This is a genomic window from Nitrospira sp. Vd2 (assembly GCF_979581665.1).
On the sequence record NZ_CEFZSK010000004.1, the window covers coordinates 57,672 to 110,817 of the forward strand.

The window sequence follows — 53,146 nt, forward strand, 5'->3', positions numbered from 1 at the left end:
GACCAGCTCTTGGGGTTGAAGGAAAACGTCATCGTCGGTCGGCTGATCCCGGCCGGAACCGGCTTCGAGGAATACCGCGATACGTTCGTGATCAGTCCCAAGCAGGAACCGGCGCCTGAATTGACGGGTGAGCCGGTGGGCATCGCCCACGATTCGCAGTCGAAGGTCGAGAGCGGTACAACGGAAGCATAGATCACGGTGAGCAGCGCGCGCTGCTTGACACAGCGCGCGCTGCTCATTATAATCCGTCGGCTTTGGGCGGATCGATGCACGGTGAAGAAGCCGGGCGTTGACGATCGAGACAGCTAGAGCGAGCGACTAAGGAAAAGGGCGGTATGCCAACGATCAATCAGCTTGTGAGGCAGGGACGGCGGCTCGCGACGGGCAAAACGAAGAGCCCGGCGCTCAAGGAGTGCCCCCAAAAGCGGGGCGTCTGCATTCGCGTTTACACCTCCACTCCGAAGAAGCCAAATTCCGCGCTCCGCAAAGTCGCCCGCGTGCGGCTCACCAACGGCATGGAAGTCACATCATATATTCCCGGCGTGGGGCACAACTTGCAGGAGCACTCGATTGTCCTCGTGCGGGGTGGCCGGGTCAAGGATTTGCCGGGCGTGCGATACCACATCGTGCGCGGGGCGTTGGATGCGGTCGGCGTCGCGAATCGCAAGCAGGGGCGATCCAAGTACGGCGCGAAGCGTCCGAAATAATCCAATGAGCGACTGCAGGCTGTTGAAAAACGATAGTCGGGCACCAGAAGCAACAATGCCAGGATGTTCAAAAAGGCTGTCCAGCAAGGCCGCAGCGAGCGAGGGGGCGAGGCGTACTCTTGCTTGTACGTTGAGCCTCCGAACGATGCGAGAGCGGCGCTGGCGGCCTTTTTTAACATCCTGGTAAGTAAGGAAAGCAGGGCAATGCCGAGACGACCGATATTCGGGCAGCGTGAAGTGAGTGCCGATCCTCGCTATCACGACAAGCTGGTCGGAAAGTTTATTAATGTGCTGATGGCTGGCGGCAAGAAAAGTGTGGCCGAGCGGGTCTGTTACGGGGCGTTCGATGTGATTCAGCAAAAGACCGGGAACGATCCGCTGAAAGTATTCCGAGCTGCGGTCGATAACGTGAAGCCGGTTGTTGAGGTGAAGTCCCGCCGGGTCGGTGGTGCTTCGTATCAAGTGCCGGTTGAGATTCGTCCTGTCCGCCGCATGTCCTTGGCTTTGCGATGGCTCTCGGAATACTCGAAAGGGCGCGGCGGGAAGAGCATGGCGGAGAAGTTGGCCGGGGAACTGCTCGATGCGGCCAATAATACCGGCGCGTCCGTGAAGAAACGGGAAGATACACACCGCATGGCAGAAGCCAACAAGGCCTTCGCACACTACCGCTGGTAATCAGGGTTCAGAGTTAAGTTGTTCGTGCTGCAGTGAGCCACGCTGCGTTGTGCAGGTGGGTGGTTCTGCACCGCAGTGTCGTGGGCGTGGCTGCTGCAGCATCGTTATTTTTCGGAGGATCACGTGGCCAGGCGAGTTTCCCTGGATCGAACCAGAAATATCGGCATCATGGCGCACATCGATGCCGGCAAGACTACAACGACGGAGCGGATCCTGTTCTACACCGGTGTGTCACATCGCATGGGCGAAGTGCACGACGGGGCGGCAACGATGGACTGGATGGAGCAGGAACGCGAACGCGGGATCACGATTACGTCGGCCGCGACGACCTGCTTCTGGCGCGACCATCGGATCAATATTATCGATACGCCGGGGCACGTCGATTTTACCATCGAGGTCGAGCGATCGTTGCGGGTCCTCGATGGCGCCGTCGCCGTCTTTGACTCGGTCCAAGGTGTTGAGCCGCAATCCGAGACGGTCTGGCGACAGGCCGACAAGTATCGGGTGCCGCGCATTGCGTTCATGAACAAGATGGATCGTATCGGCGCCGATTTCTTTGCAAGCGTACAATCCATGATCGACCGGTTGGGCGCAACCCCGGTGCCGATTCAGTTGCCGATCGGGCGCGAAGCGGAGTTCAAAGGCTCCATCGACCTCGTCACCATGAAGGCGTACGTGTACGACGATGAAACGCTCGGCGCCAAGTACAAGGTCGAGGAGATTCCCGCCAACCTGCTCGAGCAGGCTCAGCAGTACCGCGAAAAAATGTTGGAAGCGGTCGCCGAGCACGACGAGCATGTGCTCGAGTGCTATCTGAACGGAGAGGCGCTGACCGAGGAGGAGATCCGACGCGCCATTCGGGCGGGTGCGATCGCGATGAAAGTCACGCCGGTGCTGTGCGGCGCCTCCTTTAAGAATAAGGGCGTGCAGCAGCTCCTCGACGGCGTGGTCGATTTTCTGCCGTCCCCGCTCGATATTCCGCCCGTCGTTGGAGTGGATCCCAACAGCGGAAAGGAGCTGAAGCGGCAGTCGAGCGACGATGAGCCGTTTGCCGCGCTCGCGTTCAAGATCATGACTGATCCCTTCGCGGGGCAGCTCACGTATTTCCGCATGTACTCGGGCACGCTCAAGACCGGGACCGCGGTCTACAATGCGACCAAAAATACGAAAGAGCGCGTCGGGCGGCTGCTCAAAATGCACGCCAACAAGCGGGAGGAAATTGAAGAGGTCTATGCCGGAGACATCGCAGCCGCGGTGGGCCTGAAGGGCGCGACCACCGGCGATACGCTGTGCGATGAAAAGAATCCGATCTTGCTCGAGGTGATGAAATTCCCCGAGCCGGTCATTTCAATGGCGATTGAGCCAAAGACCAAGCAGGATCAGGAAAAGCTCGGGTTTTCGCTCCAAAAGCTTGCACAGGAAGATCCGTCGTTTCGCGTGCGCACCGACGAAGAGACTGCGCAGACCATCATTTCGGGAATGGGTGAGTTGCATCTGGAGATCATCGTCGATCGTCTCTTGCGGGAGTTCAAGGTCGAGGCCAACGTCGGCAAGCCGGAAGTGGCCTACCGTGAAACCATCCGGCGACGCGCGGAAGCCGAAGGCAAGTACATCAAGCAAACCGGCGGGCGTGGCCAGTACGGGCACGTGGTCATGACGGTCGAGCCCAGTGAGCCGGGGAAGGGCTTTGAATTCGTCAACAAGATTGTCGGTGGCGCGATTCCCAGGGAATACATCCCGGCCATCGAAAAGGGCGTTCGCGAGCGCATGGAAACCGGTGTGCTTGCGGGCTATCCGGTCCGCGATGTCCGTGTGACGATCACCGACGGGTCCTACCATGATGTGGATTCGAATGAAATGGCATTCAAGATTGCCGCCTCGATGGGGTTCCAGGAGGCCTGTCGTCGTGCCGAACCGGTGTTGCTCGAGCCGATCATGAAGGTCGAGGTGCTCGTTCCCCAAGAATATATGGGCGACGTGATCGGCAATTTGAACGGGCGGCGCGGAAAGATCCAAGGTATCAAGGTGCGCGCCGGCTCGCAGGCGGTCGAGGCCTCCGTGCCTCTGAGCGAAATGTTCGGCTACGCCACGGATCTCCGATCGAGGACTCAAGGGCGCGCGACCTACAGTATGGAGTTCGACCGATACGAGCAGGTTCCGAAGCAGATTGCCGAGCAGATTATTGCCAAGAACCAAGGTGGGTGACAGGTAATCTCCTTGTATCCGGTTGCTTCGCGGCGACCGGCCTACCAAGGTTGAGAAGGAGGAGGGTATGGCGAAGGCGAAGTTTGAGCGACGCAAGCCCCACGTGAATATTGGGACGATCGGGCACGTGGACCACGGCAAGACGACGCTCACGTCCGCGCTGACGAAGATCTGCAGCGAGCGGGGGATGGCGAAGTTCGTGAGCTACGACGAGGTGGCGAAGGCCAGTGAGTCGCAGGGGCGGCGCGATGCGACGAAGATCATGACGATTGCGATCAGCCACGTCGAGTACGAGACGGACAAGCGGCACTACGCGCACGTGGACTGCCCGGGGCACGCGGATTATGTGAAGAACATGATCACGGGCGCCGCGCAGATGGACGGGGCGATCTTGGTGGTGAGTGCGGCCGATGGGCCGATGCCGCAGACGCGGGAGCATATTTTGTTGGCGCGGCAGGTGGGGGTGCCCTACATCGTCGTGTTTCTGAACAAGGCCGACAAGGTGGATGACAAGGAGTTGCTCGATCTGGTGGAGCTGGAAGTGCGGGAGCTGCTGACCAAGTACGAGTTTCCGGGAGACAAGATTCCGATCATCACGGGGTCGGCGACCAAGGCGATGGAAGGGGATCAGAGCGAGATCGGGGTGCCGGCGATCCTGAAGCTGTTGGAGGCGATCGACACGTACATTCCGACGCCGCAGCGGGCGGTGGACAAGCCGTTTTTGATGCCGATCGAGGACGTCTTTACGATCAGCGGGCGGGGCACGGTGGTGACGGGGCGGTGCGAGCGCGGGGTCGTGAAGGTGGGCGACGAAGTGGAGATCGTGGGGTTGCGGCCGACGGCCAAGACGGTGGTGACCGGGGTGGAGATGTTCCGCAAGGTGCTCGATGAGGGGCAGGCGGGGGACAACATCGGGGTGCTGTTGCGGGGGACGAAGAAGGAAGACGTGGAGCGGGGGATGGTGCTGGCCAAGCCGGCGAGCATCACGCCGCACACGAAGTTCAAGGCGGAGATTTACGTGTTGACGAAGGAGGAGGGCGGGCGGCACACGCCGTTCTTCAACGGGTACCGGCCGCAGTTCTACTTCCGGACGACGGACGTGACGGGGGTGGTGCAGTTGACTCCGGGAGTGGAGATGGTGATGCCGGGGGACAACGTGACGATCACGGCGGAGCTGATTTCGCCGATCGCGATGGATCAGGGGTTGCGGTTTGCGGTGCGCGAGGGCGGCAAGACCGTGGGCTCCGGCATCGTGACGGAAATTCTGGCGTGAGTGGCGGGTCCTGTCGCCGAACAGCCCAGCCGTGCTCGCTCCACCCATCCCCCAGTGGGGGCCCTTACGCTGCGCGCGGCTAGGCGCCCAGTTCGGCGCCACCCGCCGCTCAATTGGTTGGAGAAGTAAAGGGTGGGAAAGTAGGAGATCTTGTGAAAGTCGATCAGCGCATTCGCATTCGGTTGAAGGGTTTTGATTATCGAATCTTGGATCAGTCCGTCGCCGAGATCGTCGAAACGGTCAAGCGGAGCGGTGCAAAAATTGCCGGTCCAATTCCATTGCCCACACGAGTCGAGAAATTTACCGTGCAGCGCTCGACGCACGTGGACAAGAAATCCCGTGAGCAATTTGAAATTCGCACGCACAAGCGACTCCTCGACATCATGGAGCCCACCCCGGAAACGATGGATGCGCTGATGAAACTGAATCTCGCGGCCGGCGTCGACGTGGAGATTAAACTGTAAGGAGATGCTGAAAATGGCCTCCGGCTTCGTTCTCGGTTCGAAGCATCCTCAACGTACCCAGGGGAAAGAGCCGGTCTTGGCCGGATCAGGGCTGAGCGGGTGAGACTCCGGTACGCCGCTGGTGCTTTCTTCGCCTGCGGCCTCGCTGGGCGTCCATTTTGCGCATCTCCCTTTTGAAAGACTCAAAATGACAAACGGATTGCTTGGTAGAAAACTTGGTATGACTCAGCTCTTCGATGACGCGGGGCGTCTTACCCCGGTCACCGTAATCGAAGCTGGGCCATGCCGTGTCGCGACGATCCGAACCAAGGACAAGGATGGGTACGAAGCGGTGCAGTTGGCCTTCCAGGAGGTGACCGCTCGGAAGCTGTCAAAGGCTGAGTTGGGCCACCTTAAGGGGGCCAATGTTCCTGCCAGCCGGCACTTGAAGGAGTTCAAGAAGCTCGGGGACGTGCAGCTTGGCCAGGTGCTCAAGGCGGATGTCTTTCAGAAGGGCGAGTTCGTGGATGTCGAGGGTACTTCCAAAGGCAAAGGGTATCAGGGTGTGGTGAAGCGTCACCATTACCGTGGCGGCCCGGAAACGCACGGATCGATGTTCCACCGCGCCCCGGGTTCAATCGGCAGCAGCTCCTTTCCGTCGCGCGTGTGGAAGAACAAGACGCTCCCCGGCCACATGGGGAGTGAGCGAGTGACGGTGCAACGCTTGAAGGTCATGGATGCCCGACCGGATGAGAACTTGTTGTTCATTAGCGGTGCGGTTCCCGGGGCCGACGGCAGTGTTGTCGTCATCAGGAAGTCGAAAAAGGGTTAAGTCTTATGCCGACCGTGGACGTCGTCGATCTGCAGAAGCGAAAAGTGGGATCCGTCGAACTCCAAGATCACCTGTTCGGCGTCAAGCCGGTCCCCCATGTCGTGCATGCGGCGGTGGTCATGCAACAGGCGTGCGAGCGACAAGGCACCGCATCGACGTTGCGGCGCGGCGAGGTGAGCGGCTCGGGCAAGAAGCCGTGGAAGCAGAAGCATACGGGACGCGCGCGTGCGGGTTCCATCCGATCGCCGATTTGGCGGCATGGCGGCAGCGTCTTTGGCCCAAAACCCCGCGGGTATGGATACAGCATGCCCAAACAGCAATATCGGAGCGCGCTGCAGAGCGCGTTGTCAGCGCGGGCGGCTGAGGGTGCGCTCACGGTCGTGAAAGAGCTGGCCTTGGGCCAACCGAAGACGAAATTACTGGCGGCGGCGTTGGCTCAACTCGGACTCACGGCGAAGACGCTCATCGTCGCCGACGAGAGCGCCGACAATGTCGAGCGGGCGGCGAGAAATATGCCGAATGTGAAAGTCGTGACGCCGGAAAAGCTCAACGTCTATGACGTCCTCCGGTACGATGCCATGCTGACAGCCGAACGAACGCTTTCCCGCATTCAGGAGCTCTGGTCATGATCCAAGATCTACAAGATGTCCTCGTGCAACCCCTGTTGACCGAAAAGCTGACCGGCCTGCGTGAAAGCGGCAATAAGTACGGCTTCATCGTGCGTGGCGACGCGAATCGGATTCAGATCAAGCGCGCGGTTGAGTCCGCATTGAAGGTCCGTGTCGAGCGCGTCAATGTGATGAACATCATGGGGAAGACCAAACGCCTGGGCCGATTCGCCGGGAAGCGGCCGGATTGGAAGAAAGCCATCGTCACGCTGAAAGAAGGCGAAAAGCTCGAGATGTTCGAAGGGGTGTAAAAAGTGAGAGTGGGAAGGTAGAAAGCAATGGGACTCAAGCAGTATCGACCGACATCTCCAGGCCGCCGCGCGATGGTGGTGCTCACGCACGAATCGCTCACGGAAAAAGAGCCCGAGAAGAGCCTGACGAAGTTTCACCCGCGCTCCGGCGGACGAAACAACGACGGCCGGATGACGATACGCTTTCGCGGGAGCGGGCACAAGCGGCTCTACCGAATCATTGATTTCAAGCGCGACAAGGTCAACGTGCCTGCCCGAGTGACGGCGATCGAATATGATCCGAACCGCTCGGCCCGTATCGCCCTGTTGGCGTACGCCGACGGCGAGAAGCGGTACATCCTTGCCCCGGAAGGGTTGAAGGTCAACGATACCTTGCAGGCCGGGCCGACCGCCGAAGTGAAGCCGGGCAATGCCTTGCCGTTGGCGAACATGCCGCTCGGCACGACGATCCATAATATCGAGCTCAAGCCGGGGAAGGGCGGGCAGTTCATCCGAAGCGCGGGCGGCTTTGCCCAGGTGATGGGACGGGAAGAGGGTTACGTGCAGGTGCGTTTGAAGTCCGGGGAGATGCGCCGGATACTCGCCACATGCATGGCCACCGTCGGTCAGGTCGGAAACTTGGATCATGAAAACGTGTCGATCGGCAAAGCCGGGCGATCACGATGGCTGGGTCGACGGCCGCACGTCCGCGGCGTGGTGATGAATCCGGTGGATCATCCACATGGCGGGGGCGAAGGGAAGTCCGGTCAGGGGAATCCGCATCCGGTGTCGCCCTGGGGGCTGCCGACCAAGGGCTACAAGACGCGAAAGAACAAGGCCACGGACAAGTTCATCATCACTCGACGCAAGAAATAGTCAAGCGGAGAAGGTATGCCTCGTTCAGTCACCAAAGGCGCATTCGTCGATGAGCACCTGGCGAAGAAGATCGAGCAGATGAATCAGCAGAAGGATCGCAAGATCATCAAGACCTGGTCTCGGCGCTCCACGATCATCCCGGAGATGATCGGCAACACGATCGCCGTCCATAACGGCAAGAAGTTCATCCCGGTGTTCGTCACCGAAAACATGGTGGGTCACAAGCTCGGGGAATTCGCGCCGACGCGGTTTTTCAAAGGCCATGGAGCGGCCAAAACCGAGAAGGCGGTCGCGCTGAAGTGACGCGACGCCGTTAACGAGGAAGAGATGGCAGAGGCAAAGGCAATTCTCAGGTTTGTGCGGGTCGCCCCCCGGAAGGCGCGACCGATCATCGACATGATCCGCGGCCAGCGGGTGCCCGAGGCGCTGACGATGTTGAAGTACACGCCGCGCAATGCGGCGCGTGTCGTCGAAAAAGTCCTGCGCTCCGCAGTGGCGAATGCCGAGCAGAAAGAGTTGGGCGACAGCGAGTCGATGTGGGTGTCCAAGGCGTACGTCGATTGTGGGCCGACGTACAAACGCTTTCACGCACGAGCCATGGGGCGAGCTGCCAGCATTCACAAGCGGACCAGCCACATTACGGTCATCGTCGAAGCTGCCGAGGCGGCGGCCCGCAAATAACTTTTCATTCTTCAGACAGGAACGGTATGGGGCAGAAGACACATCCGGTTGGCTATCGGTTAGGGTATAACCGCCCATGGAGTTCACGGTGGTATGCCGGGAAGGAATTCGCGAAGCTGCTGCACGAGGACATCGCGATCCGCAAGATGGTGAAGGAACGGCTCTACCATGCCGGGGTGTCGAAGGTTGAAATCGAACGATCCGGCGATCAGACGCGCGTGATCATCCATACCGCCCGGCCGGGCATCATCATCGGTCGCAAAGGCGCGGAGGTCGATAAGCTGAAGGCCGCGTTGGAAAGGCAGTATGGGCGCCAGGTCTATATTACCGTCAAGGAGATCAAGAAGCCTGAATTGGATGCGCAATTGGTCAGCGAGAACATCGCCGTTCAACTCGAGAAGCGGGTGGCTTTTCGTCGGGCGATGAAGCGCAGCATCGCGGCGGCTTTGCGGCTCGGGGCTCAGGGTATCCGGATCAATGTGGCGGGTCGGCTCGGCGGCGCTGAAATCGCGCGGACCGAGTGGTACCGGGAGGGCCGTGTGCCGCTTCACACGCTGCGCGCCGACATCGATTTCGGATTTGCCGAAGCGCATACCACGATGGGACAAATTGGGGTCAAGACCTGGATCTATCGCGGTGAGACGATGCCCGCGCACGCGGAGAAGAGTGACGGGGGCTTCCAGCGAGGCTAACGCCGCCGGGTTTTTAACGAGGACTGATACGAGCAATGCTGGCACCCAAGAAGGTCAAATTTCGGAAGATGCAGAAAGGCCGGATGCGCGGCAAGGCGTATCGTGGCGGACAGATCACGCTTGGCGAGTTTGGTTTGAAGGCGACCGAACCGGGATGGGTCACGAGCCGCCAAATCGAGGCGGCCCGCATCGCGATTACCCGTCATGTCAAGCGCGGTGGCCAGGTGTGGACGCGCATTTTTCCCGATAAGCCGATCACGAAAAAGCCGGCTGAAACTCGTATGGGTAAGGGCAAGGGGAATCCGGAATACTGGGTGGCGGTCGTCAAGCCGGGGCGCATCCTGTATGAGATGGACGGCGTGACGAAGGAAGTGGCCCAAGAGGCGTTGCGGCTGGCCGCGCATAAGTTGCCCGTGGCGACGAAGTTTGTCGTTCGCGGCGCTCTCTGATTGGAAAAGGACACACTGCGATGGATGTGAAAGATCTGCGCGGGCTGACCGAAGTCGAGTTGAGCGAGAAAGAACGCCAGCTCAAGCAGGAAACGTTCAATCTTCGCTTTCAGCTCGCGACCGGGCGAATTGAAAACCCGATGAAGATCCGTCAGACCCGCCGGGATTTGGCACGGGTCAAGACCATCCTGCGAGAGAAACTGTCGGAGAATCGAGGGGCAGGGGCATGAGTCAAGGATCGGACAAGCGGCGGCATTGGTTCGGCAACGTCGTGAGCGACAAGATGGACAAGACGGTCGTCGTCGCGGTCGAGCGGTTTGTCCGCCACCCTGTCTATCACAAGGTGATGCGGCGTGTGACGAAGTTAAAGGCCCACGACGAGGACAACAAGTGCAAGATCGGGGATCGTGTGAAGCTGATCCAGACTCGACCGATCAGCAAGGAGAAGCACTGGCGCGTGGTTCAAGTCATGCAGCGCGGCCAGCCTGAAGCTTGAGGTGCGCAGCGCGCCGATTATCCGTGGCGCGGATGTTCGAGTGTAAGCAAGGAAGATCATGATCCAGAATTATAGTTATCTCGACGTCGCCGACAACTCAGGGGCCAAGCAAGTGATGTGCTTTCACGTGCTCGGCGGATCGAAGCGTCGGTATGGCTCGCTCGGCGACATCGTGGTCGTCGCGGTGAAAGAGGCGATCCCTCAAGCGACGGTCAAAAAAGGCGATGTGAGCAAGGCCGTCATCGTCCGCACGACGAAGAGCGTTCGACGTGAAGATGGCTCGTACATCAAGTTCGACCGTAACGCCTGCGTGCTCATCAACGCGCAGGGTGAGCCGATCGGAACGCGCATTTTCGGCCCGGTGGCTCGGGAGTTGCGGTGGAAGAAGTTCATGAAAATCATCTCGCTGGCCCCCGAAGTGCTCTAACTGAGGACACTGGAACGACGATGCACGCACAGGTCATGACGAAGTCGAAGATTAGGAAGGGCGACACCGTCATGGTGATCGCGGGGCGTGAGCGAGGAAAAACCGGCAAGGTGTTGCTGGTCGATCCACGCCACGGCAAGGTCACGGTCGAGAAGCTCAACGTGATCAAGCGCCACACCAAGCCCAATCAGAAGGTTCGCCAGGGCGGCATCATCGAGCGCGAAGCGCCCCTCGCGCTTTCCAATGTCATGTTTCTCTGCGGCAACTGCAATAAGCCCGTTCGGCTTGGTATCAAAGCGCTTGAGGATGGACGGCGGGTTCGAGTCTGCAAGCAGTGTGAAGAAGTGATTGAACGGACATAAGGACTGCGCAAGATGGCCAAATCCGATAAACCCGCAGGCGACAAACCGACCGAGAAGAAACAGTCGGCCAAGTCGAAGAAAGAGCCGGTTGCTGCAAAAAAGGAGTTGGAAGGTGACGGCGGACGGCGAGAGCGACAGCCGGACGAAAAGCTCACGCCCCGTCTGAAACTGACGTATCGTAATCAGATCGTGCCGGCGTTGATGAAAGAGTTCGGCTACAAGAATCCGATGCAGGTGCCCAAGGTCGATCGCGTCGTCCTGAATGTGGGAATGGGGGAAGCGATTCAGAACGTCAAGCTGCTGGAAAGTGCCGCCGCCGAGCTCGGGACGATCACGGGGCAGCGCCCGGTGGTGACCAAGGCGAAGAAGGCCATCGCCGGCTTCAAGTTGCGGCAAGGCATGCCGATCGGCGCGAAAGTCACGTTGCGCGGCGATCGCATGTTCGAATTCTTTGACCGTCTGGTGACGATCGCGCTTCCCCGGATCCGGGATTTTCGGGGCGTCTCGCCAAAGGCCTTCGATGGCCGGGGGAACTACACGCTCGGCTTGAAAGAGCAGTTGATATTCCCCGAGATCAAGTACGACACGGTCGCATCCATTCATGGCATGGACATCACGATTGTGACAACGGCGAAGACCAACGATGAAGGAAAGGCGTTGCTTCGCCATATGGGCATGCCGTTTCGGACGTAGGCACGCCTGTTCAGGAGACGGAGAATCCAGTGTCAAGAAAAGCGTTACGAAACAAGGCCGCGGCGAAGCCGAAGTTTTCGACCCGTCAGTACAACCGATGTCCCAATTGTGGTCGGGTGCGCGGGTTTTTGCGGCGGTTTCGCCTGTGCCGCATCTGTTTTCGGTTTCTGAGCCTGCGGGGCGAGATCCCCGGAGTGCGAAAGGCGAGCTGGTAGGCCCTGCCTGCGAGTCACCGTCTGTCGGGGGCACATTTTTTAGGTGATTGAGCATGATGACTGATCCTATTGCCGATATGTTGACGCGTATTCAAAACGGTCTTAGTCGCGGTCATGCGACCGTCACCGTACCCGCCTCCCGGCTCAAGGCGGAGATCCTCCGAGTGCTGAAGGCCGAAGGGTTCATCGGCGGCTACGATCGCGAGGAGGTCGAGTCGCACCCCGTGCTCAGAGTGCAACTTCGATACGTCGGCGAAGGACAGCCGGTGATCACGGCATTGCGACGGGTCAGCAAACCGGGGAAGCGGGTCTACGTCGGCCGGCGGAACTTGAATCAAGTACTGAGCGGCATGGGGCTGTCCATCGTCTCCACGTCCAAGGGCGTGATGACGGATCAAGAATCGAGACGCGCAGGACTCGGCGGTGAAGTGCTGTGCCAAGTCTGGTAGTGCTCGGCTGCAGGTTGACATGCAAGAAGAGAAGTAGAAGGAACAACAATGTCACGAGTGGGACGAAAGCCGATTCCAATTCCCAAGGGCGTTGAAGTCAGTACGAGCGGAACGACCGTCGCGGTCAAAGGCCCGATGGGGCGGCTTGAATGGGCGCTCGTTCCCAGCATCAGCGTCTCGGTCGTCGATGGCCACGTCCAAGTGAATCGCTCGGCTGAAGACCCCAAGGTCAAAGCCCTCCACGGCCTGACACGCGCCGAGATCAACAACATGATTACCGGCGTGACGAAGGGGTATGAGAAAACCCTCGAGATCACCGGTGTCGGCTACAAGGCGCAGTTGCAAGGGAAGAGCGTGAGCCTGAACGTGGGCTATACCCATCCCGTCGTCTATGAGTTGCCGGCCGGTGTCGAAGCCAAAGTCGACAAGCAGACCGTCATCACGATCAAGGGCGTGGACAAGCGCAAAGTGGGACAGACGGCCGCTGACCTCCGCGCCATCAAGCGTCCCGACGTCTACAAGCAGAAGGGAATTCGGTATGCCGGCGAAGTGTTGCGGAAGAAGGAAGGCAAGACCGGGAAATAGGCGACTATGGTAAGAAACGACAAGGCCGAAAAGCTCGAGCGACGAAAACGCCGCGTCCGCCGCCACATTTATGGTGCGCCCTCACGACCGCGGCTCGCCGTATTTCGAAGCAAGAAGCACATCTACGCGCAGATCGTCGATGACACATCGGGGAAAACGCTGGCGTCGGCGTCGACGCTCGACAAAGCGGTGCGGCAATCGGTGACCGCCAAGAAGCCGATCGAAGCCGCAAAGACGGTCGGCCAGATCCTCGCCGACCGGGCCAAGGCCGCGCAGATCGAAGCCGTTGTTTTTGACCGAGGTGGTCGCCTCTTTCATGGACGCATCAAGGCGCTGGCGGAAGGCTCGCGCGAGCGCGGCCTGAAATTCTGACAAAGGCCGAGGTCGAGGTTCAGGTTAAGATTTTCGATTCGAGCCTCAACCTCCGCCTTAACCTCAACCTGGCTGTGGAGTTTACGTGAGAGTTAATCCTGAAGAGCTGAGTCTCAAAGACAAGGTCGTCTACATCAACCGTGTGGCCAAGGTCGTGAAGGGCGGCAAGCGCTTCAACTTTTGTGCGCTCGTCGTCGTGGGGGATGGCCAGGGCTGGGTTGGGATCGGGAAGGGTAAGGCTGCGGAGGTGCCCGCCGCAATTTCCAAAGCCGTCGAGCAGGCCAAGAAGCATCTGGTCCGGATTCCGCTGAAGGAGCAAACGATCCCCCACCAAGTCCATGGACTGTTCGGCGGAGAGCACGTGTTGCTCAAGCCCGCCGCGCCGGGAACCGGCATCATTGCCGGCGGGGCGGTGCGCGCCGTGGTGGAGCTTGCCGGGGCGCAGAACATTATTGCCAAGACATTGGGCCGCGGAAACCCGTTCAACACCGTGCGCGCGACCATCGATGGTCTCTGCCAGTTGCGGGATCCCATCGAGGTGACACGGGTGCGGCGGAGCGGGTTGGAGCAGGCGGGGTAAGCGATGGCACAAGGGAAGGCGAATCAGAAGGCATTGTCGATTTCGCTCAAACGGAGCCCGATCGGGACGCCGCAAAAACATCGCCTCGTCTTGCGCGGTCTCGGATTGAGAAAGATGCATGACAGCGTTGTGCGACCTGATACGCCTCAAGTCAGGGGCATGATTCACAAGGTCGGTTATTTGCTGGAAGTGAAAGCATCATGAGATTGCATGAACTGTCCCCGGCCCCCGGGGCGAATCGCAAACGCAAACGGATCGGTCGTGGACCTGGGTCGGGACACGGCAAGACCGCCACAAAAGGTCATAAGGGCTTGCTCGCGCGATCCGGAGGCGGAAAACGCCCGGGATTCGAAGGCGGTCAAATGCCCCTCGCGCGCCGCATTCCGAAGCATGGGTTTGCGAACCCATTCCGGGTTGTCTATAGCGTCGTGAACGTGAAGTCGCTTGCCAAGCTGGACGTCAATGAGATTACCCCTCAAGTGCTGGTGGAGGCCGGGGTGATCAAACGGAAAACTCTCCCGATCAAGATTCTTGGCAGTGGAGAGATCAGTAAGCCGATGATCGTCCAGGCCCACAAGTTTAGTAAATCAGCAGAGGAGAAAATCAGGGCGGCCGGGGGGCGCACCGAGGTTATCGCCGGTGTTTGAACGCCTCGTCACGAGTTTTCAAAACATCTTCAAGATTCCCGAGCTGCGTATCCGGATTCTGTTCACGCTGCTCATGCTGGCGGTGTACAGAATCGGGGCGCATGTCCCGACCCCCGGCATCAACAACGACGAGCTCGCGAAATTTCTGCAGAAGGAAGGAGGCGCCCTCCTCGGATTTCTCGATATCTTCTCCGGGGGTGCGCTTTCGCGGCTGACGATCTTCGCGCTCGGCATCATGCCGTACATCAGCGCGTCGATTATTTTGCAGCTCCTGACGGTCGTGATTCCGCATCTGTCGAAACTCGCGAAGGAGGGTGAGCGCGGCCGCAAGAAAATCATCCAATACACCCGGTACGGGACGATAGGGATTGCGCTGATCCAAGGCTTCGGGATCGCGGTCGGACTGGAGGGTATGAATCAAGGCGCGTTCGTGCTGCATCCCGGTTGGGGATTTCGGCTGATGACGGTGATCACCCTGACCGCCGGCACCGCCTTCCTGATGTGGTTGGGGGAGCAGATTACGGAGCGCGGCATCGGGAACGGGATTTCCCTGATCATCTTTGCCGGCATTGTCGCGCGTCTGCCGAATGCGGTGGTCCAAACCTACGACCTGTATCAAGTGGGGCAGCTGAGTTTCCTCCTGCTGCTGTCGCTGACGGCCGTGATGCTCGGCGTGGTGGCCGCCATCGTCTTTTTGGAGAGCGGGCGCCGAAAGATTCCCGTGCAGTATGCGAAGCGTGTCATCGGGAGACGGGTCTATGGTGGGCAGAGCACGCATATTCCGTTGAAGATCAACACGGCGGGCGTGATCCCGCCGATCTTTGCGTCCTCGATCATCGCGTTTCCGGCCACGATCGCCGGATTCATTCAGGTCCCGTGGGTGCAATCGATTGGGGCGCAATTGGCTCCCGGTTCGTTACTGTACACGATCCTGTACGTCGGCCTGATCATTTTCTTTTGCTTCTTCTACACCGCCGTTGTGTTGAACCCCGTCGACATGGCGGATAACATGAAGAAGTACGGTGGCTTTATCCCGGGAATCCGACCAGGCCAGCGGACCTCCGACTATATCTATAAGGTGTTGACGCGCATCACCTTGGTCGGCGCGATCTATCTGGCCATCGTGTGCGTGATCCCCGAGATCCTTATTTATAAACTGAACGTGCCGTTTTACTTCGGCGGTACGTCATTGCTGATTGTCATCGGGGTGGGACTCGATACCGCACAGCAAATCGAGAGCCACATGCTGATGCGGAACTATGAAGGCTTTTTGGCGAAAGGCCGGCTCAAGGGCCGAAGCGGGTGAGACGTGCGGATTGTCTTCTTGGGACCTCCCGGTGTCGGTAAGGGCACGCAGGCGGATCACCTCGTGTCCGTCTACGGGTATCCCAAGATTTCGACCGGCGATATTTTGCGCGACGCGGTCAGGAATAAGACCCCGTTGGGACTCGAAGCCAAAGCCTGCATCGATCAGGGCAAACTGGTGCCCGATGCCGTCGTGATAGGGTTGGTGAAAGAAAAATTGAACCACCCCGAAACGGCGAAGGGCTTTCTGCTCGATGGATTTCCACGGACGGTCGCACAGGCTCAGGAATTGGACAAGGTGCTGCGGGAGAAAGGAACCCCGCTCGATCGCGTCATCAACGTGTCGGTTCCCCGCAACGAAATCGTGAGACGCCTGACCGGCCGACGGAGCTGTCCTGTGTGCCAAGCGGTGTATCATGTCGAGTTCGCTCCGCCGAAGAAGGACATGGCGTGCGATCGCTGTGGCAATGGCCTCATCCAACGGACCGACGATCGGAGGGAAACCGTCGAGGCGAGGCTCACCGTCTACGAGCAGCAAACGGCTCCCCTCGTCGCGTATTACCGTGAGCGCGGCCTGCTCTCCGAATTGGACGGTGTCGGGGGGATCGAGCAGGTTCAGCAACGGTTGCAAGCGCTCTTTGCGGCACATGACATGTCATGATCATTTTGAAGACCCCTGAAGAAATCGAAATCATGGCGAAGGCGTCACGCCTTGTGGCCGAAACCCTCGCCATGCTCAAGCGAGAGGTTGCGCCCGGCGTCTCGACGGAACGTCTCGATCGGTTGGCCGAGGAATACATTCGAAGCCGCGGCGGAACGCCGGCGTTCAAAGGCTATCGGAGTTATCCGAAAACGCTGTGCGTGTCGGTGAACGATCAAGTCGTCCACGGCATCCCGTCCAAGCGGGTGTTGAAAGAGGGCGATATCGTCGGCCTCGATCTCGGTGCCATCGTGGACGGATTTTACGGCGATTCCGCCATCACCGTGCCCGTCGGTACGATCAGCCCGCGCGTCGCGGAATTGTTGCGCGTGACCGAGGAAGCGCTGTATGCAGGAATTGCGAAGGCCGTCGTCGGCAATCGCTTGTCGGATATCTCGCATGCCGTACAGGCGCGTGCCGAGGCCGCCGGCTTTTCGGTCGTGACCGATTTTGTCGGCCATGGCATCGGGCGCCAGTTGCACGAGGAGCCGCAAGTTCCGAACTATGGGAAGCCGGGGCAGGGCCCGCGATTGCAGGAGGGCATGGTGCTCGCGATCGAGCCGATGATCAATATGGGGCGGAGCGACGTGCGTGTGCTCGAGGATCGATGGACTGCGGTAACGGTGGACGGAAGTCTCTCGGCGCACTTCGAGCATACGATCGCCATTCAGGCGTCCGGGCCTCCTCGAATTCTGACCCAAGTGCCGGAGTTGATCGCGACGACATGCTCCTAACAGGATTCTAACCACCACAAGTATTGATGGCCAAAGAAGACGTCATCGAAGTCCAGGGAACGGTCGCCGAGACGCTGCCGAACGCGATGTTTCGGGTGCAACTCGACAATGGACACAAAATCCTCGCGCATATTTCTGGGAAGATGCGGATGCACTTCATTCGGATTCTGCCGGGAGACAAGGTCACGGTCGAACTGTCTCCGTACGATTTGACGCGGGGACGGATCACGTATCGGTTCAAGTAGCACCACATATCAAAATGTCCGTCAGGAAGGACACATGAAAGTTAAGTCGTCAGTCAAGCCCATTTGTTCGAAGTGCAAGGTCATCAGGCGTCGCGGCGTCGTCCGCGTATTGTGTGACAATCCACGGCACAAACAACGCCAAGGGTAGAAGGGCGCGATAGCGGGGGCGAGTTTTGTGCTCGCGCACCGCGCACGATGACAATGCGCTCGGCCGCTGGGAGTGAGTAAAGAGAAAATTTTTGGAGGACCCAAATCATGGCGCGTATCGCCGGGGTGGATTTGCCGAGAGAAAAGCGAGTGGATGTCGGCCTGACCTACATCTACGGCATTGGTCGTCGAACCTCGCAGCGCATCCTTGAGAAGGCGGGTGTCGATCTGTCGGTCCGCGTCAAGGATCTGAGCGAGGATCAGATCGTCAAGCTGCGCGAGATCATCGACCGAGACCATGAGGTGGAAGGGGATCTGCGCAAAGAAGTCACGATGAACATCAAGCGATTGGTGGACATCGGGACCTACCGCGGCCTCCGGCATCGGAAGGGTTTGCCGGTTCGCGGGCAACGAACGAAGACGAACGCACGGACGCGCAAAGGCAAACGGTCCGCCATGGGCAAGGCCAGAAAACCGGTCGGCGCATAGAACGGAGCTAGGGACAGATCATGAGTGTGAAGAAGGGAAAGAAGAAGGAACGCAAGCTGGTGCAAAGCGGGGTCGCCCATATTCAGGCGTCCTTCAACAACACGATCGTGACGATCACCGACATGAGCGGCAATGCCGTAGTGTGGGCGAGTGCAGGGAATCAAGGGTTCAAGGGATCCCGCAAGAGTACCCCGTTCGCCGCACAGCGAGCCGGAGAGGCTGCGGCACGCAAGGCGATGGAGTACGGGATGCGGCAGGTGGACGTCTACGTCAATGGCCCGGGGTCGGGCCGTGAATCGGCCATCCGGTCGCTTCAGAGCGCGGGGCTCCGCATCAACTTGATTCGGGACGTCACCCCGATTCCGCACAACGGCTGTCGTCCCCCGAAGAGAAGAAGAGTATGACGTTCATTGTTAAACGTTAATCGGAAAGACGCGCCTGACGTTTAACGAAGAACGTCTGACGATTAACGAGGAGGAATTCCGTGGCGAAGTATCGAGGTCCTGTCTGTCGGTTGTGTCGGCGCGAGGGCGTGAAGCTCTTCCTCAAAGGCTCTCGCTGCATGACGGAAAAGTGTGCCGTGGAGCGTCGCAGTTACCCGCCCGGTCAGCATGGACAGGGGCGTCAGCGGCTGTCGGACTATAGCGCGCAGCTCCGCGAAAAGCAGAAGTTGAAGAGGATTTACGGGTTGCAAGAACGACAGTTCCGCGGCATCTTCGGACGCGCAGAGCGGAAGCCGGGGGTGACCGGCGAGCACTTGCTGAAGCTGCTGGAATGCCGGCTCGACAACGTCGTCTATCGCCTCGGCTTCGCGGCGTCGAGAAAAGAAGCGCGTCAGCTCATCAACCATGGACACATTCTTCTGAACGGCCGGAAGGTCGATGTGCCGGCGACGGTGATCAAAGCAAACGACGTCATCGAGGTGCGTGAGCGAAGCCGGTCTCTGCTGCCGATTCAGGCGGCACTCGACGCGGTGGATGGGCGCGGCATGCCGAACTGGTTGGAGCTGGACCGGGCCGCCTTTAAAGGAACGATCCGTGCGCTTCCGACCAAAGATGACATTGCTTTGCCGGTCAATGAGCAGATGGTGGTGGAGCTCTATTCACGATAGCTGGCCCGTCCTGAACACGGGCGGCCCGAGCTGCATCTGACTGAGGCGAAGGGGGAACCATGATCAAGGCGATGAAAGACTTCCAGATCCCGATGAGGGTCGAAGTCGATAAAGACACATTATCCTCGGTGTACGGGAAATTCACGGCTGAGGCGTTCGAACGAGGATTTGGGACGACCATCGGCAATTCCCTTCGCCGCGTCTTGTTGTCGTCCCTGACCGGCGCAGCGGTCACGACCGTTCGGATTGAAGGGGTCTTGCATGAATTCTCCACGATCCCCGGTATCACGGAGGATGTCACCGGCATCATTCTGAACGTCAAGAGCCTGCGATTTAAATTGCATACCGATAAGGCAAAGACGATCCGGCTGCGAAAGAAGGGTCCCGGCGAAGCCAAGGCGTCGGATATCATCCATGATGCCGATATCTCGATTCTGAACCCGGACCTCCACATCGCGACGCTCGATAAGGAAGCGACGCTGGACATGGAAATGGTCGTGAAACCGGGGCGCGGGTACGTTCCGGCGGAGCGGAACAAGGAAGAAGGTTTGCCGATCGGCGTCTTGGCGGTTGACTCCATTTTCTCGCCGGTTAAGCGGGTCAACTTTCACGTCGAGAACGCCCGCGTCGGACGCATGACCGATTATGACAAACTGACGATGGAGATCTGGACGGACGGCAGTTTGACGCCGCCCGACGCGTTGTCCGAGGCGGCCAGCATCCTGCGCGAGCACCTGGACATATTCATCCACCCAGAGAGTATGGGCGAGATCAAGCCCGATCAGCGCAAAGAGGACGAGCAAAGCGCGATCAACAAGAATCTGTTTCGCAGCGTGAACGAGCTCGAGCTGTCGGTTCGCGCGGCGAACTGCCTGAAGAATGCCAACATCAAGACGATCGCCGATCTCGTCCAGAAGTCCGAGATGGAGATGCTGAAGACCAAGAACTTCGGGAAAAAGTCGTTGAACGAAATCAAAGAAATATTGGCCGAGATGGGGTTGAGCCTCGGGACCAAGCTCGACACGATCCAAGCCGGGCAGGGCGGAGCCAAATCCGAATCGTGATGAGGGTGTCGTGCGTCATCGAGAAAAAGGCCGTCAGTTAGGTCGAAACACCAAACATCGCCGGGCCCTCTTTCGTAACTTAGTGACATCGCTGCTCGAACATGAGCGGATTGAAACGACGGAAGCCAAGGCGAAAGAGGTCCGCGGTTTTACTGAGCGGATGATCACGCTGGGAAAGGAAGGGCACCTCGCAGCTCGTCGTCGGGCGCTGGGGTTTCTCCGAAGCAAGACGGTTGTCGCGAAATTATTCAGCGAGGTGGCGGGGCGGTTTCGGGACCGTCAAGGTGGCTACACGCGCATCATTAAGACCCGCCGCCGTATCGGCGACGCTGCGGAGATGGTCGCCATTGAACTCGTCGTCAAAGGCGAAACGGGAAAAACGAGGTCTGGCGCCACTGCTCCTGAAAAATCGGCGACGAAATCTGAGGCGTCGCCCGCCGCCCAGTAGTTCGCTCTCTTACACGTCTCCTCATTTCGATTCCCCGACTCTTCCGAGCGTCGTTCAGCTTGTCAAAGTTGGACGGCGCTCGGTTTACAGCCTTTTCGGCCTATGCTAGTATCATGCCTGACGTGCGTGGTCAGGTAACCGTTTGATTGAGCAGGTTGATGTGGCGCTCATGGACTCGTGGTGCGCTTCTTGTTCTCACTGCCGTGTTAACTGCTTCGCTCCTGTATCTCCTCGTCACCCGCACCGAATCCGTCCCGCGGTCGGAGAAGTCAGCGACCCTCGCGCATGAAGACGCTGGGATCCAGGAATTTACATTCATGCATAGTAAAGGGGGGGCGGTGCAGTGGCACGTCCAAGCGCAGCGCGCCCATATGGTCGAAGCCGAACACCGAGCCGTCCTTGAGGACGTGGAAGTCACGCTCTATGGCGCAAAGGGTTGGGAATTGAAGCTCAAAGGTGACGAGGGCACGATCGATACGGGCACCAAGAATTTTACCCTGGTTCGCCGCGACGGTACGATTCCCGTCGAGTTGCAAAACGGGTACACGATCTATACCAATCATCTGATGTGGCAAGAGGAGCGGGGCGAAGTCAGCACCAACGACCCGGTCACGATCGTCGGGCAGGGCATCCAAGTCAAAGGCCGGGGGTTGATCGGCAAATTGGAATCCGAGGAATTCAAAATTCTCGATGATGTCTACGTCGAGCTTACTCAAGGTCGCTAACTGGTCTCTCGCGGTGTTGCTGACGGCAGCGCCCGTGCTCGCCGATACACCGGTCTCAAAGAGCGCGGATGAGAGGACGACCATTACCTCACAGCGTATGACTGTGCGCAACCAGGAAAACAAGGCGATCTTTGAAGGAGCCGTCGTCTTGACCAAGGGCGAGCTGATCGTGAAGTCGGACGTGATGGTGGTGTTCTTTAAACCGACCGATCAAGCGGCGCCATCGTCGAAGAGCACCGAGACTCAGAAAAAGCCGGGTGAGCCGCAGGCTAAGGGGGCGGACCTTCCCGTGATGTCGAATCGCGCCGTGAGCCTCATTGAGGCGACGGGCAAAGTCAGGATTATCAAGGCTGACGGCCAGGCAACGTGTCAAAAAGCAGTGTATGATGGAGCGGAAGAAAAAATCGTTCTGACCGGCGATCCGATCGCCTGGCAGAACGGAACCAAGGTCACCGGGCAAAAGATCACGATGTATCTGGCCGAGGATCGAAGCGTAGTGGAGGGCGGCTCCCGCGTGTTGATCGATAAAGAAGGAGCAGCGCGGTGACCCAGACCTGCGAGGTCTCTCCGTCCAAAGAGACGTCGGTCGCCGCACCGCCCGTGACCGATCGGCTGCAGGCGCGCGGCTTACGGAAAAGTTTCAAGGGGCGAGAGGTCGTCAAGGGAGTCACGCTCCACGTCGCGGCTGGTGAAGTCGTCGGGCTGTTGGGGCCAAACGGCGCGGGGAAGACGACAATCTTCGATATGATGGTTGGCCTCTGCCAGCCTGACGCCGGGGAAATCCTCCTCAATGAGCAGACCATCACCAACTTGCCGATGTTCAGGCGAGCGCGATGCGGCATCGGCTACTTGCCGCAGGAATCGTCCGTATTTCGGCGCCTCTCGGTCGAGGACAATATCCTGGCGATTCTTGAAACGCTCGACCTCTCGAAGGAAGAACGTGGGCTGCGGCTCGATGCGTTGCTGAAGGAATTGGATCTGACGGCCTTGCGCAAGAGCAAGGCCTATGCGTTGTCGGGCGGCGAGCGCCGACGGTTGGAAATTACACGCGCTCTTGTCATCAAGCCGCGCTTTCTCCTGCTCGACGAGCCGTTCGCCGGGATCGATCCGATTGCCGTCGGCGATATTCAGCACATCATCGGCCGGCTGAAGGCGAAGCAAATCGGCATTTTGATTACCGACCACAACGTGCAAGAGACGTTGTCGATCACGGATCGCGCCTACATCATCAACGAAGGCGGCATCCTCGAATCCGGGACGCCCGAACAGATCGTCAACAGTTCTACTGCGAGAGCGATTTATCTCGGCGAGCGGTTCCGGCTGTAGCCCACCGCTTCCGAGCAGAGGACCGGCATGAAACTGCGTTTAGATCTTCGTCTCAGTCAAAAACTCATCATGACGCCGCAGTTGCAGCAGGCGATCAAGCTGCTGCAACTGTCCCGCCTCGAATTGCAGCAGACGTTGACGCAACATCTGATGGAAAATCCGCTCCTCGAAGAATTGCCGACGGACGTCGAGGAGGCCGGCGAGGAATGGAATCAGGAAAAGCCGGAAACAGCTTCCGCGGAGGAACCGTCCGCCGAGGAGCGGGAAGCCAATCCCGAAGAGCAATCCCCGAGTAGTTGGGAGGATTATTTCGATAGCGATCGCCGAGTTGGCGATACCGAATATCCGCCTTCCTCACAAGACGAGTTCCCGTCCTATGATCAAACCGTGGTCAAGGCGCAGAGCCTCGAGGACCATTTGCTCTGGCAGCTCGGATTGTCGGGATTGAGCGACGCCGACAAAGCCATCGGGCGGCTGATTATTGGGAACATCGACGACGATGGCTACTTGCGGACACCGCTCGAGGAAATCGCAGCCGAAGCCGGGGTGTCAACCGAACACGTCGAAACGGTGCTGAACCATATTCAGACGTTCGACCCGCCCGGTGTCGCCGCTCGCAGCTTGGAGGAGTGCCTCCTCATCCAACTCGGGTCGCTCGATCGCACGGTCGGCGTGGTAGATGGTCGTCGCATACGGCTCAAGGGATCGTTGGTGGAGGGCATCGTTCGGCATCATCTCAAGGATCTTGAAAAGAAGCATTACAGCCGCATCGCGAAAGTCCTCAACGTCACCCCCGAGGAAGTGTTCGCGGCCGCCAAAATTATCGAAGCGCTCGAGCCAAAGCCGGGGCGACCATACTACCAGCCCGACAACTACGTCATCGTCCCGGACGTCTTCGTCGTCAAGAACGAGGGAGAGTGGGTGGTCTTGCTCAATGACGACGGGATGCCGCGATTGCGGATCAGTCCGTACTATAAGCAGTTACTCGGCACGGGGAAGCAGCCGACGGATGCGACCAAGGCCTATCTGGAGGAAAAGCTCAGGGGTGCGCAATGGATTATCCGGAGCATCGAGCAGCGCAACAAGACGATCATCAAGGTCGTCGGCAGCATCATCAAATTTCAGGAACAGTTCTTCGAAAAAGGCGTCCAATACCTGAAGCCGCTGGTGCTCAAGCAAGTTGCCGACGACATCGGGCTCCATGAATCCACCATCAGCCGCGTGACGGCAAACAAATATATGTATTGCCCGCAAGGCATCCTCGAGCTGAAGTATTTCTTCAATACCGGTATTCAGCGGTCCGATCATACCCAGGATGAGCTGTCCTCCGTGACGGTGCGGGAGATGATCAGGAAAATGGTCGCTGAAGAGGATGCCCAACATCCGCTCAAGGACCAAGAGATTGCGGCTCGGCTGCGGAGCCAAAATATTTTGATCGCGCGCCGTACCGTCGCGAAGTATCGTTCTGAAGTGAATATCCCCTCTGCCAGCCAACGAAAGCGCTTCTTCTGATGCCTCAGTGTGGTCCTTCCTCGTGAAGCAGGGGCGGGCGCGAGAGCGCGCCTGCGATTCGGGAATCTAGAAGGACGCCTTATGCAAACGATGATTACCGGTCGGCACATCGAAATCACTCCCGCGCTGCGGCGACGGATCGAAACACGCGTGAAGCGGCTTGATCGTTACGGAGTGAGAATGGGCGACGTGCAGGTGATTCTCAGCGTCGAAAAACATCGGCACACGGCGGAAGTCGTCGTCCCCGTGAATCGAGCCGTCATTCAAAGCAAGGTCTCGACCACCGAGATGTATGCGTCCATCGATCAGTTGTTCGACAAGGTCAGCCGGCAGATTGTGAAGCGGAAGGAAAAGCTTACGGAGCGGAAACCGCGGGTGCCTCGGGCGCTTCCTGAAATCGACCGCCCGCCGGAGGCGTCGACTGTAGAGGAAGTTCGGACGGTCCGCGTTCCGTTACCGACGCTGAGCCTTGCACAGGCGGTCGGGCGGTTGCGGGAGCAGCCACATCCGTTAGTGGTCTTTACCGATGCAGCCACGAAACGCCTCGCGGTTCTGCATCGGTTACAGGACGGGTCGCTCCAACTCGTCGAACCGGAAATGTCCTGATCGACCATGCAACCGCTGCGGCTCGTCATCATCAGCGGGTTGTCGGGGTCCGGGAAGACGCACGCGATCAAGTGTTTTGAAGATCTCGGCTTCTTTTGCGTCGATAACCTTCCGCCCGTCTTGCTCCCCAAGTTCGCCGAATTGTGCCTTCAGCGCGGCAAGGACGTGCAGCACGTGGCACTCGGCATGGATATTCGTGAGCGCGGCTTCTTTTCAGATTTCTTCCGAAACCTCGATACGCTGAAGTCACAAGGGTACTCGGTCGAATTGTTGTTCCTAGAGGCGCGGGACGAAATTCTCGTGCGCCGGTTCTCCGAGTCCAGGCGGCCGCATCCGTTGCTGCCTCACGCGCCCGTCCTCGAAGGAGTGAAGTTGGAGCGGGAGCGCTTGATGGAACTGCGCCAGCGGGCCGACCGAATCATCGATACGTCCGATATCACCGTGCATGAGCTCAAGGATCTACTCGGCCGGCATTACGTGGAGCAGCAACAGGGCTATCAACTGACGATTTCTCTGCTGACGTTCGGGTTCAAATTCGGCGTGCCGTACGATATCGATCTGTTGTTCGATGTGCGGTTTTTGCAGAATCCGAACTTCGTACCCGATCTCAAGCCGCTGACCGGTGAAGATCCGCGCGTCCAGCAATACATTCTCAATGACCCCAATACCAAGCCCTTGCTGGACCATCTCGAATCCCTGCTGCGCTTTTTGGTTCCCCTCTACGAGCAAGAGCGGCGCAGTTACCTCACCATTGCAATCGGCTGCACTGGGGGCCGCCATCGCTCGGTCGCGATCGCATCGATGCTTCAGTCGTCCTTTGCCTCCCTCGGCTACGACGTCGCAGTGCGAAACCGGGACGTCCATCGGTCCTAGGCCTTCGACAGCCCGCCATCCCGTCACAAACGTCTCCTAAACACTTTGTTGTCCCAAGCAGCTGGCAAGTAATTGCCGATCCGTACGCTCTGACCTTTGCTAACGGGTCTTGACGGGTACCTGCGAGCCCCGAGCAACGAGCTCATGAGACCTGCTCTTGCTCCGGAGGCGCGCTACTTGACCGTCCAAAACGGCCATCGTTGCGGGCGCCTTTGCAAGAATCTCCCCGTTTACTTGACAGGCCTAATATATTGACTATACTTAGCACAGGTCACAATTTATACATAAATACAATAACTTAGAAGGTCTGATCCGTGAGGGTTTTGGAAGATACGAAGAAGCGATACAAGACGTATGAAGTGTGCAAACTGTTCAACGTCTCACGGGCGACCCTTTTTCGATGGGAACGAGAGGGATTGATCTCCGGGCCTCCCCGCGACTGGCGGAACTGGCGGATCTATACCGCGCAGAACATCAAGGAGATCACGCAACTCATTCGGGGCAAGAACGGTGCGTAACCAGAGCGGCGTATGAATTTTACCCTAAATTTCGGCAACTTGTTGGGTCGAAACAAACAGCTCTTGGGGCTGGACATCGGCTCCAGTGCGATCAAACTCGTGCAGATGAAGGAACAGAAGGGGAAGTACGTCCTGCAGAAGTTCGGGATGAAACCGCTGGAGCCGGAAGTGATCGTGGACGGCACCGTGATGGACGCGGGGCGGGTCGTGACGGCGATCAAGGAATTGGTGAGCGAGCTGAACACGAAGGTCAAAAATGTCGCGATCTCTGTATCCGGGCACTCCGTGATCGTGAAGAAGATCACGCTCCCCGTCATGAGCGATGAGGAGCTCGAGACGGAGATCAAGGTGGCGGCCGAACAGTACATCCCATTCGATCTCAATGAAGTGAATCTGGATTACCACGTGCTGAATGCCGCCGAACAAGCCGACGACGGCCAGGCTCAGATGTCGGTTCTGCTGGTCGCCGCGAAGAAGGACAAGATCAATGAACTGACCGAACTGGTTCGTGGAGCAGGCTTGACGCCGTCGGTACTTGATGTGGATGCCTTCGCCGTTGAAAATATGTACGGCCTCAACTACGACACGGGGCCCGACGACATCATCGCGCTCGTCAACGTCGGGGCGAGCGTCATGAACATCAATATTCTGAAGGGCGGCAGCTCACTCTTCACACGGGACATCGCCGTCGGGGGGAGCGGCTATTCGGAAGCCATCCAGCGCGAGCTCGGTGTGTCGTTCGATGAAGCCGAAGGGATCAAGAAGAAGCACGATCCCCTCTCGGCCGATGCCGAAACCGTTACCACGGTGTTGGATGGCGTCAATGCCGAGATCGCGTCCGAGATTGCCAAGTCGATCGATTACTTCAAGACCACGGTGGCGGCAGGCGAGATCTCCAAGATCGTCCTGTCCGGCGGCTGCGCAAAGGTGGCGGGGCTCGCCAATCAACTGAGTGATCGGATGAATATCCCCGTCGAACTTGCGAACCCTTTCCGCAACGTCGATACCAGCGAGTCGGGCTTGGACGAGACGGAGCTGGCGGCACTTGCGCCGATGGCCGCCGTCGGGGTTGGCCTCGCACTCCGAACCATTGGTGACCGATGATCAGGATTAATCTTCTTCCCGCACCGAGAGCTCGAGCCGGAAAGCGCCAATGGGATGTGCGGCTCGAAGTGGCCACCGCGATCGGTGTCATCGTCCTGGTGCTCGTCGGCTGGCTGTTCTATGGCGACATGTTGGACGACGAGATGAACACGCGCCAAGCCGAGAAACAGGAGAAAGAAAAGCAGTTGGCGTTGTTGAAAGACAAGGTCAAGCAGGTACAGGACTTCGAGCAGAAGAAAAAGCTGCTCGAAGACAAGAACCGCATCATCGATGAGCTGGAGCGTTCACGTGCAGGGCCCGTGCGCGTCCTCGATTATGTCAGTCAGAGCCTTCAGCCCCTGAATCTCTGGCTCGTCCGCCTGACGATCAAAGGCCAGGCGATTGAAATCGAAGGGAAGGCGCTGACCAACGATGACGTGGTGGAGTTCGTGAACAATCTGCGCCGCGCCGACTACTTCTCGACGATCAAGCTCATCGAAACGCGGTCGGGCACGGAAGCCAAGTTGAACGTGTACCAATTTAAGCTGAACCTCACGTTGAAGGTGTGATGTGGAGCTGCCCAAGCTCGATCTCGAAAGTCTGAGAAGGGTCTCGCCGACAAAGAAGCTCATCTTGCTCGGCGTGATCGCCGGCGCGATCTCGGCGCTGTATTACTACTATGTCATTACCCCGAAGTATGAGGCCATCGCGGCGTTGCAAGAAAGCATCGGCAAATTGGATACCGATATCCAAGCGACCACGATCAAGGTGCAGCATCTCGACCAATTGATCGCCGCGAACGCCGAACTCGAGAAAGAGTTGGAGAAAAAAAAGGAACGGCTGCCGCCGGAAGAGGAAGCGGTGATGCTGCTCAAGCAATTGTCCGATCTCGGGGTACGCCTCGGCTTGGACATCAAACTCTGGAAGCCTGGCACGCAGGTGGATGATCCCTCAAAACTGTTCGTCCGTATGCCGGTCAGTGTCGAAGTGGCCGGCGGCTATCACACCGCCGCGTTGTTCTTCGACCGGATCAACAAGCTCCCGCGCATCATCAACGTCTCCGATGTGCGGATGGGATCATCCAAGATGGAGCAAGACCGGGTGGTGATTCAAACGTTGTTCGAGCTCACCGCGTTCGTCGCGCCGCCGGCAGTACCGGCTGTGGCTTCAGCTCCGCCGTCAAATGTACCGGGGGGTGGCGTGCCGGGCGGTGCTCCGCCGCCGGCCCAGGCGAGATAGACGGAAGATGAGAGGATCAAGAGGTCGGTCGATGACTGTTCGAGTGCAACGACATACGGTCACCGCGTGCGCAGTGGCGGTCGCCATCCTGATGACCACGGCACTCTCCGCGGCGCAGGTGGCATCGGTCCCGGCGGCGCCGATGCCGCCCGCACCGGCTGCGGGTTCGCCAGGCACGACGGGGGCAAGGGAGGGCGCCTCCGCCCCTGCTCCAGTCAGCGTCTCGGCCAGTCCATCGGCTCCTCCTAGCGAGTACTCGTACAACGCGTCGGGTCGGCGCGATCCTTTCGCCGCCATTATTAAGGACGGGAAGGGGAATGAGGAGAATCATCAGATCCCGCCGCTTCAACGTCTCTCGCTGACCGAATTGAACTTGATCGGCATCGTCTGGGGAGGCTTCGGCTACAGCGCGATGGTGCAAGCACCTGATGGCCGAGGGTACACCGTGCGCACCGGGACGAGAATCGGGCCGAACAACGGCGTGGTCAGCTCGATCACAGAGAATGCAATTGTGGTGCAAGAGCGGTTCACGGACGTCTATGGCAATAAGCAGGTGCGGGAATACGTCAAGCTCCTGCATGCAAAAGAGGGCACAGAATGAACGCGATGCGTCGACTCGTACAACTGCTCCTGACGTTGGCCGCCCAGGCCTCCCTGTTCTGGCTCTTCGGCCCATCGGCGACGATAGCGACGGCCGGTGACGCCGATTCCCTGGATCGCATCACCGCGATCTCTCCGATGGAACGGGGCAATACACGGAACGGCGCGGCGACCGGCAACTTGGCGGACGGCGAAATCACAGGGCGACTCGATCAGATGCCCGCGGAGCCGAGCCGAGCGGCGACGACACTGACGAGAATCGATGTGCACAAGACTGACGATGGCGTGACGGTCACTCTGATCGCTGACGGCGAGATGTCCTATGAGGCCAAGCGGCTCAATGAGCGGAGGGTGGTCATCGATCTCGGGAGGATGCTCACGTCGTTGCCCACGCATCTCGTCCGCGTGGATCATCCGTTGCTCAGGCAGGTGCGTGTGGGACAACATCCCGACAAAGCGAGACTCGTGTTTGATTTGGCCACGACGAGCCAATATTCGATCCTGCCAGCGCATAACCGCTTGGTGGTCCGCCTGACACGTGGTCAGGATGAAGGACGCCAAACTGGGAGCGCGGAAGGAGCGGCAAAGCCAGAAGCCGACCGCCCCCTCGTAAAGGTCGCGTCGTCGACCCGAGTTCCGTTTCCCGAACGATTAGCCATGATCGCGGCACGACCGGCCATGGCCCAGATGGCGCCGGAACCGAAGGTCGCCGACACCCAGGAAATCGGCCAGAAGCAGTACGTGGGGCGGCGTATCTCGCTCGACTTTCAGGCCGCCGATATCAGCAATGTGCTTCGCCTCATCGCTGAAGTCAGCGGCTTCAACATCGTCGTCGGCGAAGGGGTGAAGTCGAAGGTGACGATGAAGTTGGTCGGCGTACCCTGGGATCAGGCCCTCGATATGCTGCTCAAGATGAACAACCTTGGGATGATTCGTGAGGGGAACATCGTCTGGATCGATACGCTGAGCAACATTTCACGCCAGCAGGAAGAGGAAGCCAAAGCGAAGGAATCGAAGAGCAAGGCAGAGGATCTCGTCACCCGTGTGATTTATATTCAGAACGTGTCGGCCCAGGATCTTCAGACCACGCTTCGCCAATACATGAGTCCACGCGGCATGCTCCAAATGAACGTCGCGAGCAACGCGCTCGTCATTCAAGACACGGAATCGCGTGTCGCGGCCTTTACCGAGCTCGTGCGGAGTTTGGATCTGGAGGTGCCGCAAGTTCAGATCGAAGCGCGGATCGTGCAAGCGGACACCTCTTATTCCCGTTCCTTGGGGGTCCAGTGGGGCATCGCGAACACGGCGAATTGCTGCGGCGGCGCCGGCACGAGCTTTGTCGGCAACCCGACGGGTGATTTTTCCGAGCAGCAGACCGATACGAAAGGCACGATTACCCGGTCCTTCATGGTGAACCTGCCGGCGGCGGTCAATGGTCTGACGAACGTCCCGGCGGCGGGCTTCACGTTCGGCAAAATCGGGACACGCGATGGACTGACGCTCGATCTCCGGTTGTCGGCCGGCGAGTTGCTCGGCTTGACAAAGGTTATTGCCGCACCTAAGATCATGACCCTCGACAAACGGGAAGCGAAGATCTCGCAAGGAGAATCGATCCCGTACGCGACGACCTCGCTCCAAGGGACGCAGACCACCTTCGTCGACGCGAACCTGGAACTGCAGGTGACGCCGCAAATCACCTCCCGTGATCCGAAGGAAATCGGCAAGCAGGTGCTGATGAAGATTCGGGCGACGAGAAATGCGGTGGGTTCACGGAGCAGCGCGGCGGGTCCGAGCATTGATAAGCGCGAGGCGACCACGCAAGTGCTCGTCCGCGACGGCGAAACGATGGTGATCGGCGGAATCTTCGTCGATACGCAAACAAACACGGTCGCCGGGCTGCCCTATCTGTCACGGATCCCGGTGTTGGGATGGCTGTTCAAGAATAAGACCGAATCGATTGCGAAACAGGAGCTGCTCATTTTCCTGACACCCACGATCGTCAAGGGGGCGACGACGACATGATCCACTCCGTATGCTGAGGTATTTGAACGGTGGTGAGTCACACGGCAAGTATCTGATTGCAGTCCTCGAAGGCGTTCCTGCCGGGCTTCCTCTCACAGCAGACAGCATCAATCACGATTTAAGCCGCCGCCAGAAGGGGTACGGCCGAGGCGGCCGTATGCGCGTCGAAGAGGATCGCGTCGAATTTGCCTGTGGCGTCCGAAAGGGCAAAACGATCGGCAACCCGATCGGCTTGTTGATCCCCAACAAGGATTGGGAAAATTGGAAAGAAGTCATGGCCGCCGAGCCGGGACCGACGCCGACGGAAAAAGTCGTGACGCGGCCGCGTCCGGGCCATGCCGACTTGGTCGGTGCGATCAAGTACGGGCATCGCGACATCCGAAACGTGCTGGAAAAGGCCAGCGCACGAGAGACTGCCATACGGGTCGCGATCGGGGGCGTCGCGAAAGCCCTCCTGTCTCAGTTCGGGATCCGGATTGTGAGTTACACTAGGCAGATCGGCGATGTCGTCGCGCCGGTGCCCGGCGAGCCGATTGAGGCGTATGAGCGAGCGGAAGCGTCCGACGTGCGGTGCCCCGATGCGGCGGCCGGCGCGCAAATGGTGGAGAGGATTCGCGGGGCCAAGCATCGGGGTGATACATTAGGCGGCGTCTTCGAAGTCGTCGTGCTGAATACGCCGATCGGCTTGGGCAGCTACAGCCAGTGGGACCGCCGGCTCAGCGCTCGCTTGGCGATGGCGGCGATGAGCATTCAAGCGATGAAGGGCGTGGAAATTGGGATGGGCTTCGAAGCGGCTCGGCGGTTCGGCTCAGACGTGCACGATGAGATCTATTACGATGACGAGCGCCAAGCATTTATCCGGAAGACCAACAACGCGGGTGGCTTAGAAGGCGGCATCAGCAACGGCCAGCCGATCGTGGTCCGTGTGGCGATGAAACCGATCTCAACGCTGTACAGCCCCAAGAAGAGTGTCGATATCCAAACCAAGGAACCCTTCGACGCGACGGTCGAGCGGTCAGACATTTGTACCGTTCCTGCGGCAGGTGTGGTCGGCGAGGCGGTCATCGCCTTTGAAATCGCCAATGCCATGGTCGAAAAGTTCGGCGGCGACAGTCTCGACGAGATGAAGCGCAATTTCGACGCCTACCAGGCCTACGTGAAAGCCTTTTAGTTTCAACTGCTCTGTGATACGATCCCTCCCGTTCCCAAGCCCATAGAGACGAATCGCACACTCTCCGGCACAAGTCTGAAGCGAGTGGTACAGGATTAGCCATGGACGCGAACACGCGCCGAGTGAAGGTGTCACTTGGCGAACGAAGCTATGACATCGTTGTAGGTGCTGGACTTTTGGATGACGTCGGTCGACACGTTGCCGAACTCACGGCACCGGGCAAAGTCGCCGTCGTGACGGACGTGAACGTCGGCCGCCTCTACGGTCGCCGGGTGATGCGTAGTTTGAGCGAGGCCGGCTGCCGGGCGTCTCTGATCACGCTCCCGTCCGGCGAACGCACCAAGACCCTCCGCTCGATCTCTCAGGTTCTCGATGCGTTGATCAAAGCCAAGTTCGAGCGATCCTCGATGCTGATCGCACTCGGCGGTGGCGTGATCGGCGACGTCGCGGGATTCGCCGCTTCCGTCTACCTTCGCGGCATGCCGTATATTCAAGTGCCGACGTCGCTGATCGCGCAGGTCGATTCCAGTGTCGGCGGAAAGACCGGTGTCAATCATCCGTTGGGCAAAAACCTGGTCGGCGCCTTCCATCAGCCGAAGCTCGTGCTGGCAGATATCCGTGCCTTGCACAGCTTGCCGAAGCGCGAATGGATCGCGGGTCTGGCCGAAGTCGTCAAGTACGGAGTGATTGCGGACGAGAAGTTTTTCGCGTTTCTCGAGGACCATCTGCCCTCGGTGCTCGCCATGGACGAGATGGCGATCCTCCATATTGTGACGAGATCATGCGAGATCAAGGCCGCGGTGGTCATGGAGGATGAGCGCGAGTCGGATCGCCGGCGCATTTTGAATTATGGGCACACGGTCGGTCACGCACTCGAATCCATGGGACAGTACCGCAGCCTCGTGCATGGCGAAGCGGTGGCGATTGGCATGGTTCAGGAGGCCGGGATTGCGGAGTCGATGGGCCTGTGTGCCGCCGAGGTGAGGCTCCGGCAGCGGGAATTACTCACGCGGTGCGGTCTTCCGCATGAATTGCCGCCCATGACGTTTGCCCGTCTGTGGGCCGCCATGCAGCACGATAAGAAAGTGGCGAGCGGGCGGCTGCACTGTGTCCTGCCGGAGCGAATCGGGTCAGTCACGGTGAAGGCCCTCGACCACGCGCAGTGCAAAACATGGTTCACGGGTCGACACCGGCGAGCGTTGAAAGCATAAAGCCAGCGTGATCGAGCCGGAAGTGGAGTGAACACGATGAGCGCGCAGCGGACCGCCGGACAGGCAACACTGGAGCGGGCATTACGGGAAAAAATCCGTGAAGTGGACGTGCTGCACAAGATCAGCGATTCGATCAGCAGTACGCTCGATCTCGAGGCCATCCTCACGCATATCGTCGAGATCGTCACCGACGTCACAAAAGCTGACGCATGTCTGCTGTATCTGCTGTCCGAGAGCCGGGAGGAGTTGATCCTGCGCGCTTCGAAGAACCCGCACCCGAAATTGATCGGTCGCATCACCATTGGGCTCGGCGAAGGCATTACCGGCTGGGTCGCGCGCGAGCGAACGCGAGTGGTGATCAGCAGCAATGCCAGTGACGATCCCCGGTTCAAGTTCTTTCACAATCTCCCCGAGGACCGCTATCAGGCCTTTGTGTCGGTGCCGATCATGGCGAAGAAGGAAGTCGTCGGCGTCATCAACGTGCAACACAAGCGACCCCGCCGCTACCGCGCCGATGAACTCGCCTTGTTGACGACGATCGCCAATCAGGTGGGCGGCGCCATCGAGAACGCGCGACTGTATGACGAGATGAAGCGGAAGGCGCTTCAGTTGGAAACGCTGTCTCAGGTGTCGGAAACGGTCGTGTCCAACCGCGTGATCGAAGATGTGATGCACCTCATCGTGACGATGACGGCGCAGATGATGAACTCGAAGATTTGCTCAATCATGTTGCTCGATGCCGGCAGCGGCGACTTGCGCATCGTCGCCACGCAAAGCTTGAGCGAGCAGTATCGACTCAAACCGAATCTGAAGGTCGGCGAAAGCATCAGCGGGCGAGCCGTCCAAGAGCGGCGGCCGATCATCGTGCCGGACGTGACGCGCGACCCCAACTACATGTATCCGGATATCGCAAAAAAAGAAGGGCTCTGCTCGCTCTTGTCTGTCCCGATGATGATCCGGGAGAAAGCCGTTGGAGTGATCAACAGCTATACGTCGCTGCCTCATACGTTTACGGCTGAAGAAGTGAAACTGATGCAGGCGATCGCAAATCAGGCGGCGATTGCCATCGAGCATGCGACGTTGATCGAGAAGTCGTTTGAGATGCAAGAAGCCCTCGCCGTGCGGAAACTCGTCGAGCAGGCCAAGGGCTATCTCATGCGGACCAAGAAGTTGACCGAGGAAGAGGCGTTTCGTTTGATTCAGCGGCAGAGCATGGACTTACGCAAATCGATGCGGGAAATCGCCGAAGCGATTCTCCTGGCCGGGGAAATCAACGCACGGATGCAGTAGTATGTGCCCACTGCACCGTACCGAGCCGGAAAAGTGTTGACACTGTAACACTTAGATGATACAAGGTTTGCACCGCTCCGCAGACAATGACGTCGCTGGAGTGCGGTCGCAGAGCCGGTTTGACGCGGGACAATGACGTCCTCGGCCCCCAATGGATGGTGGGCGGAGGGCGTTTTTTTTTGACTGAACCTGAACCCTATGCGTGTCTTCCGCATCGCGATGGCCCAAATGAATCCGACGGTCGGCGATATTGCCGGCAACGTGCGCCGGATTCGTGAATGGCTCCGGGAAGCGCGCAAGGCCAAGGCCGATGTGGTGGCGTTCCCTGAGTTGGCCATCACCGGGTATCCACCGGAAGACCTTCTGCTGAAGCCGACGTTCCTGGCGGATATGCGGCAGGGGCTCGAGGACATTACACGTGAGTGTCGCACCATTGCTGCTGTTGTGGGCTACGTCTCAGAAGGCGAACCCTCGCAGCACCATCTCAATCATCCCTCGGCTCTCCCGGCCGGCCGACATGAACTCTACAACGCCGCCGCCGTGATCGCTGACCAGCGGGTGGTGCTGACCTATTGCAAATGGTACCTGCCGAATTACGGGGTCTTCGACGAGAGCCGGTATTTCCATCCTGGGCGGCGGAGTCCGATCATCGTCCTGAACGGCACATGTGTGGGGGTCAATATCTGCGAGGACATCTGGTTGCCCGAAGGGCCAACCCAGGCCCAAGCGGCCGCTGGCGCTGAAGTGATCGTCAATATCAATGCATCGCCGTTCCATCTCGGCAAAAGTCGGTTCCGCGAGCAGATGCTGGCCACGCGTGCCCGCGACAATGGCGCGATCATTACGTACACCAACATGGTGGGCGGTCAAGACGAGTTGGTATTCGACGGCAACAGCCTGATCGTCGATGAGAAGGGAGAAGTAATCGCGCGCGGCCACGCGTTCGAGGAAGACCTTCTCGTGGCCGACCTCAATGTGGGAGGCGTGGCGAGGGGGCGGTTGGGCCAGCGAGGGAAACGATGGCAGAGCGGGAAATCCTCGCTTACCGACCGTGCGACCATCACGACTCGGTCCACCAATCGGCGACGGCCGCCAGTCGTTCCGAACCACATCGACCTTCTCGATCCCATCGAAGAAGTCTATCGCGCATTGGTCCTCGGGGTCCGGGATTATGTCGGGAAAAATGGCTTTAAGCGGGTCGTGATCGGATTGAGCGGCGGGGTGGACTCCGCATTGACCGCCGTCATCGCGGCTGATGCGCTCGGCCCGCGCAACGTCCTTGGTGTGTTTATGCCGTCGCCCTATACCTCTCGGGAGAGTCGGGAAGACGTGGCTGATCTGGTCCACCGGCTCGGCGTCGAACTGCGGACGATCGCGATCAGGCGCACGTTTCAGTCCTATCTCACGGCACTGAAGGCTGTGTTCAGCACGGCGTCGCCCGATACGACGGAGGAAAACCTCCAGGCTCGGATCCGCGGCAATCTCTTGATGGCGTTGTCGAACAAGTTCGGTCACTTGGTCCTGACGACGGGCAACAAGAGCGAAATGAGCGTTGGGTATGCCACGCTGTACGGCGACATGGCGGGTGGGTTCGCCGTGATCAAAGACGTGCCCAAGACGATGGTCTATGAGTTAGCCGCATGGCGAAATGCAAGAGCGTCGACGCCGGTCATTCCCAAGCGCATTCTCGATCGTGCGCCGACGGCTGAGTTGAGACCGAATCAGACGGATCAAGACACGCTGCCGCCGTATGAAGTGCTCGATCCGATTCTTAAGGCCTATGTCGAGGAGGACCGGGACGCCGAAGAAATCGTCTCCATGGGCTTCGACCGCAAGGTCGTCGAGCGCGTGATGACGATGGTCGATCGAAGCGAGTACAAGCGACGGCAGGCGCCGATCGGGATCAAGATCACACACCGCGCCTTCGGCAAGGATCGTCGTATGCCGATCACGAACGGGTACCGGCACTGAACGGGATGGCGAGGAGGGGCGAATGACCGGTCTTTCGGTCGCAGCGCTGACAACCCTGTTGTTATGGGCGTTGCCGGTCGTCGTCGGCGCCGAACCATCGACAGCAACGGCCCACGCTACCACTGCGTCGCTGACCGATACGGGCGATACCGCGTGGGTCTTGGTCTCCTCGGCACTGGTGCTAGCGATGGTGGTGCCGGGATTGTCGTTGTTCTACGGCGGACTCGTGAGGAAGAAAAACGTGCTTGGGACGATGATCTATAGTTTCGCCGTCCTCTGTGTTGTGAGCCTGATTTGGGTGATCTTCGGCTACAGCTTGGCCTTCGGCCCCGACAACGGAGGCGTCGTGGGAGGCTTGACGTGGACGATGCTGAGCGGCGTGGGCAGTCACCCACACGCCGCGTATGGCCCGACTGTGCCTCATGCTGCGTTCATGATTTATCAATTGATGTTGGCCGCCGTGACCGTCGCGCTCATCGCCGGTGCGGCAGCCGAGCGCATGCGGTTTAGCAGCCTGTTGCTGTTCTCCGTGCTGTGGTCGATCTTCATTTATTGTCCATTGGTCCATTGGATCTGGGGCGGCGGATGGTTGGCCAAGTGGGGAGTATTGGACTTTGCCGGCGGCACGGCGATCCATCTGAGTTCAGGCTTCGGTGCGCTCGCGTGTATCCTCGTCTTCGGCCGGCGCCGCGGATACGGGACCGATTACATGGCGCCCCACAACTTGCCGTTGGCGCTTTTGGGGGCCGGCCTCTTGTGGTTCGGTTGGCTGGGCTTGAATGGCGGCAGTGCGAGGGCCGCGAATGCCGTTGCGGTCTCGGCGCTCGTCATGACCCATATTGCCGCCGCGTCGGCGGGGATCAGTTGGATGGCAGTCGAGTGGGCGCATCGGGGGAAATCAACCGCGCTGGGTGTTGCGAGCGGCGTCGTCGCCGGCCTTGCCGCCGTGACGCCTGCCGCCGGGTTCATTGGGCTCTCGGGCGCCATTCTCATCGGGTTTTCTGCAGGCGCGGCCTCTTACTACGCCATTGTGTGGAAGGGGAAGATCGGCTATGATGACGCGCTCGACGTCGTCGGGATCCATGCCGTCGGCGGGCTCGTCGGCATGCTGGGAACGGGGTTGTTCGCCTCAAAAGCCGTCAATCCTTCCGGTGGGGACGGCCTGTTCTTCGGGAGCCCGGCGCAACTCGGCATGCAGGCCATGGCCGTCCTCGCCGTCTCGGTGTTCGCCCTCGTCGGCACCTATCTGATCCTGAAACTCGTCGATGTGATGACGGGGCTTCGCGTGTCGCCTGAAGAGGAGGCGTTGGGGTTGGATCTCAGCCAACACAACGAACGGGCCTATTCGTGAGGATGCTGAAAATGTCGATATTCACACCCGCCCGCCCCGCGCACGCCGAGACGTGCGCCTTCCCGAGCTGCGTTCTCGGGTCGAAAAAATCCTCGACGTACCTCACTACGGCAAGGAGACTGTCTTGGCAGGCTTGGGGTGGGTGGGTGAAAACCGACCACGCCTCCGGTTTTTTCTCCCCTGCGGCCTTGCCGGCAGACCATTTTGAGCGTCATGCCATGTCTCACGTTTTGCACCCGCGAAAGCCGGGGAGGCATTTTAGATGAAATTGGTCGAAGCGATCATCAAGCCGTTCAAGTTGGATGAGGTCAAGGATGCCTTGTTGGAGATCGGCATCCAGGGGATGACCGTGACGGAGGTCAAAGGCTTTGGGCGGCAGAAGGGGCACAAGGAAACCTACCGCGGAACCGAGTACACGATCGAGTTCGTGCCGAAGGTAAAAATCGAAGTGGCGGTGACGGACGCGCAGGTGCCGCGGGTGATTGACACGATCACCCGGACGGCCAAGACGGGCAGCATCGGCGATGGCAAGATCTTTGTCCGCGATTTGAGTGCGGCGGTTCGCATCCGCACCGGTGAGTCCGGAGAAAGCGCATTGTAGTGCGTATGTCGGCCGGCGAAACGTTGACCGATGCCATGAAGGCGTCCGATGTGGGGCGTGCCGTTGCTCTTTTGACCGATCAGCGACGTGTGCTCCATGAGCGTGTCCTGAATGGCGCGTCGGGCGCCGAAGTGATGGGGGCGTTCGCCGAATTGGTGGATGCGCTCATCATCGGCCGCTATCGGAACGCCGTCCGCAACGGTGACGAGCGGCTCACGCAGGGGTTGCGCGACTGTTGCTTGCTCGCATTGGGCGGGTACGGCCGACGTGAACTCGCCCCGTACTCGGATATCGACGTGATGCTCCTGTTTCGGCCTGACGCGCAGGATGCGGCGGCGAGTTTGTCCCGGGAAGTCCTCCACCACTTGTGGGATCTCGGCTTTCACGTCGGCCACAGTGCGCGGACCATCAAGGACTGCGTTGAACTCGCGGGGCAAGATGTCACGATCAAAACCTCGATGATGGAAGCCAGGTTCTTGGCCGGCAGCGCCGAACTCTTTCAAGAGTTCAAGAATCGGTACGTCAGCCGCGTCGTGAGTCGGGGCGTCGATCGCTTTATTGACAAGAAGCTGGAAGAGCGGCGGCGGGAGTACGAGAAGTTCGGCGAGACGGTCTACCTGTTGGAGCCGAACGTCAAGAAGAGCAAGGGCGGGCTGCGCGATCTCCACATGCTGCAATGGGTCGGGATGGCAAAGTATCACGCCGCGACCATTCAAGAACTGACTGATCGTGGCAGCTTGTCGCGCTCCGACTACGCCGCACTGTTGGAGGCCCGGGATTTCTTATGGCGCGTCCGGGCGCTGTTGCATGTGCATGCCGGCATGGCGCAGGAAATCCTCTCCTTTGACGAGCAAATTTGGCTGGCGGCACGCTTCGGCTTCGAAGATCGCCCTCACTTGCTCGCGGTCGAGCAGTTCATGCAGCAGTACTACCGCCACACGATGGGTCTGCACGAGATTGCGGTGCGGTTCGTCGACCGCTGCCGCTCCGGCTCGCTCTGGGAGCGAGTCGCGAAGCTCTGGCCGAGTCCGAAACTGGACGGCTATTTCGAGATCGTCGGCTCCGTGCTCTCGGTGCCGGTCCCCTTGCGCCCGCGGCTCCTCGATAGCCCGCGGCTCCTCCTTCGATTGTTCGAGCTGGCAAGCGAGCGACGCTTGAAAATCGACATCAGCCTTCTCGATGAGATTCACGGGCACGTCGCCACGCTTGCCGACGAAGAATTCCGCACACCCGACGTCAGCCAAACGTTCTTGCGATTATTGGCGGGGCCGGGCTCCGTCGCGGCGACGCTCGAAGCGATGCACCGGGCGCACCTCCTGGAAAAGATCATTCCGGTGTTCGCCTCCGTCCGCGGGCTGATGCAGTTCAACCAATATCACAAGTACACGGTGGATGAGCACAGCTTGCTGGCCGTCGCCAAATGCGAGACGTTGGCCGAGGACGCCGGCGTACTGGGCGAGGTCTATCGCGAAATCCGCCGCAAAGATCTTTTACACTTGGCGGTGCTGCTCCATGACTTGGGCAAAGGACGCGAGCAAGACCACAGCGAGGTCGGAAAGACGATCGCGGAGGACACGGCCGCTCGTTTGGGTTTGGATGAGCAGGAGACCCGGACGCTCGTCTTCTTGGTCCACCGTCACTTGTTGATGGCGCATACCGCGTTCCGGCGTGACCCCTACGATGACAAGGTGATGCTGGGATTTGCCCGCGCAGTCGGCACGCCCGAAGTCCTGCGCAAGATGCTTGCGTTGACGGCCGCCGACATTGCCGCCGTCGGCCCCGGCATGCTGACGAAATGGAAAGAAGCGCTCTTGGTCGAGCTGTATCTGCGGACCTTGCCGGAAGTCTCCGGCGAACGGGACCAGGGCAATCAGGCCGAACGCCTGGGCCAGTTGGCGGACGAGATCGCTCGGCTTCCGAGTGCTGCTGCGGCGGCGATGGATCGGGATTGGATTGCCGATCAGTTGTCGCTGTTTCCCGTCCGGTATGTGGCCGGGATGCCGGTCGTCCGCATCGCCGCGCACCTCGCTGCCATCAAACGACTGTCGTCCGGCGATGTATTGGTCGAGGAGCATTTCACCGAGGCACTGGCGGCGAGCGAGTACACCGTGATCACCTCTCACGATCTGATCCCAGGCATCTTCTCAAAGATCGCCGGCGTGATGGCGGCGAAGGGACTTCAGATTCTCGACGCCCAGATCGTCACGAGGCCGGACGGGATCGTCGTGGACACGTTCCACGTGACGGATCCCGATTATCGCGGAGCACCGCCACCGGACCGGCGTGCCGACATTGCCGAGACGATCGTGTCGGTGTTGAAGGGACAGGAAACTGTCGAGGCGCTGGTGGCTCGCAGCGGTCGGATGGCATTGTCCCGGCCGCTCCCTGCGAACCGTCAGGCGACGGAAGTCTTGATCGACAACGAAACCTCGGACCGGTTCACCATCATCGACGCCTTTGCGGATGATCGCCAGGGATTGCTCTACGTCATCACCCGCGCCATTTTTCAGTTGGGGCTGTCCGTCCATGCCTCGCGGATTTCCACCCGGCTGGATCAAGTGGCGGACGTCTTTTATGTGACGGATGTCGCCGGCGCGAAGATCGAGGATCCCGCCCGTCTGGAAGCGATACGCGCGGCGATCACGAAGGAGGTCGATGCGTGCTTGAAGGAGTCGCACGCATGAGCATCGCGACGGGCAAGAAGAGCGCAGTCGAGTAGGAGGTTGTTGAAAAACGATAGGCGGGCGCCAGAAGCCACAATGCTTCAAGGTGCAACACGAACAGAAAGAGCATGGCAGGATGTTCAAAAAGGCTGTCCATTTCACCCGCCCGCCCCAGGCGCGCCAAGACGCGCCGCTTCCCGGCCAAGGCGCAGCGAAGCGCACGGTCGCGGATAAGCGATGCCACGTTTGTGCGCGCCGTGAGATGGTGAGCGGCCAGTGTCTCGAAGCTGGCGGCCTTTTTCAACATCCTGGTAGGAGAGCCATCGTGAAAGGGCGAAAAGGAGGACCAGCATGAATCCCCGCGAAGTAGTGGAGTTTGCGAAAAAGAACAAAGTGCAGGTCGTGGACCTGAAGTTCATCGACTTGATCGGCACCTGGCAGCACTTCTCGATTCCCGTGGAGGAAATGAGTGAAGCGCTGTTCAAAGACGGTTCCGGCCTCGATGGCTCCTCGATCCGCGGCTGGAAGGCCATCAACAACAGCGACATGCTGGCCGTGCCCGATCCCGAGACGGCGTGCCTCGACCCGTTTACCAGCGTGCCGACGTTGAGTCTCGTCTGCAATGTCGTCGATCCGATCACTCGCGAGAACTACGATCGCGACCCTCGTTTCATCGCCCAGAAGGCCGAAAAGTATCTGAAGAGCACGCGGATCGGCGATACGTCCTACTGGGGGCCGGAAGCTGAGTTCTTCATTTTCGATCAGGCCCGTTATGACCAGACGAGCCACAGCGGCTACTACTTCATCGATTCGGATGAGGGCATCTGGAACGCGGGCAAGGACGGCGTAAATCTCGGGTCCAAGATCCGGCACAAGGAAGGCTATTTCCCGGTCGCGCCGACAGACACGCAACAGGATATCCGCAGCGAGATGATCTTGGAGATGCAGCGCGTCGGCATCCCGATCGAAAAACATCACCACGAGGTCGCGACCGCGGGCCAAGCTGAGATCGATCTGCGGTTCGATTCGCTGGTGAAGATGGCCGACAAGATGATGATGTACAAGTACGTCGTCAAGAACGTCGCGCATCGCCATCACAAGACGGTCACGTTCATGCCCAAGCCGCTGTTCGGCGATAACGGCTCCGGCATGCACACGCACCAGAGCATTTGGAAGGAAGGCAAGCCGCTGTTCGCCGGCAAAGAATACGCAGGCATTTCACAATTGTGCCTGTATTACATCGGCGGCATCCTGAAGCACGCGCCGGCGCTCGCGGCCCTCACCAACCCGACCACGAACTCCTACAAGCGGCTCACGCCCGGCTTCGAGGCGCCGGTACTGCTGGCCTACTCCAGCCGGAACCGGTCGGCCGGTATTCGCATTCCCATGTACTCGCCGAGCCCGAAGGCCAAGCGCATCGAAGTGCGCTTCCCCGATCCGGCGTGCAATCCGTACCTCGCGTTTGCCGCGATGCTCATGGCGGGTCTTGACGGCATCGAGAACAAGATCGACCCGGGTGAGCCGATGGAGAAGGACCTGTATGATCTCGAACCGAAGGAAGCGGCGAAGGTGCCGACGATGCCCGGCAGCTTGGATGAGGCGCTCAAGAATCTGGAGCGCGATCACGAGTTCCTGCTGAAGGGCGGCGTCTTCACCGAGGATCTAATCGAGACATGGATCGCGTACAAGCGCAGCCGCGAAGTGGATGCGCTTCGCTTGCGGCCGCATCCGTACGAGTTCTTTCTGTACTACGACGTGTAGAGCCGTTGTCCGTTCGGTCCGTTGAGTCGGGTCCACTATCGGAACGAGCCTAACGGACAAACGGACGTAACGGACCAAACGGACTTAACGATCAACTGATGAGGCCGACAATGTCGTCGGCCGGCCTGGCAATGGCGCCAGATCCTGTGGAGCACCGCTCCGCACGGTCTGGCGCTTTTTTTAAACACGGTATCAGGCGGTGGTGTGGTGCTCGTGGCAAGCGATCCATTGCACGAACAGCTCATCGACGAATGCGAGACGCTCGAAGCGTTGCGTGCGCTCCTGACTGCGCCGGGAAGCGCGGAGAGCCGAATCGACGAGGCGCTCGAATTCCTCGCCACGCGCCTGAGGGCCCTCGCGCGCACAGTGCCGGAGCCATGTGTCTTTTCCATGCCCGCCGCCCGCATGTCACATGCCGGCCCCGGCCGACTCGCGGCGCGGTCGAGCACGGTGGAGATCATAGGTGGCAGCCCGGCCATGCGGGAGGTCGAGGAGGGTATTCGGCGGGTCAGCCAGAGCCACGCCACGGTGCTGATTCGAGGCGAAAGCGGGACGGGAAAAGAACTGGTGGCGCGTGCGATCCATCTCCAAAGCCTGCGCGCCGATGGTCCGTTCATCCCGTTGCACTGCGCGGCCGTGACCGAGACGCTGCTCGAGAGCGAATTGTTCGGCCACGAGCGTGGCGCCTTCACCGGCGCACACGAGCAACGCAAAGGAAAGTTCGAGCTGGCCGACGGTGGGACGCTGTTTCTCGACGAAATCGGCGACATCCCTCCGGCCACACAGGTCAAGCTGTTGCGTGTGCTGCAGGAACGGTGCGTGGAGCGAGTCGGCGGCGCCAAGCCGATTGGGGTCGATGTGCGGGTGATCTCGGCGACGCACCGGGATCTGGAAGCGATGGTCCAAAGCGGCGCCTTTCGCGAGGACTTGTACTACCGCCTGAACGTCGTCCCTATCACGCTGCCGCCCTTGCGTGCGCGCGGGCGCGACATTCCACTGCTCATCGACTACTTCTTGGCGAAGATGAACACACAAAATCGTCGGCGCGTCCGGCTTGGAGACGATCTGCTGGAACTCATGGCGCGCTATCACTGGCCGGGCAATGTGCGCGAATTGCAAAACTGCGTGGAGCGGCTCGTTGTGCTCGTGGCCTCGGATCGTGATCCGGTCACGTTCGAGACCATCCCGACGTCGCTGCGCGGATATTTTGCCGACATGCGGCACGTGACGGAGATGCCGCGTGAACAGTGGAGCGGGTCAGCCTCATCGGCCACCGGCTCGCTCGGTGCGAGCCTTGAGCAAATCGAACGCGAGCGACTTCAAGCGGCGTTGGAGCGGACCGGAGGGGTTCAGGCGAAAGCCGCCCGGATGTTAGGACTCACGCCCAGACAGGTCGCGTACAAGATGCGGAAGTACGGAATCGGTGTCGACCGTGACGATCGGCAATGAAAAAGTGAGGGCAGGATGAACAGCACAGCCACCTTCGAGGAGCACTGTGAGCGAACGCTGGAGGAGTCGGTCGTCGCCGCTGTCCTGCGCGCTGCCGATCCAACGCGCCGACAGATCTTGGTCGGACTCGGCTCGGCCGCGTTGAGCGTCTTGCTGGCGGAGGTGTTTCCGTTGAACCGGCTCAAGGCCTTTGCCGCCGATCCGCCCGGGAAAGTCGAGAAGAAAGACGTCAGCATCGGGTTTATTCCGATCACGTGCGGCACCCCGATCATCATGGCCGAGCCGCTGGGCTTCTACAAGAACCACGGCTTGAACGCGTCGGTGAAACGTGCGGCCGGCTGGGCCATGATCCGCGACTGGGCCATCAACAAGGAAACCGATGCGGCCCACATGCTCACCCCGATGCCGCTCGCCATCACGTTGGGGATCGGCTCCGTCGCCACACCGGTGTATATGCCGGCGGTGGAGAACATCAACGGGCAAGCGATCACGCTCCATACCAAACATAAGGGCGTGAAGACGGCCGCGGACATGAAGGGATTTCGGTTCTGCGTCCCGTTCGACTTCTCCATGCATAACTATCTGCTGCGCTATTTCCTCGCCGAAGGTGGGGTGCATCCGGACAAGGACGTGCAGATTCGAGTCGTGCCGCCTCCCGAAATGGTCGCGAACCTCAAAGCCGGGAACGTCGACGGCTATCTGGGCCCGGATCCGTTCAACCAACGGGCGGTCTACGAAAATGTGGGCTATCTGTTCCGACTCTCCAAAGACATCTGGGACCGCCATCCCTGCTGCGCCTTCACCGTCACGAAAGACTTTGCCGATCGCTATCCCAACACCTTCTTGGCGATGTGGCGTGCGATCGTCGATGCGACGCACTATGCGTCAGATCCCGCCCATCGAAAAGAAATCGCCGCGGCGATTGCGCCCGCCAACTATCTCAATCAACCGGTCATGGTTCTCGAACAGGTCTTGACCGGCACGTACGCCGACGGGCTCGGCACCATCAAGAAGTCGCCGGACCGCATCGATTTCGATCCCTATCCTTGGCATTCGATGGCCGTGTGGATTCTCACGCAGATGAAGCGCTGGGGTCATCTCAAGGGCGACGTCAATTACAAGACGGTCGCCGAGCAGGTCTATTTGGCGGCCGGCTGTGACCGGATCGCCAAAGAGTTGGGATACCGAACCCATCAGGCGACCTCCATGAAGCATACGATCATGGGGCGAGAGTTCGATCCGGATCAGGCGGATGCCTATGCGAAGAGTTTCAAGATTCACAGCATGAGTTGAGTAGGGCCGGTACGGAGACTCTATGCAACAGGCGAAGGGAAATCCGTGGGTGATCTCTGGGTTTCTGCTCGTGACGTTTCTGATGGCGTGGCATCTCTCCACGGTGCGGGAGCCGTTCGATCCGAAGGGACTGACCGACGAGCAACTGCAGTTGATGGAATTCAACGGCGATATCGTGCGGACGGCGGACGGCCGCTACGTCTGGAATCCGGAAAAGGAAAAGGTGAAAGGCTTGCCCGGCCCGGTGGCGGTGCTGGAGAAGGCCAAAGAGGAGTTAGGGGAGGCATTCGTCAAGAAAGGCACGAACGACCACGGCATCGGCTACCTGGTCCTCTATACCGTCGCGCGCTTTGCGGCGGGATTTCTTGCGGCATCGCTCGTCGCCATCATGCTCGGGGTGCTGCTGGGCTTGAACAAGGTGCTGTTTCGCGCGGTCAACCCGTACATTCAGATCCTCAAACCGATCTCCCCGCTGGCGTGGATGCCGCTCCTCCTCTACACCGTGAAAGATCCGAAATGGACCGCCGTGCTCGTCGTCTTCATGGCGGCCTTGTGGCCGACGCTCGCGACGACGGCGTTCGGCGTGGCGTCGCTCCGGAAGGACTATCTGCACGTCGCGGCCATCCTTCAGTTGTCGTGGGTCAAGAAGCTGTTCACGGTCATCCTGCCCGGTGCGGCCCCCGCTGATGCCGTGGATGACGGTCTTCGACAACATCCGGCTGGCGGTGAGGGCCGCGTACCCGGCGTGGAGTCGAGAGCGGATCGATGCGCACGTCGGAAAATACATCAGCCTGGTTGGGCTGCAGGGTGCGGAAGCCAAGCGGCCGAGTGCGCTGTCCGGGGGGATGAAGCAGCGGGTGGGACTGGCGCGGGCGTTTTCCATCGAGCCCAAAGTCCTGCTCCTCGATGAGCCGTTCGCGCAAATCGATGCGCTGACCCGCGGCGTCATCCAGGAAGAGCTGATCCAGATGTGGAACACAACACGCAACACGGTGTTCATGGTGACGCATGACGTGGACGAGGCCATCCTGCTCTCGGATCGCATCCTTCTGATGACAAACGGGCCGTCCGCCCGCATCGCCGAAATCGTCGACGTGGCAATTCCGCGTCCCCGATCACGGGAGACCATCATCGAACACCCGCACTACTACAAAATTCGCAACCACGTGATTCATTTCCTCGTCCGCCATGCTTCACCTGATGGCTCGGGCGATGGGACCGGCTCGAGGACTGAGGAGGAGGCGCCCCTCGTGGTGCGATTCTAAACTCTCAGAGATCACCACCATCCGAAGAGCGTGGGAGGGCGGGGAAGTCACAGCACTGAGATTCATAACGAGGAGGACAACATGGAGAACAAGAGCGTGAGGGAGATCATCAAAGCCAAGCGAGTGGAGAAAAAAGTCACGATTGCCGAACTGGCGAAGGTCGTGGGCCGGAATCCGACGTTCGTTGCCGCCGCACTGAACGGCAATCATCGGCTCCCTGAAGAAGAAGCGAAGAAGATCGGCAAGACCTTGGGGCTCGATGCCGAGACCGTCCACTCATTGAGCCGATTTCCGGTGCGGACCGACTTTCCAAACACGGCCGATCCGTTCAAGTACCGGCTTCTCGAGATCATCGGCGTCTATGGGGACGCGCTACGTGAGATGGCCAACGAAATGTTCGGCGATGGGATCATGAGCGCGATTGATTTCACGATCGACATGGAGCGCGTAACGGGTAGCCAAGGCGAAGCGCGCTGCAAGATCACGCTGAACGGGAAATGGCTCGAGTACAAGACGTTCTAATTCAGAGGCGTCGACGTTCGAAGTTCGGAGGTTCGACGTTTCCGAAACAAGAGTTAATGGTCGCCAAACGTTCCGTATCTTTCGGGATCTTTAACTTCGAACTTCGAACCTCGAACTTCGAACTCTTGCCGAATCTCTACAGGAGACCTTCATGACGAGAGTGAATGCGGCGGATACAGCCTGGGTCCTCGTGTCTTCGGCGCTCGTCCTGGCCATGATCGTGCCCGGGTTGGCCTTGTTCTACGGCGGCCTCGTCCGGAGCAAGAACGTCCTTGCAACCGTGATGCAGAGCTTCGTGATCTTGTGCGCAGTCACGGTCCTCTGGTTGCTGGTCGGGTACACGTTGGCGTTCGGCCCCGACAAGGGCGGGTTTATCGGCGGACTCGACTGGATGGGACTTCGCGACGTCGGTCTGAGCCCGCACGCCACGTATGCGCCGACCATTCCGCATCAGGCGTTCATGGTCTTTCAGCTCATGTTCGCCGCAATCACGCCGGCGCTCATCACCGGCGCCTTTGCCGAACGAATGAAATTTAACGGCTTGTGTTTGTTCGCTGTCCTCTGGTCGTTGCTCGTCTACACGCCCGTCGCGCATTGGTTGTGGGGTGGCGGCTGGCTCGCGGCCCTTGGCGCGTTGGATTTTGCGGGGGGAGCCGTCGTTCACATCAGCAGCGGCATCAGTGCGCTGGTGTGCGCATACGTGCTCGGGCAGCGCCAAGGGTACGGAACGGAATACATGGCTCCGCACAGCCTACCGTTGACGCTCCTCGGGACCGGCCTCCTGTGGTTCGGCTGGTTCGGCTTTAACGCCGGGAGCGCGCTGGGCGCGAACCAAACGGCCGTCGTGGCGTTCGTCTCGACGCATACCGCAGCTGCCGCGGCCGCATTGACGTGGGTCGCGATCGAGTGGGTGCACCGGAAGACGCCAACGGTGCTTGGGATCGCAAGCGGGGCCGTGGCCGGCCTAGCCACCGTCACCCCCGGCGCGGGCTTCGTCAGCCCGTTTTCGGCCCTGATCATTGGCATCCTCGCCGGCGGCTTGTCGTATGCCGCGATTATCTACAAGGGGAAATGGGGGTACGACGACTCGCTGGACGTCGTCGGCATCCATGGCGTCGGCGGCATACTGGGGGTCTTGGCGACCGGCCTCTTGGCTTCAAAGACCATCAATGCCGCAGGGGCCGATGGATTGCTTTATGGCAATCTCGCCTTCTTCGGAGCGCAAGTCTTGACCATCGTGGTGGTCGCACTCTTCTCCGCCGCCGCCACGTTCGTCATCCTCAAGCTCGTCGAACGGCTGGTCGGCCTCCGCGTCTCGCCGGAGGAGGAACGGATGGGGTTGGACTTGTCCCAACACAACGAGCGCGCTTATTCGTGACGTTGAAAACGGCCCCCAGCCGCGTTCTCGGCTCGAATACATCCTCAACGTACCCCAGAGGGTACGCCTGCGGTGTTTTCTTCGCCTGCGGCCTTGCTGGATGACCGTTTTGAACGTCCGCTAAGGCTTTTCTACTTCACTTCAGACAAGTCTTTGTCTCTTTATCCATCTCCCTCCCTTCGTTGCTTTCGTTCGGGTCCTTCCCCTACAATCACACGGTTATTCGGCGATTGCGCGATTAGCATAGGCACAGATCATGATCAAAGAGGCGATTGCCAAGCTGGCGGAGCGGGTCCATCTCACCGAGAAGGAGGCCGAGGAGGTCTTGCTCGAGATCATGGACGGCGCGGCGACTCCGGCGCAGATTGCCGCCTATCTGATGGGTCTCCGGATGAAGGGGGAGACGGTGGAGGAGATCGCGGGATCCGTCCGCGCCATGCGATCTCGTGCCACCCGGATTCGGGTGGCCGATCCACTCGTCTTGGATACCTGCGGCACCGGCGGAGATCGGTCCCACACCTTTAATGTTTCGACCACGGTCGCCTTTGTCGTCGCCGGCGCCGGCCTCACGGTGGCCAAGCACGGGAACCGGTCGGTGTCCTCCCGTTGTGGCAGTGCGGACGTACTCACGGCGCTGGGCGTGAAGATCGACCTGGGAGCCGACCGGGTCGCCGACTGCGTGAACGAAGTCGGCATCGGGTTTCTGTTTGCTCCGCTGTTCCATGGTGCGATGAAGCATTGCGCGGCGCCGCGGCATGAGATTGGGATTCGGACCTTACTGAACGTACTCGGCCCTCTCACTAACCCGGCCGGGGCGACGATGCAGGTGATCGGCGTCTACGACTATCAGTTGACCGAGTTGATGGCCAAGGTGCTCATGCATCTGGGCACGCAGCATTGCTTCCTGGTTCACGGGATGGATGGGCTGGATGAGGTGACCTTGACCGAGCGGACGCGTGTGTCTGAAGGCAAGGCCGGTGTGGTTTCGAGCTACTTCATCGATCCAGAGGATTTTGGGCTGGCTCGGGTGCGGTTGAAGGATTTGGTCGGCGGAGATGTCGAGGAAAACGCCCAGATCGTCCGGGAGATCTTGCATGGGCGGCGGGGACCGAAGCGCGAGATCGTCTGTTTGAACACGGCGCTGGCCCTCGTCGCCGGACGGAAGGCCAAGACGATGCAAGAAGGGTTTGACCTCGCCGGGCGCGTGATCGACAGCGGGGCGGCCTTCGAAAAGTTGGAGCAGCTGGTGGCGTTTACGAATAAATGAAGAGGAGGGGCGGCTGGTCTGATCCCGTGCTCGCAGACCGCGCACTCAAGAAAGTGCTCGGCCGATGCGCGCAGTATGGATCAGACCAACCGCCCCTCCTTGTTTCTATTGAGGAAGCCAATCAGCCGGTGGGGATGGGAGGGGTTGAGAAGGAATGATCCTCGATCGCATCCTTGAGCACAAGAAAGCGGAGATTCGGCATAAGCAGAGCCGCGGCTATCTGGCCGAGTTGAAGGCGAAGATCGCCGATCGAATGCCGCCGCTTGGGTTTACGGTGGCGTTGGAAGCGACGCGGACGGCGACGAGCCCGGCGCTGATCGCGGAGGTGAAAAAGGCATCGCCGAGTCTCGGCTTGCTCAAGGAGGAATTCAAGGATCGCTTCGAGCCGGTCGCCATCGCCGAGCAGTATCGCGAGCACGGGGCCGCCTGCGTGTCGGTGCTGACCGACGAGATGTTCTTTCAGGGCAGCCTGACCTACCTGCAAGCGGTGAAAGAGAAGGTGGGCCTGCCTGCGCTCAACAAAGAGTTCATGGTCCACGACATTCAGTTCTACGAGGCGCGAGCCTTTGGCGCCGACGCGGTGCTCCTGATCGTGGCCGCGTTGGAGCGCCGGCAGATGATCGATTTTTATGCGCTGGCGCGGGAGCTTGGGCTCGACGTGCTGCTGGAGACGCACCACGAACGCGAGCTCGATACGGTGCTAGAATGGCTGCCGAACGCACGGTTGATCGGCATCAACAACCGCGACCTGAAGACCTTCTCAACGGATCTCAACGTGACGCTTCGCCTCGCCAAGCGAATGCCCAGGGACAAGGTCATCGTCAGCGAGAGCGGCATCCACACCCGTGACGATGTGAAGCGCCTACTCGAAGCCGGGGTGCAGGCCATGCTCGTCGGTGAGTCACTGATCCGGGCGGAGAAGATCGGGGAGAAGATTCGAGAGTTGCTGGGATCAGAAGGAAAACGGCCTGAATGAGCGCTGGCATTTATGTGATAAAGGATGACGGTCAGCTTGTCGAGATGAAGGAAAAGGTTTATGACTCAGAAGATCTGTTACAGAAGCTGATCGCTGATTATCCGAACCTCTTAGCGGGAGATCAAATTGATGGTGCTGAGCCTCGACGTTGGTTATTGGTTACCCGTGAGGCTCCAGTGCCGGATAGAGAAAATGGCTCAGCTCGTTGGTCCGTTGATCATCTGTTCCTCGATCAGGATGGAATTCCCACGTTTGTTGAAGTGAAGCGAAGCAGTGATACCAGGATAAGGCGAGAAGTGGTTGGCCAGATGCACGATTATGCTGCGAATGCTGTTGTCTACTGGCCAATGGAATCTATCCGCTCAATGTTTGAGCGTCAATGTCAATTGAACAATGACAGCTCAGAGGCACTCGTCCGCATTCTTCAGCCTGAAGGAGATGGCGATACATTTTGGCAGAAGGTGAAGGTAAATTTGCAGGGAGGCAGGGTTCGACTTGTATTCGTTGCCGATGAAATCCCGCAAGAGCTGCAAAGGATTGTGGAGTTCTTGAATGAGCAGATGGATCCTGCCGAGGTGATTGCCATCGAAATGAAGCAGTATATGGGCGAGGGGCTCAAGACGCTTGTTCCTCGGATTATCGGGCAAACTGCTCAGGCACAACAGAAAAAGGGTGTTGCGCGTGAGGAAAGACAATGGAGTGAGGAGTCATTCTTCGTTGAGTTGGAAGCTCGGCGCGGAAAAGATCAAGCGGCGGCCGCCCGCAAGATTCTTGATTGGGCGAAGAGTAAGGCGACGAGAATTTATTGGGGGCGGGGAAGCCAAAGCGGGTCATTTGTTCCGATTCTCAGCTACAACGGTCAAGATCATTCGCTTTTGGCAGTCTATACATATGGCACTGTCGAAATTTATTTTCAGTACTATCGGACTATGCCGCCGTTTGACTCGGAAGCGAAGCGAAAGGAGTTGCTAGCGCGTCTCAATGATATCGACGATATCTCAATCCCAATGGACGGGATAGCGCGGCGTCCCGGCATCCAATTGTCTCAACTGACAAACCATTCAGCGCTTGAGAGATTTCTCGGTGTGTTGGAGTGGATCGTTGAACAAGTTACAGCGAAGCACGAATAAGGCGGCATTCTCAGCCTTTGCTGTGATTTATGTCGTCGCTTTCATCTGTTGTTCTCAAAGTGCTGCGCAAGTTATCAGCGATGAAGCGGAGCTCGAGCGCTTACAGAACCGGGCGGAAGAGGCGATCGCAAACGGTGATGCGGACGGCGCCGCGATGAATATCGGGAAAGCGGCGCTGATGGCTGGTCAGCTCGCGGCCAAACACAAAGACGCCGGGCGAAGCCAATGGTACCGGGGCGTGGAACATTTGTTCCGTGCGCAAGAGCAGGCGTATCGTGCGCAAGCGCTGTTCGTCAGGGCCGGCGGTCAGCCGCCGGCCTCGTCCGGTGTCTGCGGCTCGATGAGCCTGGCCAAGCAGCATCTTGCCAAGGCTGCCACGATGTTGGTCGATGCCGATCCGGGCGAAGGCCGACTTCAGAGCTTGAATCTGCACGCGATCGCGACCGAATGGGTCAAGACGCTGGACGATCTGAACGGCGATTTTCAGTGCTCCTAGTGTCCTGTCTCTGAAGTGCGCTGACAAAATCGAGCCACGCTGGCCAG

64 protein-coding genes and 2 pseudogenes (1 of these 66 running past the window's edge) are annotated in these 53,146 nt (G+C 59.4%); all 66 read left to right on the top strand.

Going from position 1 to position 53,146, the window contains the following annotated elements:
- Positions 1-192, top strand: partial view of a DNA-directed RNA polymerase subunit beta' gene (gene rpoC / locus AC1U7K_RS02320; protein WP_480249183.1) — the 3' portion only. The gene continues 3,978 nt to the left of window position 1, outside the view; the window shows 192 of its 4,170 coding nt (coding positions 3,979-4,170); the start codon falls outside the window, past its left edge; its stop codon occupies positions 190-192.
- A gap of 143 nt (positions 193-335) precedes the next feature.
- Positions 336-707 carry a 30S ribosomal protein S12 gene (gene rpsL / locus AC1U7K_RS02325; protein ID WP_480249184.1) on the top strand — a complete coding sequence of 124 codons (372 nt, stop codon included), beginning with the start codon at positions 336-338 and terminating at the stop codon, positions 705-707.
- A 204-nt stretch (positions 708-911) separates the two neighbouring features.
- Positions 912-1,382, top strand: a complete 471-nt coding sequence (rpsG, locus tag AC1U7K_RS02330; protein WP_480249185.1) for a 30S ribosomal protein S7 — start codon at positions 912-914, stop codon at positions 1,380-1,382.
- Positions 1,383-1,505: 123 nt separating this feature from the next.
- Complete coding sequence (fusA, locus tag AC1U7K_RS02335; protein ID WP_480249186.1) at positions 1,506-3,587, top strand: elongation factor G; 2,082 nt, start codon at positions 1,506-1,508, stop codon at positions 3,585-3,587.
- A gap of 67 nt (positions 3,588-3,654) precedes the next feature.
- Positions 3,655-4,860 carry an elongation factor Tu gene (gene tuf, locus AC1U7K_RS02340; protein WP_480249176.1) on the top strand — a complete coding sequence of 402 codons (1,206 nt, stop codon included), beginning with the start codon at positions 3,655-3,657 and terminating at the stop codon, positions 4,858-4,860.
- Between the two features lie 152 nt (positions 4,861-5,012).
- Entirely contained in the window at positions 5,013-5,324 is a 312-nt protein-coding gene (gene rpsJ, locus AC1U7K_RS02345; protein WP_480249187.1) for a 30S ribosomal protein S10, read from the top strand.
- Between the two features lie 187 nt (positions 5,325-5,511).
- Entirely contained in the window at positions 5,512-6,135 is a 624-nt protein-coding gene (gene rplC, locus AC1U7K_RS02350; protein WP_480249188.1) for a 50S ribosomal protein L3, read from the top strand.
- Positions 6,136-6,140: 5 nt separating this feature from the next.
- Positions 6,141-6,764: a 50S ribosomal protein L4 gene (gene rplD, locus AC1U7K_RS02355; RefSeq protein ID WP_480249189.1), complete on the top strand. Its 624-nt coding sequence runs from the start codon at positions 6,141-6,143 to the stop codon at positions 6,762-6,764.
- Complete coding sequence (locus AC1U7K_RS02360) at positions 6,761-7,054, top strand: 50S ribosomal protein L23 (protein WP_480249190.1); 294 nt, start codon at positions 6,761-6,763, stop codon at positions 7,052-7,054. Before rplD ends, AC1U7K_RS02360 begins: the two co-directional genes overlap by 4 nt.
- A 27-nt stretch (positions 7,055-7,081) precedes the next feature.
- Positions 7,082-7,909, top strand: a complete 828-nt coding sequence (gene rplB / locus AC1U7K_RS02365) for a 50S ribosomal protein L2 (RefSeq protein WP_480249191.1) — start codon at positions 7,082-7,084, stop codon at positions 7,907-7,909.
- 15 nt (positions 7,910-7,924) lie between these two features.
- Entirely contained in the window at positions 7,925-8,212 is a 288-nt protein-coding gene (gene rpsS / locus AC1U7K_RS02370; protein WP_480249192.1) for a 30S ribosomal protein S19, read from the top strand.
- 24 nt (positions 8,213-8,236) lie between these two features.
- The gene (gene rplV, locus AC1U7K_RS02375) at positions 8,237-8,590 is read left to right on the top strand and encodes a 50S ribosomal protein L22 (protein ID WP_480249193.1); all 354 of its coding nucleotides are present in this window, start codon (positions 8,237-8,239) and stop codon (positions 8,588-8,590) included.
- A gap of 26 nt (positions 8,591-8,616) precedes the next feature.
- Positions 8,617-9,282 (top strand): 30S ribosomal protein S3, encoded by a 666-nt coding sequence (gene rpsC / locus AC1U7K_RS02380; RefSeq protein WP_480249194.1) that lies wholly within the window; start codon positions 8,617-8,619, stop codon positions 9,280-9,282.
- Between the two features lie 35 nt (positions 9,283-9,317).
- Positions 9,318-9,731 (top strand): 50S ribosomal protein L16, encoded by a 414-nt coding sequence (gene rplP / locus AC1U7K_RS02385; protein ID WP_480249195.1) that lies wholly within the window; start codon positions 9,318-9,320, stop codon positions 9,729-9,731.
- A 20-nt stretch (positions 9,732-9,751) separates the two neighbouring features.
- Entirely contained in the window at positions 9,752-9,961 is a 210-nt protein-coding gene (rpmC, locus tag AC1U7K_RS02390) for a 50S ribosomal protein L29 (RefSeq protein ID WP_480249196.1), read from the top strand.
- Entirely contained in the window at positions 9,958-10,227 is a 270-nt protein-coding gene (gene rpsQ / locus AC1U7K_RS02395; RefSeq protein ID WP_480249197.1) for a 30S ribosomal protein S17, read from the top strand. Before rpmC ends, rpsQ begins: the two co-directional genes overlap by 4 nt.
- A gap of 58 nt (positions 10,228-10,285) precedes the next feature.
- Positions 10,286-10,654 carry a 50S ribosomal protein L14 gene (rplN, locus tag AC1U7K_RS02400; protein WP_480249198.1) on the top strand — a complete coding sequence of 123 codons (369 nt, stop codon included), beginning with the start codon at positions 10,286-10,288 and terminating at the stop codon, positions 10,652-10,654.
- 20 nt (positions 10,655-10,674) lie between these two features.
- Positions 10,675-11,016, top strand: a complete 342-nt coding sequence (gene rplX, locus AC1U7K_RS02405) for a 50S ribosomal protein L24 (protein ID WP_480249199.1) — start codon at positions 10,675-10,677, stop codon at positions 11,014-11,016.
- A gap of 12 nt (positions 11,017-11,028) precedes the next feature.
- Positions 11,029-11,709: a 50S ribosomal protein L5 gene (gene rplE / locus AC1U7K_RS02410; RefSeq protein ID WP_480249200.1), complete on the top strand. Its 681-nt coding sequence runs from the start codon at positions 11,029-11,031 to the stop codon at positions 11,707-11,709.
- A gap of 29 nt (positions 11,710-11,738) precedes the next feature.
- Entirely contained in the window at positions 11,739-11,924 is a 186-nt protein-coding gene (locus tag AC1U7K_RS02415; RefSeq protein WP_480249201.1) for a type Z 30S ribosomal protein S14, read from the top strand.
- 53 nt (positions 11,925-11,977) lie between these two features.
- Entirely contained in the window at positions 11,978-12,373 is a 396-nt protein-coding gene (gene rpsH / locus AC1U7K_RS02420) for a 30S ribosomal protein S8 (protein WP_480249202.1), read from the top strand.
- Between the two features lie 48 nt (positions 12,374-12,421).
- A complete protein-coding gene (rplF, locus tag AC1U7K_RS02425) occupies positions 12,422-12,958 on the top strand; it encodes a 50S ribosomal protein L6 (protein WP_480249203.1) in 537 nt (178 codons plus the stop codon).
- A 6-nt stretch (positions 12,959-12,964) separates the two neighbouring features.
- Complete coding sequence (gene rplR / locus AC1U7K_RS02430) at positions 12,965-13,330, top strand: 50S ribosomal protein L18 (RefSeq protein WP_480249204.1); 366 nt, start codon at positions 12,965-12,967, stop codon at positions 13,328-13,330.
- A gap of 85 nt (positions 13,331-13,415) precedes the next feature.
- A complete protein-coding gene (rpsE, locus tag AC1U7K_RS02435; protein ID WP_480249205.1) occupies positions 13,416-13,910 on the top strand; it encodes a 30S ribosomal protein S5 in 495 nt (164 codons plus the stop codon).
- A 3-nt stretch (positions 13,911-13,913) separates the two neighbouring features.
- Positions 13,914-14,114, top strand: a complete 201-nt coding sequence (rpmD, locus tag AC1U7K_RS02440; protein WP_480249206.1) for a 50S ribosomal protein L30 — start codon at positions 13,914-13,916, stop codon at positions 14,112-14,114.
- Complete coding sequence (gene rplO, locus AC1U7K_RS02445) at positions 14,111-14,557, top strand: 50S ribosomal protein L15 (protein WP_480249207.1); 447 nt, start codon at positions 14,111-14,113, stop codon at positions 14,555-14,557. Before rpmD ends, rplO begins: the two co-directional genes overlap by 4 nt.
- Positions 14,550-15,863, top strand: a complete 1,314-nt coding sequence (gene secY / locus AC1U7K_RS02450) for a preprotein translocase subunit SecY (RefSeq protein WP_480249208.1) — start codon at positions 14,550-14,552, stop codon at positions 15,861-15,863. Before rplO ends, secY begins: the two co-directional genes overlap by 8 nt.
- Before the next feature lie 3 nt (positions 15,864-15,866).
- On the top strand, positions 15,867-16,523 hold the full coding sequence (locus AC1U7K_RS02455; RefSeq protein ID WP_480249209.1) for an adenylate kinase: 657 nt from the start codon (positions 15,867-15,869) through the stop codon (positions 16,521-16,523).
- Complete coding sequence (map, locus tag AC1U7K_RS02460; protein WP_480249210.1) at positions 16,520-17,296, top strand: type I methionyl aminopeptidase; 777 nt, start codon at positions 16,520-16,522, stop codon at positions 17,294-17,296. The genes AC1U7K_RS02455 and map overlap by 4 nt, the downstream gene beginning before the upstream one ends.
- A gap of 26 nt (positions 17,297-17,322) precedes the next feature.
- The gene (infA, locus tag AC1U7K_RS02465; RefSeq protein WP_447979910.1) at positions 17,323-17,541 is read left to right on the top strand and encodes a translation initiation factor IF-1; all 219 of its coding nucleotides are present in this window, start codon (positions 17,323-17,325) and stop codon (positions 17,539-17,541) included.
- Between the two features lie 34 nt (positions 17,542-17,575).
- Positions 17,576-17,689, top strand: coding sequence for a 50S ribosomal protein L36 (rpmJ, locus tag AC1U7K_RS02470; protein ID WP_480249211.1), 114 nt, complete (start codon positions 17,576-17,578; stop codon positions 17,687-17,689).
- A gap of 107 nt (positions 17,690-17,796) precedes the next feature.
- On the top strand, positions 17,797-18,177 hold the full coding sequence (rpsM, locus tag AC1U7K_RS02475; RefSeq protein ID WP_480249212.1) for a 30S ribosomal protein S13: 381 nt from the start codon (positions 17,797-17,799) through the stop codon (positions 18,175-18,177).
- A 20-nt stretch (positions 18,178-18,197) separates the two neighbouring features.
- Positions 18,198-18,581: a 30S ribosomal protein S11 gene (gene rpsK, locus AC1U7K_RS02480; RefSeq protein ID WP_480249213.1), complete on the top strand. Its 384-nt coding sequence runs from the start codon at positions 18,198-18,200 to the stop codon at positions 18,579-18,581.
- 80 nt (positions 18,582-18,661) lie between these two features.
- Positions 18,662-19,288, top strand: a complete 627-nt coding sequence (gene rpsD, locus AC1U7K_RS02485; protein ID WP_480249214.1) for a 30S ribosomal protein S4 — start codon at positions 18,662-18,664, stop codon at positions 19,286-19,288.
- Positions 19,289-19,347: 59 nt separating this feature from the next.
- On the top strand, positions 19,348-20,352 hold the full coding sequence (locus tag AC1U7K_RS02490) for a DNA-directed RNA polymerase subunit alpha (RefSeq protein WP_480249215.1): 1,005 nt from the start codon (positions 19,348-19,350) through the stop codon (positions 20,350-20,352).
- Between the two features lie 10 nt (positions 20,353-20,362).
- Positions 20,363-20,800: a 50S ribosomal protein L17 gene (gene rplQ, locus AC1U7K_RS02495; RefSeq protein ID WP_480249216.1), complete on the top strand. Its 438-nt coding sequence runs from the start codon at positions 20,363-20,365 to the stop codon at positions 20,798-20,800.
- Between the two features lie 158 nt (positions 20,801-20,958).
- Positions 20,959-21,525, top strand: coding sequence for an LPS export ABC transporter periplasmic protein LptC (gene lptC, locus AC1U7K_RS02500; protein ID WP_480249217.1), 567 nt, complete (start codon positions 20,959-20,961; stop codon positions 21,523-21,525).
- Positions 21,494-22,072, top strand: a complete 579-nt coding sequence (locus AC1U7K_RS02505) for an LptA/OstA family protein (RefSeq protein WP_480249243.1) — start codon at positions 21,494-21,496, stop codon at positions 22,070-22,072. The genes lptC and AC1U7K_RS02505 overlap by 32 nt, the downstream gene beginning before the upstream one ends.
- A gap of 53 nt (positions 22,073-22,125) precedes the next feature.
- Entirely contained in the window at positions 22,126-22,851 is a 726-nt protein-coding gene (gene lptB, locus AC1U7K_RS02510; protein WP_480249244.1) for an LPS export ABC transporter ATP-binding protein, read from the top strand.
- A gap of 27 nt (positions 22,852-22,878) precedes the next feature.
- On the top strand, positions 22,879-24,363 hold the full coding sequence (rpoN, locus tag AC1U7K_RS02515) for an RNA polymerase factor sigma-54 (RefSeq protein ID WP_480249218.1): 1,485 nt from the start codon (positions 22,879-22,881) through the stop codon (positions 24,361-24,363).
- Positions 24,364-24,444: 81 nt separating this feature from the next.
- Positions 24,445-24,969, top strand: a complete 525-nt coding sequence (gene hpf, locus AC1U7K_RS02520) for a ribosome hibernation-promoting factor, HPF/YfiA family (protein ID WP_480249219.1) — start codon at positions 24,445-24,447, stop codon at positions 24,967-24,969.
- Positions 24,970-24,984: 15 nt separating this feature from the next.
- Positions 24,985-25,842, top strand: a complete 858-nt coding sequence (gene rapZ / locus AC1U7K_RS02525) for an RNase adapter RapZ (RefSeq protein WP_480249245.1) — start codon at positions 24,985-24,987, stop codon at positions 25,840-25,842.
- A 314-nt stretch (positions 25,843-26,156) separates the two neighbouring features.
- A complete protein-coding gene (locus AC1U7K_RS02530) occupies positions 26,157-26,360 on the top strand; it encodes a MerR family transcriptional regulator (RefSeq protein WP_480249220.1) in 204 nt (67 codons plus the stop codon).
- 12 nt (positions 26,361-26,372) lie between these two features.
- The gene (gene pilM / locus AC1U7K_RS02535; RefSeq protein ID WP_480249221.1) at positions 26,373-27,464 is read left to right on the top strand and encodes a type IV pilus assembly protein PilM; all 1,092 of its coding nucleotides are present in this window, start codon (positions 26,373-26,375) and stop codon (positions 27,462-27,464) included.
- Positions 27,461-28,012, top strand: coding sequence for a PilN domain-containing protein (locus AC1U7K_RS02540; RefSeq protein ID WP_480249222.1), 552 nt, complete (start codon positions 27,461-27,463; stop codon positions 28,010-28,012). The genes pilM and AC1U7K_RS02540 overlap by 4 nt, the downstream gene beginning before the upstream one ends.
- 1 nt (position 28,013) lies before the next feature.
- Positions 28,014-28,682 carry a type IV pilus inner membrane component PilO gene (locus AC1U7K_RS02545; protein ID WP_480249223.1) on the top strand — a complete coding sequence of 223 codons (669 nt, stop codon included), beginning with the start codon at positions 28,014-28,016 and terminating at the stop codon, positions 28,680-28,682.
- A gap of 31 nt (positions 28,683-28,713) precedes the next feature.
- Complete coding sequence (locus AC1U7K_RS02550) at positions 28,714-29,283, top strand: pilus assembly protein PilP (protein ID WP_480249224.1); 570 nt, start codon at positions 28,714-28,716, stop codon at positions 29,281-29,283.
- A 5-nt stretch (positions 29,284-29,288) separates the two neighbouring features.
- Positions 29,289-31,304, top strand: coding sequence for a type IV pilus secretin PilQ (locus tag AC1U7K_RS02555; protein ID WP_480249225.1), 2,016 nt, complete (start codon positions 29,289-29,291; stop codon positions 31,302-31,304).
- A 10-nt stretch (positions 31,305-31,314) separates the two neighbouring features.
- Positions 31,315-32,475, top strand: coding sequence for a chorismate synthase (gene aroC, locus AC1U7K_RS02560; protein WP_480249226.1), 1,161 nt, complete (start codon positions 31,315-31,317; stop codon positions 32,473-32,475).
- A 101-nt stretch (positions 32,476-32,576) separates the two neighbouring features.
- On the top strand, positions 32,577-33,686 hold the full coding sequence (gene aroB, locus AC1U7K_RS02565) for a 3-dehydroquinate synthase (RefSeq protein WP_480249227.1): 1,110 nt from the start codon (positions 32,577-32,579) through the stop codon (positions 33,684-33,686).
- A gap of 36 nt (positions 33,687-33,722) precedes the next feature.
- On the top strand, positions 33,723-34,976 hold the full coding sequence (locus AC1U7K_RS02570; RefSeq protein ID WP_480249228.1) for a GAF domain-containing protein: 1,254 nt from the start codon (positions 33,723-33,725) through the stop codon (positions 34,974-34,976).
- Positions 34,977-35,174: 198 nt separating this feature from the next.
- Positions 35,175-36,947, top strand: a complete 1,773-nt coding sequence (locus AC1U7K_RS02575) for an NAD+ synthase (RefSeq protein WP_480249229.1) — start codon at positions 35,175-35,177, stop codon at positions 36,945-36,947.
- 22 nt (positions 36,948-36,969) lie between these two features.
- Positions 36,970-38,298 carry an ammonium transporter gene (locus AC1U7K_RS02580; protein WP_480249230.1) on the top strand — a complete coding sequence of 443 codons (1,329 nt, stop codon included), beginning with the start codon at positions 36,970-36,972 and terminating at the stop codon, positions 38,296-38,298.
- Between the two features lie 262 nt (positions 38,299-38,560).
- Positions 38,561-38,899, top strand: a complete 339-nt coding sequence (locus AC1U7K_RS02585) for a P-II family nitrogen regulator (protein WP_480249231.1) — start codon at positions 38,561-38,563, stop codon at positions 38,897-38,899.
- A 5-nt stretch (positions 38,900-38,904) separates the two neighbouring features.
- Positions 38,905-41,583, top strand: coding sequence for a [protein-PII] uridylyltransferase (gene glnD, locus AC1U7K_RS02590; RefSeq protein ID WP_480249232.1), 2,679 nt, complete (start codon positions 38,905-38,907; stop codon positions 41,581-41,583).
- A gap of 330 nt (positions 41,584-41,913) precedes the next feature.
- Entirely contained in the window at positions 41,914-43,323 is a 1,410-nt protein-coding gene (glnA, locus tag AC1U7K_RS02595) for a type I glutamate--ammonia ligase (protein ID WP_480249233.1), read from the top strand.
- A gap of 204 nt (positions 43,324-43,527) precedes the next feature.
- Positions 43,528-44,772 (top strand): sigma-54 interaction domain-containing protein, encoded by a 1,245-nt coding sequence (locus AC1U7K_RS02600; protein WP_480249234.1) that lies wholly within the window; start codon positions 43,528-43,530, stop codon positions 44,770-44,772.
- A gap of 15 nt (positions 44,773-44,787) precedes the next feature.
- Positions 44,788-46,065 (top strand): CmpA/NrtA family ABC transporter substrate-binding protein, encoded by a 1,278-nt coding sequence (locus AC1U7K_RS02605; protein WP_480249235.1) that lies wholly within the window; start codon positions 44,788-44,790, stop codon positions 46,063-46,065.
- A gap of 388 nt (positions 46,066-46,453) precedes the next feature.
- Positions 46,454-46,735: pseudogene (locus tag AC1U7K_RS02610) on the top strand (ABC transporter permease); the annotation flags it as partial.
- A gap of 13 nt (positions 46,736-46,748) precedes the next feature.
- A pseudogene (locus tag AC1U7K_RS02615) lies at positions 46,749-47,330 on the top strand (ABC transporter ATP-binding protein); the annotation flags it as partial.
- A gap of 81 nt (positions 47,331-47,411) precedes the next feature.
- Positions 47,412-47,852 carry a cyanase gene (cynS, locus tag AC1U7K_RS02620; RefSeq protein ID WP_480249236.1) on the top strand — a complete coding sequence of 147 codons (441 nt, stop codon included), beginning with the start codon at positions 47,412-47,414 and terminating at the stop codon, positions 47,850-47,852.
- 151 nt (positions 47,853-48,003) lie between these two features.
- Positions 48,004-49,230, top strand: a complete 1,227-nt coding sequence (locus AC1U7K_RS02625; RefSeq protein WP_480249237.1) for an ammonium transporter — start codon at positions 48,004-48,006, stop codon at positions 49,228-49,230.
- A gap of 256 nt (positions 49,231-49,486) precedes the next feature.
- Positions 49,487-50,497 (top strand): anthranilate phosphoribosyltransferase, encoded by a 1,011-nt coding sequence (gene trpD, locus AC1U7K_RS02630; protein ID WP_480249238.1) that lies wholly within the window; start codon positions 49,487-49,489, stop codon positions 50,495-50,497.
- Positions 50,498-50,651: 154 nt separating this feature from the next.
- Positions 50,652-51,473, top strand: a complete 822-nt coding sequence (gene trpC / locus AC1U7K_RS02635; RefSeq protein WP_480249239.1) for an indole-3-glycerol phosphate synthase TrpC — start codon at positions 50,652-50,654, stop codon at positions 51,471-51,473.
- Complete coding sequence (locus AC1U7K_RS02640) at positions 51,470-52,603, top strand: hypothetical protein (RefSeq protein ID WP_480249240.1); 1,134 nt, start codon at positions 51,470-51,472, stop codon at positions 52,601-52,603. Before trpC ends, AC1U7K_RS02640 begins: the two co-directional genes overlap by 4 nt.
- The gene (locus tag AC1U7K_RS02645) at positions 52,575-53,099 is read left to right on the top strand and encodes a hypothetical protein (RefSeq protein ID WP_480249241.1); all 525 of its coding nucleotides are present in this window, start codon (positions 52,575-52,577) and stop codon (positions 53,097-53,099) included. Before AC1U7K_RS02640 ends, AC1U7K_RS02645 begins: the two co-directional genes overlap by 29 nt.
- Positions 53,100-53,146: the final 47 nt, after the last annotated feature.

What these genes read in the sequence shown, in the direction of transcription:
- rpsL (WP_480249184.1), top strand. Translation starts at nt 336, where the DNA reads ATGCCAACGATCAATCAGCTTGTGAGGCAGGGACGGCGGCTCGCGACG.
- rpsG (WP_480249185.1), top strand. Translation starts at nt 912, where the DNA reads ATGCCGAGACGACCGATATTCGGGCAGCGTGAAGTGAGTGCCGATCCT.
- tuf (WP_480249176.1), top strand. Translation starts at nt 3,655, where the DNA reads ATGGCGAAGGCGAAGTTTGAGCGACGCAAGCCCCACGTGAATATTGGG.
- rplC (WP_480249188.1), top strand. Translation starts at nt 5,512, where the DNA reads ATGACAAACGGATTGCTTGGTAGAAAACTTGGTATGACTCAGCTCTTC.
- rplD (WP_480249189.1), top strand. Translation starts at nt 6,141, where the DNA reads ATGCCGACCGTGGACGTCGTCGATCTGCAGAAGCGAAAAGTGGGATCC.
- AC1U7K_RS02360 (WP_480249190.1), top strand. Translation starts at nt 6,761, where the DNA reads ATGATCCAAGATCTACAAGATGTCCTCGTGCAACCCCTGTTGACCGAA.
- rplB (WP_480249191.1), top strand. Translation starts at nt 7,082, where the DNA reads ATGGGACTCAAGCAGTATCGACCGACATCTCCAGGCCGCCGCGCGATG.
- rpsS (WP_480249192.1), top strand. Translation starts at nt 7,925, where the DNA reads ATGCCTCGTTCAGTCACCAAAGGCGCATTCGTCGATGAGCACCTGGCG.
- rplV (WP_480249193.1), top strand. Translation starts at nt 8,237, where the DNA reads ATGGCAGAGGCAAAGGCAATTCTCAGGTTTGTGCGGGTCGCCCCCCGG.
- rpsC (WP_480249194.1), top strand. Translation starts at nt 8,617, where the DNA reads ATGGGGCAGAAGACACATCCGGTTGGCTATCGGTTAGGGTATAACCGC.
- rplP (WP_480249195.1), top strand. Translation starts at nt 9,318, where the DNA reads ATGCTGGCACCCAAGAAGGTCAAATTTCGGAAGATGCAGAAAGGCCGG.
- rpmC (WP_480249196.1), top strand. Translation starts at nt 9,752, where the DNA reads ATGGATGTGAAAGATCTGCGCGGGCTGACCGAAGTCGAGTTGAGCGAG.
- rpsQ (WP_480249197.1), top strand. Translation starts at nt 9,958, where the DNA reads ATGAGTCAAGGATCGGACAAGCGGCGGCATTGGTTCGGCAACGTCGTG.
- rplN (WP_480249198.1), top strand. Translation starts at nt 10,286, where the DNA reads ATGATCCAGAATTATAGTTATCTCGACGTCGCCGACAACTCAGGGGCC.
- rplX (WP_480249199.1), top strand. Translation starts at nt 10,675, where the DNA reads ATGCACGCACAGGTCATGACGAAGTCGAAGATTAGGAAGGGCGACACC.
- rplE (WP_480249200.1), top strand. Translation starts at nt 11,029, where the DNA reads ATGGCCAAATCCGATAAACCCGCAGGCGACAAACCGACCGAGAAGAAA.
- rpsH (WP_480249202.1), top strand. Translation starts at nt 11,978, where the DNA reads ATGATGACTGATCCTATTGCCGATATGTTGACGCGTATTCAAAACGGT.
- rplF (WP_480249203.1), top strand. Translation starts at nt 12,422, where the DNA reads ATGTCACGAGTGGGACGAAAGCCGATTCCAATTCCCAAGGGCGTTGAA.
- rplR (WP_480249204.1), top strand. Translation starts at nt 12,965, where the DNA reads ATGGTAAGAAACGACAAGGCCGAAAAGCTCGAGCGACGAAAACGCCGC.
- rpmD (WP_480249206.1), top strand. Translation starts at nt 13,914, where the DNA reads ATGGCACAAGGGAAGGCGAATCAGAAGGCATTGTCGATTTCGCTCAAA.
- rplO (WP_480249207.1), top strand. Translation starts at nt 14,111, where the DNA reads ATGAGATTGCATGAACTGTCCCCGGCCCCCGGGGCGAATCGCAAACGC.
- map (WP_480249210.1), top strand. Translation starts at nt 16,520, where the DNA reads ATGATCATTTTGAAGACCCCTGAAGAAATCGAAATCATGGCGAAGGCG.
- infA (WP_447979910.1), top strand. Translation starts at nt 17,323, where the DNA reads ATGGCCAAAGAAGACGTCATCGAAGTCCAGGGAACGGTCGCCGAGACG.
- rpmJ (WP_480249211.1), top strand. Translation starts at nt 17,576, where the DNA reads ATGAAAGTTAAGTCGTCAGTCAAGCCCATTTGTTCGAAGTGCAAGGTC.
- rpsM (WP_480249212.1), top strand. Translation starts at nt 17,797, where the DNA reads ATGGCGCGTATCGCCGGGGTGGATTTGCCGAGAGAAAAGCGAGTGGAT.
- rpsK (WP_480249213.1), top strand. Translation starts at nt 18,198, where the DNA reads ATGAGTGTGAAGAAGGGAAAGAAGAAGGAACGCAAGCTGGTGCAAAGC.
- AC1U7K_RS02490 (WP_480249215.1), top strand. Translation starts at nt 19,348, where the DNA reads ATGATCAAGGCGATGAAAGACTTCCAGATCCCGATGAGGGTCGAAGTC.
- lptC (WP_480249217.1), top strand. Translation starts at nt 20,959, where the DNA reads ATGTGGCGCTCATGGACTCGTGGTGCGCTTCTTGTTCTCACTGCCGTG.
- AC1U7K_RS02505 (WP_480249243.1), top strand. Translation starts at nt 21,494, where the DNA reads ATGTCTACGTCGAGCTTACTCAAGGTCGCTAACTGGTCTCTCGCGGTG.
- rpoN (WP_480249218.1), top strand. Translation starts at nt 22,879, where the DNA reads ATGAAACTGCGTTTAGATCTTCGTCTCAGTCAAAAACTCATCATGACG.
- hpf (WP_480249219.1), top strand. Translation starts at nt 24,445, where the DNA reads ATGCAAACGATGATTACCGGTCGGCACATCGAAATCACTCCCGCGCTG.
- pilM (WP_480249221.1), top strand. Translation starts at nt 26,373, where the DNA reads ATGAATTTTACCCTAAATTTCGGCAACTTGTTGGGTCGAAACAAACAG.
- AC1U7K_RS02540 (WP_480249222.1), top strand. Translation starts at nt 27,461, where the DNA reads ATGATCAGGATTAATCTTCTTCCCGCACCGAGAGCTCGAGCCGGAAAG.
- AC1U7K_RS02550 (WP_480249224.1), top strand. Translation starts at nt 28,714, where the DNA reads ATGACTGTTCGAGTGCAACGACATACGGTCACCGCGTGCGCAGTGGCG.
- AC1U7K_RS02555 (WP_480249225.1), top strand. Translation starts at nt 29,289, where the DNA reads ATGCGTCGACTCGTACAACTGCTCCTGACGTTGGCCGCCCAGGCCTCC.
- aroC (WP_480249226.1), top strand. Translation starts at nt 31,315, where the DNA reads ATGCTGAGGTATTTGAACGGTGGTGAGTCACACGGCAAGTATCTGATT.
- aroB (WP_480249227.1), top strand. Translation starts at nt 32,577, where the DNA reads ATGGACGCGAACACGCGCCGAGTGAAGGTGTCACTTGGCGAACGAAGC.
- AC1U7K_RS02570 (WP_480249228.1), top strand. Translation starts at nt 33,723, where the DNA reads ATGAGCGCGCAGCGGACCGCCGGACAGGCAACACTGGAGCGGGCATTA.
- AC1U7K_RS02575 (WP_480249229.1), top strand. Translation starts at nt 35,175, where the DNA reads ATGCGTGTCTTCCGCATCGCGATGGCCCAAATGAATCCGACGGTCGGC.
- AC1U7K_RS02580 (WP_480249230.1), top strand. Translation starts at nt 36,970, where the DNA reads ATGACCGGTCTTTCGGTCGCAGCGCTGACAACCCTGTTGTTATGGGCG.
- AC1U7K_RS02585 (WP_480249231.1), top strand. Translation starts at nt 38,561, where the DNA reads ATGAAATTGGTCGAAGCGATCATCAAGCCGTTCAAGTTGGATGAGGTC.
- glnD (WP_480249232.1), top strand. Translation starts at nt 38,905, where the DNA reads ATGTCGGCCGGCGAAACGTTGACCGATGCCATGAAGGCGTCCGATGTG.
- glnA (WP_480249233.1), top strand. Translation starts at nt 41,914, where the DNA reads ATGAATCCCCGCGAAGTAGTGGAGTTTGCGAAAAAGAACAAAGTGCAG.
- AC1U7K_RS02605 (WP_480249235.1), top strand. Translation starts at nt 44,788, where the DNA reads ATGAACAGCACAGCCACCTTCGAGGAGCACTGTGAGCGAACGCTGGAG.
- cynS (WP_480249236.1), top strand. Translation starts at nt 47,412, where the DNA reads ATGGAGAACAAGAGCGTGAGGGAGATCATCAAAGCCAAGCGAGTGGAG.
- AC1U7K_RS02625 (WP_480249237.1), top strand. Translation starts at nt 48,004, where the DNA reads ATGACGAGAGTGAATGCGGCGGATACAGCCTGGGTCCTCGTGTCTTCG.
- trpD (WP_480249238.1), top strand. Translation starts at nt 49,487, where the DNA reads ATGATCAAAGAGGCGATTGCCAAGCTGGCGGAGCGGGTCCATCTCACC.
- trpC (WP_480249239.1), top strand. Translation starts at nt 50,652, where the DNA reads ATGATCCTCGATCGCATCCTTGAGCACAAGAAAGCGGAGATTCGGCAT.
- AC1U7K_RS02640 (WP_480249240.1), top strand. Translation starts at nt 51,470, where the DNA reads ATGAGCGCTGGCATTTATGTGATAAAGGATGACGGTCAGCTTGTCGAG.